A 56204-nucleotide genomic window follows, 5' to 3' on the forward strand; every position below is an offset into this window, starting at 1 on the left:
TCCATCACCTGGGTGTCGCCGGGCGTGATGGCGAAGCGATAGGCGCCGGTGATGCTGGGCGAGTCGAGCATCGCCAGCACCACGACGGTGTTGGAGCCCGGCGCCGGCCGCTCCAGATAGAAGGCGGTGAAGTCGGGGAACTCCTCGGGCCGCTCCATGCCGGTGTCGATGGCCAGGCCCCGGGCCGACAGGCCGTACTGCCACTCGCCGCCGACGGCGCGGAAGTAGCTCGCGCCCAGGAAGGCCGCCACATCGCGCACCGGATCGGTGTGGAAGTTGAGCCGGAAGCCGGCAAAGCCCAGGTCCGGCGGCAGGTCGCCCGCTTTCAGGCCGCTCTTGCCGTAGTCGAACATGGCCGGGTCATAGGCCAGCTCCTGGGCTTGGCCGTTGACCAGTTCGTACATGTGCACCGGCTTCTTGAAGAACAGGCCCAGGTGGAAAAACTTGGCCTGGAAGCGCAGTTTTTCATCGGCCCACAGCGCATGGTCGGCCTGGAACTGCATCGACTGGTACTGGTCCCAATCCAGCGCCGACACCGACGGCGGGATGGTGCCCGCAGCCGGTGCGTAGGGTTTGGCGGCCAGCGCCCGGGCCTCGCCCTTCAGCGCGGCGAAGTCGAACGCGCGGGGCTGGCCCAGCGGCTTCATCGCCGCAAAGGCCTGGGTCCAGTTCAGGCCCAGGCTGCCGGCCGATGCCAGTGCGGCGCCGCGGCCGAGAGTGCGCAGAAAGTGGCGTCGTTGTGGTTTTTGCATGGGTGCGCAGTGTGCCGAAAACCCGGGGGGCGGATGCAACGGCATGTGAAAGATCGGGGTTTTGGCGCCGATTGCCGGCGTTTTCCTACAGGAGCGCGGCGTTCGGCCCATGGTCACGCGCGCAGGCGGGGTGGACCGCGGCAGGGCGGCCTGCGCGCGCCCCGCCCGCCATGCCCGTCACATCAGTTCCACCTGCATCTGCGCGCTGCGCAACTGCTCCATCACCTGCTGCGCATGGGCGTGGCCGCGGGTCTGCAGCACCAGCTCGATCTCCACGTTCTGCGCGGCCAGCATGGTGAAGGCGCGCTGGTGGTGCACCTCTTCCACGTTGGCGCCGGCCTCCGCCACGGTGGCGGTGATGCGCGCCAGCGCGCCGGGCACGTCGCGCACGCTGACCCTGATGCGCGCCAGCCGGCCTGAACGCACCATGCCGCGCTCGATGATGGCCGCCAGCAGCAGGGGGTCGATGTTGCCGCCGCAGAGCACCAGGCCGATCTTGCGGCCCCGGAAGCGCTCCGGGTAGCGCAGCAGCGCGGCCAGGCCTGCGGCGCCGGCGCCTTCCACCAGTGTCTTTTCGATCTCCAGCAGCATCAGCACCGCCTGCTCGATGTCGCCCTCGTCCACCAGCACCAGGTCGTCCACCAGGCGCGTGATGATCTCCTGCGTGATCTTGCCGGGCCGGCCCACCGCGATGCCCTCGGCGATCGTCGAGGTGCCCTGTTCGTAGTGCGTTCCCTTGATGGCGTTGACCATGGCCGGGAAGCGCGAGGTCTGCACGCCCACGATCTCGATGGCCGGGTTCAGCGCCTTGGCGGCGGTGGCGATGCCGGCGATCAGCCCGCCGCCGCCCACGGCGATGACCAGCGTGTCCAGGTCGGGCACGGCGCGCAGCATCTCCAGGCCCAGCGTGCCCTGGCCGGCGGCCACGGCCTCGTCGTCGTAGGGGTGCACGAAGGTCAGCCCGCGCTGCTCGGCCAGCGCATAGGCATGGGCGCGGGCTTCTTCCAGCGTGTGGCCATGCAGCACCACTTCGGCGCCGAAGCCGCGCGTGCGCTCCACCTTCACGCCGGGGGTGAAGCGCGGCATCACGATCACGGCCTTCAGCCCCAGGCGCTGCGCGTGGTAGGCCACGCCCTGGGCGTGGTTGCCGGCGCTCATGGCGATCACGCCGCCGGCCCGCTCCTCGGCCGACAGCTGGCTGAGCTTGTTGCAGGCGCCGCGTTCCTTGAAGGTGGCCGTGAACTGCAGGTTCTCGAACTTGAGGAACACCTGCGCGCCGACGATCTGCGAGAGCGTCTGCGATTCCACGCACGGAGTGTCGAGCACCTGGCCCTGCAGGCGGGCGGCGGCGGCTTGGATGTCTTGGAGGCTGAGCATGGGCGGTATTGTGGTGCAGGCGGCTGGCGTGCGGATAGTGTGTTGCATGCTATTAAAGTAATAGCAATAGGTCTTTGCTCAATGGGCGCGGGAGGCCTATATGGCGCTTATTTGCGGGGCGCGGGCCGCAGGTGCGACAGCGGCAGCGCGCCGCTGGCCTTCACCTCGCCCAGCGAGAAGCTGGTGTGCATGTCCTTCACGTTGGGCAGGTTCAGCAGCACGTTGCGGGCGAACTGCGAGAAGCTGTCCAGGTCGCGCGCCACCACCTGCAGCTCGAACGTGCCCGTGCCGCTGATGTAGTGGCAGGCCACCACCTCCGGAATCTGCGCGATGGCCTGCTCCATCTCGCGCGTCAGCCCGCCCGTGCTGCGATCGGCATCGAGCCGCACGAAAGCCAGCACGCCCAGGCCGATCTTGTGGCGGTCGATCTCCGCCCGGTAGCCCTTGATGAAGCCGGCCTGCTCCAGCGCCCGCACCCGGCGCCAGCAGGGCGCCGCCGACAGGCCCACCCGCTGGGCCAGCTCGGCATTGGTCAGCCGGGCGTCCGTCTGCAGTTCCTGCAGGATGGCGAGGTCGTATTTGTCCAGTTCTTCCATTCCGCGATTGTTTCAAGAAAGGATCTTTCTGGAACGAGGGTAAACACGGCACGATTGAGAAAGGACATATCCGGCCTGGGTGCCTAAACTGCCTTGAAGCACCAGGGCGCCTGCCGACCCGGCGCGTGCCCGACCCCAGCGCCCACGAAGCGCCGCCCACCACGATAGGAAAAACCCCATGAACGCCCCGCTGCCAGAGCACATCCGCCGCGCGATCGAGACAGTGACTCTTGACGACAAATACGCGCTACCTGAAGGCCGCGCCTTCATGAGCGGCGTGCAGGCCCTGGTCCGCCTGCCCATGCTGCAGCGCCAGCGCGACGCCATGGCCGGCCTGAACACCGCCGGCTTCATCAGCGGCTACCGCGGCAGCCCGCTCGGCACCTACGACCAGGCGCTGTGGTCGGCCAAGAAGCACCTGGCGGCCAACAACATCGTCTTCCAGCCGGGGGTGAACGAAGAACTGGGCGCCACCGCCGTCTGGGGCACGCAGCAGCTGGACCTGTACCCCCAGTCGAAGAAGTTCGACGGCGTGTTCGGCATCTGGTACGGCAAGGGCCCGGGCGTGGACCGCTGCTCGGACGTGTTCAAGCACGCCAACATGGCCGGCACCTCGAAGCACGGCGGCGTGATCGCCATCGCGGGCGACGACCACATCAGCAAGAGCAGCACGGCGCCGCACCAGAGCGACCACATCTTCAAGGCCTGCGGCCTGCCGGTGTTCTTTCCCAGCAGCGTGCAGGACATCCTGGACATGGGGCTGCATGCCTTCGCCATGAGCCGCTTCTCGGGCGTGTGGTCGGGCATGAAGACGATCCAGGAGGTGGTGGAGTCGTCCAGCAGCGTCTCGGTGGACCCGGACCGCGTGAAGATCGTGCTGCCCGAAGACTTCGCCATGCCGCCCGGCGGCCTGCACATCCGCTGGCCCGACGCGCCGCTGGAGCAGGAAGCGCGGCTCATGGACTACAAGTGGTATGCGGCCCTCGCATACATCCGCGCCAACAAACTCAACTACAACGTCATCGCCGGCCCGCAGGACCGCTTCGGCATCATCGCCAGCGGCAAGGCCTTCAACGACACGCGCCAGGCGCTCATCGACCTGGGGCTGGAAGACGATGTCTGCCACCAGCTGGGCATCCGCCTGCACAAGGTCAACGTGGTCTGGCCGCTGGAGGCGACGATCACCCGCGACTTCGCGCAGGGGCTGCAGGAGATCCTGGTGGTCGAGGAAAAGCGCCAGGTCATCGAATACCAGCTGAAGGAAGAGCTCTACAACTGGCGCGCCGACGTGCGCCCCAACGTGCTGGGCAAGTTCGACGAGGTGCCGGGCGACAACTCCGGCGGCGAGTGGAGCATGCCCAACCCCAGCCAGAACTGGCTGCTGCGCCCCAAGGCCGACCTGACCCCCGCCATCATCGCCCGCGCCATCGCCAAGCGCCTCAAGAAACTGGGCGTGCCGGCCGACGTGGCCGCGCGCATGGACGAGCGCCTGGCCGTGATCGACGCGCGCGAGCGCGGCATGGCCGAGCTGAAGGCCGAAACGGGCGACCGCACGCCCTGGTTCTGCAGCGGCTGCCCGCACAACACCAGCACCCGCGTGCCCGAGGGCTCGCGCGCCGTGGCCGGCATCGGCTGCCACTACATGGTCAACTGGATGCCCGACCGCAACACGTCCACCTTCACGCAGATGGGCGGCGAGGGCGTGACCTGGGTGGGCCAGGCGCCGTTCACCACCGAGAACCACGTGTTCGCCAACCTGGGCGACGGCACCTACTTCCACAGCGGGCTGCTGGCCATCCGCCAGAGCATCGCGGCGGGCACCAACATCACCTACAAGGTGCTCTACAACGACGCCGTCGCCATGACCGGCGGCCAGCAGGTGGGCGAGCGGCCCGAAGGCCATTCGGTGCTGCGGATCATGGCCAGCCTGAAAGCCGAGGGCGTGGCCAAGCTGGTCATCGTGACCGACGAGCCGCAGAAATACAGCGGCGTGGCGCTGGCCGACGGCGTGACGGTGCACCACCGCGACGAGCTCGACCGCATCCAGCGCGAACTGCGCGAGATTCCCGGCTGCACGGCCATCATCTACGACCAGACCTGCGCCACCGAAAAGCGCCGCCGCAGGAAGCGCGGCACCCTGGCCACGCCCGACAAGACCGTCGTCATCAACGAACTGGTGTGCGAGGGCTGCGGCGACTGCTCGGTGCAGTCCAACTGCCTGTCGGTCGAGCCGGTCGAGACCGAATTCGGCCGCAAGCGCCGCATCAACCAGAACAGCTGCAACAAGGACTATTCCTGCGTGAAGGGCTTCTGCCCCAGCTTCGTCACCGTCGAAGGCGGCAAGCTGAAGAAGCCGAAGAAAGAAAAGAAGGGCGACCTGTCGCTGCTGCCGCCGATCCCCGAACCCGTGCTGCCGGTGGCCGAGAGCGCCTGGGGCATCGTGGTGGCCGGCGTGGGCGGCACGGGCGTGATCACCATCGGCTCGCTGCTGGGCATGGCCGCGCACCTGGACGGCAAGGGCGTGGTCACGCAGGACTCCGCCGGCCTCGCGCAAAAGGGCGGCGCCACCTGGAGCCACATCCAGATCGCCAACCGGCCCGACGCCATCTACACCACCAAGGTGGACACCGCCAAGGCCGACCTCATCATCGGCTGCGACCCCATCGTCGCCGCCACCAAGACCACGCTGGCCGCCATGCAGCCCGGCCGCACGTACGTGGCGCTGAACACGCATGGCACGCCCTCGGCGTCCTTCGTGCACAACCCCGACTGGCAGTTCCCGGCCGGCAGCTGCGAAGCCGCCATTGCCGGCACCGTGGGGCAGGGCGGCATGGGCGCGTTCGACGCCGACCAGGTGGCCGTGCAGCTGCTGGGCGACAGCATCTACACCAACCCGCTGATGCTGGGCTACGCCTGGCAGCAGGGCCGCGTGCCGCTGTCGCATGCCGCGCTGATGCGGGCGATGGAGCTGAACGGCGTGCAGATCGAGAACAACCAGGCTGCCTTCGAATGGGGCCGCCGCTGCGCGCACGACCTGGCATCGGTGCAGGCGCTGTTCAAGGCCGCGCAGGTCATCCAGTTCGTGAAGAAGCCCGGCCTGGCGGAAATGGTCGCCCGGCGCGTGGAGTTCCTCACCGCCTACCAGAACGCCGCCTATGCGGCCGAGTACCAGGCCTTCGTCGGCAAGGTGCAGGCGGCGGAAGCGCGGCTGGGCGCTTCGCCCGCCACGCGGCTGACCGAAGCCGTGGCCCGCTACCTCTTCAAGCTGATGGCGTACAAGGACGAGTACGAAGTCGCCCGGCTGCACACCGACGCCGCCTTCGCCGCGAAGATCGACGGCATGTTCGAGGGCGACTACCGCGTGGTGCACCACCTGGCGCCGCCGCTCACGGCGAAGAAGAACGACAAGGGCGAGCTGGTCAAGCAGGCCTACGGCCCCTGGATGCGCCGCGCCTTCGCGGTGCTGGCCCGGCTCAAAGGCCTGCGCGGCACGGCGCTCGACCCGTTCGGCCGCACCGAGGAGCGCCGCACCGAGCGCGCGCTGATCGGCGAGTACCGCGCCGCCATCGACGAGGTGATCGCCGGGCTGACGGCCGACCGCCTGCCGCTGGCCGTGGAGATCGCCAGCCTGCCCGAAGGCATCCGCGGCTACGGCCACGTCAAGGAGCGCCACTTGAAGGCCGTGCGGCCGCAGTGGGCGGGGCTGATGGCGCGGTGGCGCAACCCGCAGGCCGAACGCCTGACGGCCTGACGGCCTGACGGCCTGAGCGCGCGGCCAGGATGGCCCGACCTGATCGGTAGCGGCGCCGCGAGGCCCGCGTACCGCCACGGCGCAGAGCGGTTCCGGTGCGTGGATCTGCCGGATTTGCTATTAAAATAATAGCAGAATGCGCTTGATCGACGGGCGCTGCAGGCTGTTCTGGCGAGAACTCTTTGCCCTGGCCGGTCGCCGTCCTGGCCAAAGCCCGGCAGGGCGCGGGTTAAGGCGGGCCCCTTTCGGCGGCGCCGAATACAATGGCTGGTTACGCCCGCCGAGCCGCGTTGGCCGCAGCGCGGGCGTCCGAATCGACCCCTCACTCCGTGGAGCTTCCCGCCGTGTTCATTTCTTCCGCCTTCGCCCAGACCGCCCCTGCCGCCACCGCCACCGGCGGCGGCCTGATGGGCTCGCTCACCGGCATGCTGCCGCTGGTGCTCATGTTCGTGGTGCTGTACTTCATCATGATCCGCCCCCAGATGAAGCGCCAGAAAGAACACCGCGCCATGATCGAAGCCATCGCCAAGGGCGACGAGGTGGCGACCTCCGGCGGCCTGCTGGGCCGCGTGTCGCGCCTCTCTGAAGGCTATCTGCACCTGGAGATCGCCTCGGGCGTGGAAGTGCAGGTTCAGCGCAGCGCCGTGGCGCAAGTGCTGCCCAAGGGCACGGTGAAGTAAAGCACAACCCCCTGAGCGGCTGCGCCGCTTCCCCCTTCTCTCATCACTGCGTGATGGGAAGGGGGACGGCGCCAGTGGCCTGGCAGAGCCAGTTCCACGGCGCCCGCTGGCAAGAGGGGGCTCGGCGCACGCAGCGCCTGGATAACTGAGTAAAGAGCGCGATCATGAACCGTTACCCGGTCTGGAAGTACGCGATCCTGGTGATCGTCCTGCTGGTGGGGGTGCTCTACACCCTGCCCAATTTCTTCGGTGAGGCGCCTGCGGTGCAGGTCTCGTCGGCCAAGGCGACTGTCAAGGTGGACACGGCCGTGCAGCAGCGCGTGGAAGCGGCGCTGAAGGCGGCGGGCGTCACCGCCGACCAGATCGTGCTGGAAGGCAACTCGGTGCGCGCGCGCTTCGACACGCCCGACAACCAGCTCAAGGCCAAGGACGCCATCCAGCGCGCCCTGGTCCCCGACGCGAACGATCCGCCCTACATCGTGGCGCTGAACCTGGTGTCGCGCTCGCCCGCCTGGCTGACCGCGCTGCACGCGCGCCCCATGTATCTGGGACTGGACCTGCGCGGCGGCGTGCACTTCATGCTGCAGGTGGACATGCAGGCCGCGCTGACCAAGCGGGCCGAGTCGCTTGCCGGCGACCTGCGCACCACCATGCGCGACAAGAACATCCGCCATGGCGGCATCAGCCGCGACGGCCAGACGGTGGACATCCGCGTGCGCGACGAAGCCACGCTCACGGCCGCGCGCAACCTGGTCTCCGACCAGTTCCAGGACCTGCAGACCACCAGCACGCCGGACGGCAGCGGCTTCTTGCTGCGCGCCACCATCAAGCCCGAAGCGGTGCGCAAGGTGCAGGAGCAGGCGCTCAAGCAGAACATGACCACGCTGCACAACCGGATCAACGAACTCGGCGTGGCCGAGCCGGTGATCCAGCAGCAGGGCCTGGACCGCATCGTCGTGCAGCTGCCCGGCGTGCAGGACACGGCCAAGGCCAAGGACATCCTGGGCCGCACCGCCACGCTGGAAGTGCGCATGGTGGACGAGGGCGCCGATGCGCGCTCCGCCGAAATGGGCTCCGGCCCCGTGCCGTTCGGCTCCGAGAAGTACCTGGACCGCAACGGCCAGCCGATCATCGTCAAGAAGCAGGTCATCCTGACCGGCGAGAACCTGACCGACGCGCAACCCGGCTTCGACGGCCAGACGCAGGAAGCCACCGTCAACCTGACGCTCGACGCCAAGGGCTCGCGCATCTTCCGCGACGTCACGCGCGAGAGCATCGGCAAGCGCATGGCCATCGTGCTGTTCGAAAAGGGCAAGGGCGAAGTCGTCACCGCGCCGGTCATCCGCAGCGAGATCGGCGGGGGCCGCGTGCAGATCTCCGGCCGCATGACCACGGCGGAAGCCAACGACACCTCGCTGCTGCTGCGCGCCGGCTCGCTGGCCGCGCCGATGGAAATCATCGAGGAATACACCATCGGCCCGAGCCTGGGCGAAGACAACATCCAGCGCGGCATCCACAGCGTGGTCTGGGGCTTCGTCGCCATCTCGGTGTTCATGTGCATCTACTACGCGCTCTTCGGCGTGATCTCGTCCATCGCCCTGTCGGTGAACGTGCTGCTGCTGCTGGCCATCCTGTCGATGCTGCAGGCCACGCTGACGCTGCCCGGCATCGCCGCGCTGGCGCTGGCGCTGGGCGTCGCCATCGACTCCAACGTGCTGATCAACGAGCGCATCCGCGAAGAACTGCGGGCCGGCGTGGCGCCGCAGGCGGCCATCCATGCGGGCTACGAGCGCGCCTGGGCGACCATCCTCGACTCCAACGTCACCACCCTGATCGCCGGCCTGGCGCTGCTGGCCTTCGGTTCCGGCCCGGTGCGCGGCTTCGCCGTGGTGCACTGCATCGGCATCCTGACCAGCATGTTCTCGGCCGTGTTCTTCTCGCGCGGCCTGGTGAACCTCTGGTATGGCCGCAAGAAGAAGCTCAAGAGCGTGTCCATCGGCCAGGTGTGGAAGCCGGCGTCCGATGCGGTTCCTGGCACCGGCACCGTTGCCAAGAACGTCTGAGGGAGCAGATCCATGGAATTTTTCCGCATCAAAAAAGACATCCCGTTCATGAAGTACGCGTTGGTCCTCAACGCGATTTCCTTCCTGACGTTCGCACTGGCGGTGTTCTTCCTGGTCACCCGCGGGCTGCACCTGTCGGTGGAGTTCACCGGCGGCACGGTGATGGAGGTGGCCTACACGCAGACCGCCGACATCGGCAAGGTGCGCGACACGGTCACCAAGCTGGGCTATCCGGAAGTCATCGTGCAGAACTTCGGCACATCGCGCGACGTGATGATCCGCCTGCCGGTGCAAAAGGGCGTCACCTCCGCCCAGCAGAGCGAGCAGGTGCTGGGCGCCCTGAAGGCGGCCGACCCCGATGTGACGCTGCGCCGCACCGAATTCGTCGGCCCGCAGGTGGGCGAGGAACTGGTGCACGGCGGCCTGATGGCCCTGGGCGTGGTGGTGCTGGGCATCGTGATCTACCTGGCCTTCCGCTTCGAATGGAAGTTCGGCGTGGCGGCGGTGATCGCCAACCTGCACGACGTGGTCATCATCCTGGGCTTCTTCGCGTTCTTCCAGTGGGAGTTCTCGCTCGCCGTGCTGGCGGGCGTGCTGGCGGTGCTGGGGTATTCGGTCAACGAATCCGTCGTGATCTTCGACCGGATCCGCGAGGCCTTCCGCAAGTACCGCAAGATGAACACGCACGAGGTGATCGACCACGCCATCACCAGCACGATGAGCCGCACCATCATCACCCACGCCTCGACCGAGGCGGTGGTGCTGTCGATGTTCTTCTTCGGCGGCCCGAGCCTGCACTACTTCGCGCTGGCGCTGACCATCGGCATCCTGTTCGGCATCTACTCGTCGGTGTTCGTGGCTGCGGCCATCGCCATGTGGCTGGGCGTGAAGCGCGAAGACCTGGTGAAGACACCGGCGCGCAAGGAAGGCGACCCGAACGATCCGAACGCCGGCGCGGCGGTCTGACCTTTTCCCGTTCTTCCCCAGTGACCGTGCTCGCCCAGCCCTCGTGGGCGTGCCGGTCCAGCGGCCGCGCCGCACCCGGCCGGCGCGCGCCGCTGAGCCGGCATTCCGCGTGCGAGGGTTCACCACGCTTTCGGCCGCGCGGCCCGCGCGACTAAGATCGAACGCGTATGCCCGCCGCCACGTCGCCTCCCGTCCCGCCACGCCGCCTGACCCGTCTGGCACGGCACCGGTTCGCGGAGGGTCTGTGCGCCGGGCTGGCGGCGCTCGACCGGCGGCTGCTCGAATTCTTCAACGAGATGCCCTCCCTCACGGCCTCCCAGGCCGTGGTGCAGAACCACCGCGAGGCGGGCAGGCGCTACCAGCTCTTCCGTGCGAAATGGATCGAGGGGCTGGCGCTGGCCTGGCGCAGCAGCCTGGCGCCGCTGGTCACCACCTCGTCCGGCCCCCTGTCTTTCGCCCCTGACAGCCTGGAGCTGGTCAGCGACGATGTGGTCGAGAACAAGATTTTCGCCTCGCGCATGGCGCTGGTCGTGGCGGAACATGCCGGCAGCCACTACGACATGCTGCGCCAGCTCGTCCTGCAGCTGGAGGGGCAGGAGCCGGACGCCCACGACATCCTGCGGGCCGACGTGCTGTGCCTCGCCGTGCTGGACCAGTGGGTGCACGTAGGCCTGCCGCGGGCGGACCTGCAACTGGTCCTGGACCCGCTGCAAAAGGGGCTGTCGGAACTGCTGCAGGCACAGTGCCAGGAGACCGTGGCCTTTCTCAACGCCCAGGGCGTGCATGCGGACGGCGACCTGCGCGCCCGCGTGCGCCGCGCGCCCGAGGCACCCGCCACCGGCGCAGCCCCGATGGCGCCGCCGCAGTCCGCGGCGGGGGGGCTCGCCAGCCAGATGCTGGCGGCCTCGCGGGAGGCCATCGCCGCGCGGCGTTCCGGGTACAGCCAGGCGAGCGCGCTGGGCGGGCAGGTGCCGGGCTCGTTCGCGACGCCGCTGGTGCGGGCGCGACAGCGTGCCCAGGGCGTGATGAGCCAGCTGCGCCGGCTGCTGATCCAGCCCGGCACAGGGATCGACCCTGCGGCCTTCGGCGCGGTGGCCGCGCCCGGCGCCACCCGGCCGGCCGGGGTGGCCGGCGGCGCCCTGGCCACACCCGCCTCGGCGGCGCTGGCGCAGGCGCTCGCCGCGCAGCGCATGCAGGCCGACAGCTACTACGGCGGCGGTGGCGGTGGCACCCTGGTGCCCGATGACAGCCCGGTCGCCGTGGTGCGGCTGGCGGGCGAGGTGCGCGAGCGCTCGGCGGAGCTGAAGAAAAAAGCCGGCACGCCCAGCGAAAAGGCGATCATCGAAGTGGTGGCGCTGATGTTCCAGAGCATCCTGAGCGAGGACCGCATTCCGCCGTCGGTGCGGGTCTGGTTCGCCCGGCTGCAGGTGCCGGTGCTGCGCGTGGCGCTGGCCGAGCCCGAATTCTTCAGCAACCTCAGCCATCCCGCGCGGCAGCTGATCGACCGCATGGGCGCCGTGGTGCTGGGCTTCGACGCTTCGGCCATCAGCGGCAGCGCCATGGAGGCCGAGATCCGCCGCGTGGTGCAGGTGATCGAGCAGTATCCCGAAACCGGCCAGCGCGTGTTCCAGCTGGTGTATGACGAATTCGAGAAGTTCCTCTCCCGGTTCCTGACCGAGAAGCAGACCACCGCCCGGCTGGTCACCGTTGCGCAGCAGGTCGAGCAGAAGGAGGCGCTGGCGATCCAGTACACCATCGAGCTGCGCACCATGCTCAAGGACATGCCGGTGCGCGACGAGCTCCGCGAATTCCTGTTCAAGACCTGGGCCGAGGTCCTGGCGATGTCGGCCGTGCGCGATGGCCCGCAGCATGCCGACACGACCGTGCTCAAGCAGACGGCGGCCGACCTGGTGTGGGCCGCCAGCGCCAAGCCGCAGCGCTCGGACCGCGCCAAGGTCATTCAGGCGCTGCCCTCGCTGCTGCAGCACGTGCGGCGCGGGCTGGCGCTGATCGGCACGCACGGCGAGGCGCAGGACGCACAGGTGAAGGTGCTGACCGACACGCTCACCGACGCCTTCCTCTCCAAGACGGCCTCCATCCCGCAGGTGCAGATCGACGCCATCGCGCGTCGGCTGGCGCACTTGGAGGACTACCTCACCGATGCCACGCTCGGCGAGATGCCGCTCAACACCGACAGCATCGAGATGCTGCTGGGCATCGATGCGTCGTCGATCCATGTGATGGCGGACAACGGCACGGCGGTGCAGCCCGAGATGCTGGCCTGGGCGCATCAGCTGCCGCTCGGCAACTGGTACACGCTGGACCACAGCGGCGTGTCGGCCCAGGTGCAGTACATCTGGCAGAGCGAGCGCAAGCAGCTGCACCTGTTCGCCACCACCGATGGCAGCAGCTACCTGCTGCAACTGCAACGGCTGGGCGCCTATCTGCAGGCCGGCCTGCTGGTGGGGCAGGACGACGAAGGCATCACCACCCGCGCCACGCGCGACGCGCTGGCCAAGATCGACGCGAACCCGGAGCGCCTGCTGAGCTGAGCTGAGCGGGTTCGCGGCGCGACGGCCGTTCGCCGCTACTGCTTCGGAATGCCGGTCCGGTCGATCACACCGCTCCAGCGGCGGATCTCGCCCGCCAGCAGCGTGGCCAGCTCGGCCGGCGTGCCGCCCCGGGGCTCCACGCCCAGCCCCTGCAGCTGCCGCCGCAGCGCAGGCCGGGCCAGCGCGGCCTGGACTTCCCGGTTCAGGCGGGCGATCACCTCCGGCGGGGTGCGGGCCGGTGCCGCCAGGGCGTTCCATGAAGCCACGTCGAAGCCCCGGGCCGCGGCATCGCTTTCGGCCACGGTCGGAACCTCGGGCAGCGACGCAAAGCGGCGTGCGCCCATCACCGCCAGCGCGCGCAACGCCTTGCCGGTCACCTGCGGCATCACCGGCGCGAGGATCTCCACCGCCGCATCGACCTGGCCGCCCCGCAGCGCGGTGACCACGGCGGGCGTGCCGTTGAAGGGCACCACCTGCACTTCGATGCCCAGCGTGCTCTTGAGCCATTCGGCCGCCAGCTGCTGCGTGCTGCCGATCTGGACGGTGCCGACGTTGAGCTGGCCGGGCCGGGCCCTGGCCTCCGCGATCAGCGCCTGCAGCGAGGCCAGCCGGCTGTTCGCCGCCACCAGCACCGCCAGATCGAACGTGCCCAGCGTGGAAATGGGTGCGAAATCCTTCAGGGTGTCGTAGGGCAGCGTGGCGAAGAGGCCGGCGCTCACCGCCGTGCCGTTGGACATCAGCAGCAGGGTGTGGCCGTCCGGCGGGGCCGTGGCGACTGCGGTGGCGGCGACCACGCCGCCGGCGCCGGGTTTGTTGTCCACCACGATGCTCTGGCCCATCGAGGCGGCCATGGCCTGCGCCACGCTGCGCACCGTCAGGTCGGCCACGCCGCCCGGGCCGAACGGCACCACGATGCGGATCGGCCGCGAGGACAGGGGTTGGGCCCAGGTGGGCCGGGAAGCCAGGGCCAACCCCAGCAGGGCGCCGCAGGCCTGGCGTCTTTGAATGTGCATGGAAGAAAGCCCTCGGGGTCGCGGCACGGTCGGTGAAGAAAGCTCCGTTCGGGCTGGACAGGTCTGCGCCAGGGCCGGCCGCGGACCGGCACGCCGGCAGGCCAGCGCAGCGACATCGGCGGGGCCGGCTGGCACTGGGGTTGCAGCGCCGAAGTGGAGATGGAGACGGACAGCGGAAACAAGGAGCGCCGGCCGATGTCAGCCGCACTATGCCGGCGCCCTGCGGGCCTGGCTAGCACCACCCCGCGCTGGCTGTTATGCCGCAGCGGCATGGCATGGCATGGCATGGCATGGCATGGCATGGCTGGCTGGCTTGGTCCGGCTGTGGCGGGGCTGCACGCAGCACCGCGCCGCGTGCACCTGCGCAAGCGCGAAGCGGCGTGCTCGCAGGTCCGCACCACCACTCCGGCCATCGCTGCCGCCTGCGCGAGGCCTGACCTCAATCCACCCCGGCGTCTTCGTCGTCGTGACGGCCTGCGGTGCCGTTCAATACCTTGCGCACCGTGTCTCCGCCAAAGCCCCGCGTCATGAGGAAGCGCGTCTGCCGCGCGCGTTCCTTCAGATCCTGCGGTGGACCGTCGAAGCGGCGGCGCCAGACCTCGCGGGCGCGGTCGAGCTCGGTGTCCTTCAGGCGCTCGGCGGCGGCGCGCACCAGCGCTTCGTCCAGGCCCTTGCTGCGCAGTTCCTGTAGCACGCGCTGGGTGCCCAGCCGGGGCGCGCGGCGGTGCACCACCGAATCGGCGACGCGGGCCGGATTGATGAAGTCCTTGGCCTCCAGCTCGTCGAGCACGGCGGCCAGGTCTTCGCCCTCCTGCACGTGCCGGGCCAGCTTGGTCTGCAGTTCGGCGCGGGAATGCTCGCGCTGCGCCAGCAGTCGCAGCGCGCGGCCCTTGAGCGATAACGTGGTGAAACCCATTTGCTATTAAAAAAATAGCTGCAGGCGCTTGTCAATCAAGCGCTGCAGCCTGTTTTCATGCCAGGAATGGGTCGGCCGCCAGGGCGGCCGGCCCCTCCAGGCCGGGTTACTTGTCCGCCTTGTCGGCCTTCTCCGCCTTGGGCGCCTTCTCGGGCTTGCCGTCGGCGGCCGGCGTGCCGCCCGGCAGCAGGGCGATGCCCAGGCCTTCGCGCACCTTGTTCTCGATCTCGACGGCGAGGTCGGGGTTCTCGCGCAGGAATTCACGCGCGTTGTCACGGCCCTGGCCGATCTTCTCGCCCTTGTAGGCATACCAGGCGCCGCTCTTTTCAACGATGCGCGCTTCCACGCCCATGTCGATGATCTCGCCCTCGCGGCTGATGCCTTCGCCGAACAGGATGTCGAACTCGGCCGTCTTGAACGGCGGGCTGACCTTGTTCTTCACCACCTTCACCTTGGTTTCGTTGCCGATGGCTTCGTCGCCCTTCTTGATGGTGCCGGTGCGGCGGATGTCCAGCCGCACCGAGGCGTAGAACTTCAGCGCATTGCCGCCGGTCGTGGTTTCGGGGCTGCCGAACATCACGCCGATCTTCATGCGGATCTGGTTGATGAAGATGACCATGCAATTGGTCTTCTTGATCGTGGCGGTGAGCTTGCGCAGCGCCTGGCTCATCAGGCGGGCCTGCAGGCCCGGCAGGGCGTCGCCCATCTCGCCTTCGATTTCGGCCTTGGGCGTCAGCGCGGCGACCGAGTCGATGACGATCAGATCGACGGCACCCGAGCGCACCAGGCTGTCGACGATCTCGAGCGCCTGCTCGCCGGTGTCGGGCTGGCTGATCAGGAGGTCGGACAGTTGCACGCCCAGCTTCTGGGCGTACTGCACGTCCAGCGCATGTTCGGCATCGACGAAGGCGCACTGGCCGCCGATCTTCTGCATCTGCGCGATAACCTGCAGCGTCAGCGTGGTCTTGCCCGAGCTTTCCGGGCCGTAGATCTCGACCACCCGGCCGCGTGGCAGACCGCCCACGCCGAGGGCCACGTCCAGCCCCAGGGAGCCGGTGGAGACGACTTGGATGTCCTCGATCACTTCGCCTTCGCCCAGGCGCATGATCGTTCCCTTGCCGAACTGCTTCTCGATCTGCGCCAGAGCGGCTTGGAGGGCCTTGGCTTTCTCGGTGTTGACGGGTTGGGCGGGGTTGGGGTTCTTGACGGCGACGTCCATGGAAAACTCCTGTGAAAACAATGGGTTATGCGTTTCATCCCGGGCGCCGCGGGTGGCGGGCTGGATGCTTGAACAGTAGTTTATGGCGCGGTCGTTTTATTTCAAACACTATTTTGGTCAGTTTGGCTGACAATATCGGGATGGTCGATTTCGCTGTTTTTCCCTCCGCGACCGCATCGGACGACGGCTGGCGCCAGACGCATCTGGGGCGGTTGCTGGGCCACGCCATGCGCCGGTTCGACGCCCGCGTGCTGCAGCTGATGGCGCACGACGTGGAGGTGCCGCTGGCCCTCTCCAACCTGGCGGCGCGCGACCAGGTCAGTGCCGCGCACATCCACATCACACGCCATCTCGCCCTCGAAGGCGACCGGCTGACCGACCTGGCCCGGCGCGCGGGCATGACCAAGCAGGCCATGGCCAGCCTGGTGGACCAGTGCGAAGCCTGGGGCCTGGTGCAGCGCCTGCCCGACCCGGCCGACGCCCGTGCCCGCCGTGTGTGCTTCACCCAGACCGGCCTGGCCTGGCTGCAGGCCTTCCGGCGCGCCGTGGCGCAGACCGAGTCGGAATTTCGGGAAGCGGTCGGGCAGGACGTGGCCGTGGTGGTGGCCATCGGGCTGGAGGCGTATGCAGGGGCCGATGCCTGGATGGACTGACGCGCCAGGCACTGCCCGCTTTGCGCCAGTCACCCCTCCAGGTGTCTACGAATTGCCACGCTGCAATGGCGCGCTCGCGGAAAGTGCACCGTTACCTGTGAGGATGTGTAATAAGTGGCACATCTCCCACGGGCCTTGCCATGAATCTCCACCACCTTCGCATGGGCGCCAAGCTGGCGCTCGCCTTCGCCATCACCACCCTGATCACCATCGTGCTGGGCGCGGTGTCCTGGAACCAGATGGTGCGCATCAACTTCAGCGCCGAGGAACTGGGCGACAACTGGCTGCCGAGCATCCAGGCAGTCGGCAATATCCGCGTGATGGCCAACCGGCTGCGCCGGGCTGAAAGCGAGGCGCTGCTGCAGACCACGCCGGCCGGCCACGATCGGCTCAAGGCCGAGCTGGAAAAGCGCCGCGTCCAGCTGCGAGACGCGGAGAAGGTGTACGAGCCCCTCATCAACGAGGGCGAGGAGCGCAAGGCCTACGGGGTCTACCAGGCCGACCGCGACGAATACCTGAACGTGCAGCGCCGCATGATGGAGCTGCCTTTCGATGCGCGGGATGGCAAGGTGGAGCTGTTCCTGGGCGAGTCCGACAAGCGCTTCGAGGCCATGGTCCAGGTGCTCGGCCAGCTGGCGGAGATCAACCGGCGCGGGGGCGACGATGCCCACAAGGATGCGGAGCGCGTGTTCGTCCGCGCGCAGGTCATCCTGCTGGTCATGCTGCTCGCGGCCGTCAGCGTGGCGGTGCTGCTCGCCTGGTGGATCACGCGCCAGATCACCCGCCCCCTTGCGGCGGCCGTGCAGGTGGCGCGCGGGGTGGCTGCGGGCGATCTGTCGATGGACATCGCGGTGCAGGGCAAGGACGAGGCCGCGCAGCTGATGCAGGCGCTGAGCGACATGCGCGCCAGCCTGGCGCAGGTGGTCGGCTCGGTGCACGGCGCGGCCGGCGGCGTGGCCACGGCGAGTGCGGAAATCCAGCAGGGCAACAACGACCTGTCGGGCCGCACCGAGCAGCAGGCCTCGTCGCTGGAGGAAACCGCCGCGTCGATGGAGGAGCTCAGCTCCACCGTGCGCCAGAACGCCGATGGCGTGCAGCGCGCCGCCCAGCTGGCGACCGAGGCCTCCGCCGTGGCGCAGCGCAGCGGCGAGGCCGTGAGCGGCATGGTCGGCACCATGAAGAGCATCGAGGAGGCGTCCCAGCGCATTGCCGAGATCATCGGCGTGGTGGACGCCATCGCCTTCCAGACCAACATCCTGGCGCTGAACGCGGCGGTGGAGGCGGCGCGGGCGGGCGAGCAGGGGCGCGGCTTCGCCGTGGTCGCGTCGGAGGTGCGCACGCTCGCGCAGCGCAGCGCCGACGCCGCCAAGGAGATCAAGGGCCTGATCGGCACCAGCGTCGAGCGCGTCGGCCAGGGCTCGGCCCAGGCCCACCGGGCGGGCGACACCATGCGCGAGCTGGAGCAGTCGATCCAGCGGGTGGCGACCATCGTGGCGGAGATCAGCATCGCCACGCGCGAGCAAAGCGAAGGCATCAGCCAGGTCGGCGAGGCCGTGGCGCAGATGGACCAGGTGACGCAGCAGAACGCCGCCCTGGTCGAAGAGAGCGCGGCAGCCGCGTCGAGCCTGAAGATGCAGGCGGACCAGCTGGTGCAGGCCGTGTCGGTGTTCAAGCTGGCGGCGACCCAGGGCTCGGCAGCGCCGGTGCCGGCGCGGCCCCCGATGCTGCGCTGAGGATCCGCCCGCACCCGCCGGTCGCTGGCGGCCTAGAATCCGGCGCAAAGCGGCATGGCGACGGCGCCTGACACAGCACAAGGCCGCAGCAGGAGACAACGACACATGCGCATCCTTATCGCCGAAGACGACCAGGTGCTGGCCGATGGCCTGCTGCGCACCCTGCGCGGTTCGGGCGCGGCGGTGGACCATGTGGCGAGCGGCACCGAGGCCGATGCCGCGCTGATGGCCAACAGCGAATTCGACCTGCTCATCCTCGACCTCGGGCTGCCGCGCCTGCACGGCCTGGAGGTGCTCAAGCGCCTGCGCAGCCGGGGCTCGGCGCTGCCGGTGCTGATCCTCACCGCGGCCGACAGCGTGGACGAGCGCGTCAAGGGCCTGGACTTCGGAGCCGACGACTACATGGCCAAGCCGTTCTCGCTGCAGGAGCTGGAAGCGCGTGTGCGGGCGCTGACCCGGCGCGGCATGGGCAGCACCACCAGCGTGATCCGCCACGGCCCGCTGGTCTACGACCAGGCCGGCCGTGTGGCCACCATCGACGGCCGGATGGTGGAGCTGTCGGCGCGCGAGCTGGGCCTGCTGGAGGTGCTGCTGCAGCGCGCCGGCCGGCTGGTCAGCAAGGAACAGCTGGTGGACCGGCTCTGCGAGTGGGGGGAAGAGGTGAGCAACAACGCCATCGAGGTGTACATCCACCGCCTGCGCAAGAAGATCGAGAGCGGCCCGATCCGCATCGCCACCGTGCGCGGGCTGGGCTACTGCCTGGAGAAGGTGGCGCCCGACCGGGTGGTCGCCTGACGGGTTGCGGATCTGTTGCTATGAATTCAATAGCTGCTGGCGCTGGATGGACGGGCGCTGCGGCATGAAAACACCTTGAAGAGCGGCGGCAGGGCCGGCGCCATGAAAATCTTCCAGCGCGAGCAGCGCTCCCTCTTCGGCGAGATCCTCGACTGGATGCTCACCCCCCTGCTGCTGCTCTGGCCCGTCAGCCTGGCGCTGACCTGGCTGGTGGCGCAGGGCCTGGCCAACAAGCCGTTCGACCGCGCCCTCGAATACAACGCCCATGCCCTGGCGCAGCTGGTCACCGTGCAGGGCAGCCGCGTGCAGTTCAACCTGCCGCAGCCCGCCAGCGAGATCCTGCGCGCCGACGAGTCCGACATCGTCTACTACCAGGTGGTGTCGCCCGACGGCAGCCACCTGTCGGGCGAACGCGAGCTGCCCCAGCCGCCCGACGAAGACCGGCCGTTTTCCGGCGAGGTGCGGCTGCGCGACGCGGAGCTGCGCGGCGTGGACATCCGCATCGCCTACCTCTGGGTGCGGGTGCCGCTGCCCGGCGCGCCGGCCGTGCTGGTGCAGGTCGCCGAGACGCGCGAGAAACGCAGCGTGCTCGCCACCGAAATCATCAAGGGCGTGATGCTGCCGCAGTTCGCCATCCTGCCGCTGGCGGTGCTGCTGGTGTGGCTGGCGCTGGCGCGCGGCATCAAGCCGCTGTCGCAGCTGGAAGAGCGCATCCGCGCGCGCAAGCCCGACGACCTCTCGCCGCTGGACCACAAGGCCGTGCCGATGGAAGTGGCGCCGCTGGTCGACTCGGTGAACGACCTGCTCGGCCGGCTCAACGACTCCATCGCCACGCAGAAGCGCTTTCTGGCCGATGCCGCGCACCAGTTGAAGACGCCGCTGGCCGGCCTGCGCATGCAGGCCGACCTGGCGCAGCGCGAGGGCTCGGACACCGAGGCGCTGCGCCGCTCGCTGCAGCAGATCGGCCGCAGCAGCATGCGCGCCACCCACACCGTCAACCAGCTGCTGGCGCTGGCGCGGGCCGAAGGCGGCACCGGCATGGTCCGCCATCCGGTGGACCTGGCGCAGCTGGTGATCGAGGTGGTGCACGACTGCGTGCCGCGCGCGCTGGAGCTGCGCATCGACCTGGGCTACGAAGGTGCCCAGCCGGGCACGCCGGGCGTCTGGATGCAGGGCAACGCCACGCTGCTCAAGGAGCTGGCGCGCAACCTGCTGGACAACGCCATGAACTACACGCCCTCCAGCGCCGAGCACCCGGGCGTCATCACGGCCCGCGTGCTGGCCGACACCTTCGGGCAGGTGCTGCTGCTGCAGATCGAGGACTCCGGCCCGGGCGTGCCGGCCAGCGAACGGGAGCTGGTCTTCCAGCCCTTCTACCGCGCGCTCGGCACCGATGCGGACGGCTCCGGCCTCGGCCTGCCCATCGTCCGGGAGATCGCCCGCCAGCACGGCGGCACGGTGCGGCTGGACGATGCGCATCCGGGGCACACACCGCCCGGCGCGCGCTTCACGGTGCAGTTCGCCTCCCAACCCGCGCCCGATCGCGCCGGGCGATCGCCGGCGCCAGCAGGGCCTTGAAAAGCGCCGCGCCGCCCGTGCGGACGAGCTGCCAGCGGCAACGAAAAAGCCCGCGCATCGGCGCGGGCTGCTTAACCGGGCCGCCTGCCCCGGCAGGGGCGGGCAGAGCACCAATGCGCGATCAGTTGGTCATGGGGACGGTGCGGCTTTCGTAGACGGAGGCCACGGCGCTGGTTTCGCCGCCCAGGCGACGGACTTCGGCGACGTACTCAGGGCCGCTGCGCAGGCGCTGGTACTCGGCGTAGCGCTGTTGGTACATCGGGTCGGCGGCGGGCGAGCCTTCACCCACCTGGTACATGCCCAGGCCGGCCTTCTGCCACAGGTTCCAGTCGGCCTGCACTTCCGCGCGGGACACCTGGCGCGAGGTGTCCGACACCATGGCCACCGGCACGGGGCCAGCCCAGACTTCCTGGTTCACGGGGCCGGTCATGGCCGGGCCGGCGAAGGCGGCGCCGGAACCGGCGATGGCGAGGGTGGCGGCGGCGATGAGGTGCTTGCTGTTCATGGTCTCGAATCCTTTAAAACATTGATCGGTGAGATCGGTGGGTACAAAGGTTGCAATCAAAGGGGTTGCCGGTGCGGTGGATCGGGGTTAGTGACCATTTGCCGTGCCGGCAGCGCTTTTGGCTGCGAGGGAGTTCAGTGTCTGCCGCCCGAAAGCGCCGCCGTGTGCGAATCCGCAGAGATTGGTGTCGGGCCCTGTCCGACGGTTTTGTGCGCTGCAGCGACGGCCCGTGTCCGCCAAGCGTCCGTTTCTCCAGTGGCGCAAACGCCGCCGCCGGCGGGCCGGGAAAGCAGGGAGCTTTCCCGACCGCGCCGGCGGCGTCATCACGTTGTCACAGGCTTTTGGCCAGCCGTTGCAGTCCGTGCGATACGACTTGAGACGCGCTCGAATCGTTCGTTACCGAAGGCCCGACCGCTGCGCCCGGTGACCGTGTTTTTCGCGCTTAGTGCGCAGAAGTCTGGACGGCCGTGCCGGCGGTGCTGACGCTGCCGCCCAGCCGCTGCACTTCGGCGACGTACTCGGGGCCGCTGCGCAGGCGCTGGTAGGCGGCCAGGCGCTGTGCATAGGCCGGGTTGGCCACATCGTTGTGGTCGCCCGCGTTCAACTCGTTCAGGCCCGCGCGGTTCCACAGGTTCAGGTCTGCCTGCACTTCGGCACGCGACAGCGGGGCGCCCGAGGCCACGGGCTGTGCGCCGAACCAGACTTCCTGCGAAGGAGCCGCTGCGGAAGCGGTGCCCGCGAAGGTGGCGGCGGCCAGGGCGGCGATGGCGATCAGGTGTTGGGTGTTCTTCATGACAGTGCTCTCTTTCAGTGACTTGCAGGGCGTGATTGCCGACTGCATGGACTGAAGTGTGGGCTTTTGCGGCGCTGGCGTATGTGCGCAAACGCACAGCTTTCGGCAATCGGCCCGCCGCGCCAGGGCGGCCCGCAGCCGCTGTCCAGCGGGCTGCAGCCACTGTCAGGCGGGTGGCCACTGGCGCGCTGGATGCGGCACGTGCAGCACGTGCAGGGGCTGCGAGCGCCCGCGCACCGTCACCTCCACCGGCGTGCCCAGGGACTGCTCGGCGCCGGCGCCGCGTGCCGCGTCCAGCGACAGCACCAGGCGCGCACCGGCCACCTTGGAATAGTCCTGCAGCCGGCTGGCAGTGTTCACCACCTCGCCCACGGCGCTGAAGGTAGTGGCTTCGCCCCAGCCCACCCGGCCCAGCGCCACCCGGCCCGCATGCAGGCCCATGCCGAAGTCCAGCGCATGGCCGAACTGCGCGGCGAAGCTCTCGCCCCAGGCGTCCATGCGCTCCTCGATCAGCGCCGCGGCCTGCACGGCCTGGCGGCAGGCGGTGGGCAGGTCGGTCTGCAGGCCGAAGATGGCCATCACGCTGTCGCCCACGAACTGGTTGGCCAGGCCGCCGCTGGCCTGCACGGCGGCGCCCACGCGGGCGAAATACTGGTCCAGCACCCAGGCCAGATCGAACGGCCACTGCCGCTCGGCCAGGCCCGACCAGCGGCGCAGGTCGACGAACAGGATCGCCACCTCGCGCTCTTCGTGCCCGGCCACCGCCGGGGCGTGCCGGGTGGCCGCGTCGGCCGGCAGCAGCGGGATGACGCTGGCGTCGCCACGCGGGCGCAGCTGGCAGGCCAGCCGCACGTCGGGCGGGGCCTGCACGCGGGCCAGGGTCTGGCGCTCGTCGCGGCCCGGCGCGGGCAGGTCGCCCGGGGCGGCATGCACCCGCACGCGGCAGGTGGAGCAGCGCGCCCGCCCGCCGCAGCGCGACAGGTGGGCGATGCCGTGCGCGCGGCTGGCCTCCAGCACGCTGAAGCCGCGCGGCACCTGCACGGCGCGGTCGGGGTAGCGCAGGGTGATGGGCCCGCCGCGGCGCCACTGCCGCGTGGCGTCCCACGCCCAGCGCAGGGCCAGCAGCGCGGCCAGCCCCAGCAGCCAGCCCATGCGCAGCCGATCGGTCAGCGCGCCAGCCGCGGCGGCACCTTCGGGCGTGGGCCGTGGCGAGGGCGGCAGCGCCAGCCATTGCAGCTCGCGCGCCAGGGCCAGCACGCCCAGGGCCGCCAGCACCGGCAGCAGCACGGCGCCGGTCAGCAGCAGCGGCTGCCAGCGGCGCCAGAAAGGCCGCGCGCGCAGCGCCAGGTGCAGGCCCAGGCAGCCGTGCGTCCAGCTGGCCGTCAGCAGCAGCCACTGCAGCGTCAGGCCCTCCGGTGTCCAGATGGCGCGGACGATGCGCGCATAGGTGGGCTCCACGCCCAGCCAGTCGTGCGTGAAGCGCGTGCCCACCGCGTGGCCCGCCAGCAGCAGGGGCAGGGCCAGGCCCAGCGCCAGCCGCAGCGCCTCGATGGCCGGCATGCGCAGGCTGCGCCGCTGCCAGACCGCCACGCAGGCCATGGCCAGATGCGTGGCGAGGGCGCCGTAGAGCACCAGGGTGCCCGGCAGCGTGGCCCAGCCCGCATGCACGGCCGCGCGCACGGCTTCGGCCGCCGCCAGCGACACCAGCCCCACCGCATGGTTGGCCAGATGCAGGGACACGTAGATCCACAGCACCAGCCCGCTGGCCCAGCGCAGGTTGCGCAGGGAGGGCCAGGCGAGGCGGCGGGACGAAGGGGCGGAAGCGGGCATGCGGCGGGCAGGGCGTTCGGGCCGGGCGCCAGCGCGCACGGAGGGAGCGTGAGCATAAGGCTCCGCTGCGCCAAGTCCCTCGCCGGCAGGGGCTGGCCCCTCGTTGCCATAATCCGCCCCCGGCCGTCCGGCCGTGCCTTGTACCCCGCTGCGCCGCCATGACCTCTGCCCCACCCGTCCGTTCCAGCCTGGCCCTGCGCCGCATCGACCTTTTCGAGGGCCTGGGCGACGCCTGCCTGGACCAGATCGCCGCGGCCTGCGACTGGCGCACGGTCGAGGCCCGGCGCCCGCTCTTCACCCGCGCGTCGGACGGCGGCGAGGTGTACTTCCTCGTCGCGGGCCGGGCCCGCATCACCACCTACTCGGCCAACGGGCGCGAGGTGGCCTTCCGCGACTGCGAGGCCGGCGAACATTTCGGCGACCTGTCGGCGCTGGACGGCCAGCCGCGCTCGGCCGACGTGGTGACGCTGGAGTCGTCGCTGGTGGCCTGCATGGCGCCGCAGGCCTTTCTGGCGCTGCTGCAGCGCGAGCCGATGCTGGCGATGCGCATGATGCGCAACCTGACCCGCCTGGTGCGGCGGCTGACCGAGCGGGTGATCGACCTCAGCACGCTGGGCGTGCACACGCGGCTGCACACCGAGCTGCTCGGCCTGGCCCGTGCGGCCGGCGTCGCACCCGACCACAGCGCCCGCATCGACCCGATGCCGCCCCACGCGGCGCTGGCCGGCAAGATCAGCACGAACCGCGAGCAGGTCACCCGCGAGCTGGGTGCGCTGACGCGGCGCGGCGTGCTGAAGAAGGAGGGCGCGCACGCCGTGCTGGTGCCCGACGTGCGTGCGCTGGAGGCGCTGGTCGCCGCAGTGCGCGGCGACTGACGCCGGCTGCCTCCGGTGGCGGGTTACCGGTCGTGATGCAGGTAAGACGCCTGCCTGGGCAGCAGCAGGCTCACCAGGAAGGCGATCACCATCATGCCGGTCACATACCAGTAGAAGTACGACTCGTGGCCCATCGCCTTCAGGCCCAGCGCCACGTATTCGGCGCTGCCGCCGAAGATGGCATTGCCCACCGCGTACGACAGGCCCACGCCCAGCGCGCGCACCTCGGGCGGGAACATCTCGGCCTTCACCACGCCGCTGATCGAGGTGTAGAAGCTCACCACCGCCAGTGCCAGCGTGATGAGCACGCCGGCCACGAGCGGGCTGCCGACGTTCTGCAGGTTGCTGAGCACCGGCACGGTCATCAGCGCGCCCAGGGCGCCGAACAGCAGCATGTTGTTGCGGCGGCCGATGCGGTCGGAGAGGGCGCCGAACACGGGCTGCATGCACATGTAGATGAAGAGGCAGGCGGTCATCACGTTGCTGGCCGTCTTGATCGACATGCCGGCCGAGTTGACCAGGTACTTCTGCATGTAGGTGGTGAAGGTGTAGAAGATCAGCGAGCCGCCGGCGGTGTAGCCCAGCACCACCAGGAAGGCGCGCTTGTGGTGGGTGAACAGCTCGCGCATGGTGCCCGCGCCCTTGGCGGTGCTGTGCTGCTGGCTGGCCGTCTCGGTCAGCGTGCGGCGCAGGGCCAGCGCCACCACGGCGGCGACCGCGCCCAGCACGAACGGAATGCGCCAGCCCCAGCTGCGCAGGTCGGCCTCGTCCAGCGTCTGCTGCAGCAGCACCACGACCAGCACCGCCAGCAACTGTCCGCCGATCAGCGTGACGTACTGGAACGACGAGAAGAAGCCGCGCTGGCCGCGCATGGCGACCTCGCTCATGTAGGTGGCGGTGGTGCCGTACTCACCGCCCACCGACAGGCCCTGCAGCAGCCGCGCGGCCAGCAGCAGCGCGGGCGCGGCGGCGCCGATCTGCGCGTAGGTGGGCAGGCAGGCGATGACCAGCGAGCCCGCGCACATCATCGTCACCGACACCACCATCGACGTCTTGCGCCCCTTGCGGTCGGCCAGCCGGCCGAACAGCCAGCCGCCCACCGGGCGCATCAGAAAGCCCGCCGCGAACACGCCGGCGGTGTTGAGCAGCTGCACCGTCGGGTCGGACTTCGGGAAGAAGGCCGGCGCGAAGTAGACCGCGCAGAAGGCATAGACGTAGAAGTCGAACCACTCCACCAGGTTGCCCGACGAGGCGGCGAAGATGGCGAAGATGCGCTTGCGCTTTTCCTCGAAGGTGTAGGGGTGCTGATCGGTGGCGGCGTGCGCCGTTGCGGTGGTCGTCATGGATGCGGTCCTTGTCTCGGTCTGCCTTTGTGTGCGTGCGGCCCGAGTCTGCGGGGCCGGGCGCCGGCTGTCGTCCGTAGCGGGCCGGCATGCGTCTGCGTACCGCTACGCAAGGGTTAACACTGAGAAGGCGTGCAGAGGCGAGCCGTCCGGGTGGAAAGCGCCTGAGCGCCCTGCCGGGGTGCTAGAGCCCGTGCTCGCGCAGGAAGCGGTCCAACTGGTGGCTGTTGGCCAGCCCCAGCTTGGCGAAGGCGTGGGCGCGGTGGGTTTCCACCGTGCGCTGCTCCAGCGGGGCGAGTTCCTGGGCGATCTGCTTGTTGGGCTTGCCCTCGGCCACCAGCCGGGCCACCTGCATCTCGCGCGGCGTGAGCTTGTCCCAGAGCGCCTGGGCGGCCTGCCGGGCCTGCCGGCGCGCGGCGATCTCGCCGGCCCGCTGCAGCGCGCGGCCCACGGTGTCCAGCAGCCGCTCGTCGTGGCAGGGTTTCTCCAGCCAGTCGAAGGCGCCGCTCTGCACCGCGGCGACGGCCATCGGGATCTCGCCGTGGCCCGAGAGGAACACCACCACCAGCGGGCTGTCCTGCGCCTGCAGCGCGTGGAACACCTCGAGCCCGCTCATGCCGCCCAGCCGCAGGTCGAGGATGGCGCAGCCCGGGCGCTGCAGGTCGGCGCCGGCCAGGAAGTCCTCGCCCGAGGCGAAGGTCTGCACCGCATGGCCGCGCGACAGCAGCAGCAGGCCGAGCGAGCGGCGCACGGCCTCGTCGTCATCCACGACGCAGAGGTGGTTGGCAGGGGCTGAGGGGGTGGCGGTCATGGCGCGTCGGTTTCCAGTTCCAGGGTGAAGACGGTGCCGCCGCCGGGCCGGTCGGCGAACGACAGGCGGCCGCGGTGGGCTTCGGCGATGGTGCGGCAGATGTTCAGGCCCAGCCCCAGGCCGGCGGGCTTGGTGGTGAAGAACGGCGCGAACACCTGTTCGGCGAGGGCGGCGGGAATGCCCGGCCCCCGGTCCGTCACCCGGATGCAGAGGCGCCCGCCGCAGGCTTGGGCGTCGATGTCCACCGTGCGGTCCTGCGGCGGCGTGGCCTCCATGGCCTGCAGCGCGTTGGCGATGAGGTTGAGCAGCACCTGCTCCAGCAGCACCCGGTCGCCGCGCACCGGCGCCAGGCCCGGCGCGATGCGCACCTGGGCGCGTGCGCCGCGCTGGCGCATGTCGCCGCGCACCAGCGCCAGGGCGTTGGCCACCAGCGCGTCCACCGCGCAGGCTTCCGTGCCGGCCGTCTGCTGCCGCACGAAGCCGCGGATGCGGCGCACGATCTCGGCACTGCGCTGGGCCTGGGCCATGGTCTCGTCCAGTGTGTCGGCCAGCAGGTCGGCGCGGCCCTGCTGCGCGAAGGCCTTGGCGGCGCTGGCGTAGTTGCTCAGCGCCATCAGCGGCTGGTTGAGTTCATGCGCCAGGGTCGAGGCCATCTCGCCCAGGCTGGCCAGGCGCTGCGCGTGCTGCAGCTGCTCGTCGTTCTGGCGCTGGCGCTGCTCGGCGCGCTTTTGTTCGGTGATGTCCACCACCGAACTCATCCAGCCGGCATGCGTGCCGTCGGCCCGCACCAGCGGCGCGGTGTAGACCATGGTGATGACCTCGCGGCCGCCCCGGTGCATCAGGCGCGATTCGAACCCCGACAGCGCCGGCTCTCCGCGCATCATGGCCTCGTAGTGCTGCCAGTGCTGCGCCACGTCGTCGGGGTGCCAGTACGGGTAGGGCGGCAGCCGGCCCAGCAGTTCCTCGGCGGCGTAGCCCGTCATGGTGCAGAAGGCGGGGTTGACGTAGGTGATGCGGCCCTCGGCGTCGCGCGCGCGCATGCCGACCAGCAGCGAATCTTCCATCGCCTTGCGGAAGGCATGGGCTTCGTCCAGCGCCTGCGTGCGTTCGCGCACGCGCAGCTCCAGCTCGCGCCGGGCGTTGCGCTGCTCGGCGAAGCGGCGCTCGCGCAGCTGCCAGTAGAGGCCGCCCAGCAGCAGCACGGCCGCAGCCAGGGTGCCCAGCAGCCAGGCGCGCTCGCCGGCCCGTGCCACCTCGGCATGGTCGGACAGCATGGTGAGCGTCCAGCCCAGCTCCGGCAGCGGCTCGTCCACGGCCAGGAAGCGGCGCGACTTGCCGCCAAGCTCGGTGCGCACCAGGTAGCCGGCTTCGCCCCCTTCGCCTGATTCGCCCGGTTTGCCCGGTTCGCGATCGACCCGCCACGGCAGGGCCGGAAAGCCCGGGCGCGGGCCGTACTGCTGCTCGCTGCGCATGCGGTCCATCTCGGCCGGCGGCACGGCGCGCAGGGCGTGGTACAGCCAGCCGGGCACCGAACTCAGGAACACCAGGCCGCGCGCATCCGACAGCAGGATCGGATCGCGTGCATAGGCCCAGGCCGCCTGCTGCGGGTGCAGGCTCACCTTGACGGTGACCACGCCGCGCACCGCGCCGCTGTCGCTTCGCACGGGCGCGGAAAGGAACAGCCCGGGCGCGCCGGTGGTCTGCCCCACGCCGTAGAACATGCCGCTGCGGCCGGCCAGCGCATCGACGAAGTACGGCCGGTTGGCGTAGGAGTGGCCGACGAAGCTCTGCGGCGTGTCCCAGTTGCTGGCCGCGCGCGTCACGCCGTCCGCGCCGATCAGGTAGAGCGCGTCGGAGCCCGCTTCGCGGTTGACCTCGGCGATGTAGCGGTTGGCGCGGGCCTGCGCGGCGGCGTCCCGGGGGCGCTCCAGCGCGGCGCGCAGGTCGGGGTGCAGCCCGGCCGTGAAGGGCAGGTGCCGGTACTTGCCGGCCGCGTCGCGCAGGGCCAGGGCATGCACTTCCATCGACCGGCGCACGGAGTCGGCCTGCAGGCGCGCCTCGCGGCGCTCCGCCCAGGCGGCGGCCAGGCCGATCAGCAGCAGCGCCAGCCCGAGGGCGGCCGCCCACAGGGCGACCCGGCGCAGGCCGGACGCCGGCGCTCGCATCACGCGCCCCCCGGGTCGGGCGCCCGCCGGGCCGGCGCGTTCAGCCCCAGCAGCCAGTCGCGGAACCGGACCAGCGGCGCCAGGTGCGCGCGCGCTTCCGGGTAGCAGAGCCAGTAGCCCATGTCGCTGGTGTAGCCGCCCCCGGCCAGGGGCTCGGCCACGGTGCCGGCCGTGATCTCGTCCTGCACCAGGCAGCGGGGCACCAGGGCCACCCCCATGCCCACCGACACCGCGCGAATCAGGGTCTGGAACTGGTCGAACTGCGGGCCGGCCAGGGTGTCGGGCAGGGGCACGCCGTGCGCCTCGCTCCAGTGCTGCCAGTCCCCCGGCACGGTGGCGTGCCGCAGCAGCGTGCAGCGCGCCACGTCCCGCGGCCTGCGGATGTCCCCTTCCGCCAGTTCCCGGCGCGGCGCGATCAGGGCCACATCGTTGCCGGCCAGGTAGTGCGAGCGCGCCCCCGGCCAGTGCCCGTCGCCGAACAGGATGGAGCAGTCCAGCTCCGGGTCGGAGAAGTCGTAGCCATGCACGAAGGGTACGAAGTGCAGCGTCACCTGCGGATGCAGCTGGTGCAGCTGGGGCAGCAGCGGAATCAGCCATTTGGCCGCGAAGGTCGGCAGCACCGACAGGTGCAGCGCGCCGCCGCCGTCGCTGCTGGTGATCAGCTCCAGCGTGGCGGCCTCCAGCCGCGTCAGCAGGGCGTTCACCGCCTTTTCGTAGCGTTCCCCGGCGGGCGTGAGCGACAGCCGCTTGCGGCTGCGCTCGAACAGGTCGATGCCCACCCAGCGCTCCAGCTCCTGCACCTGCTTGCTGACGGCGCTCTGCGTCAGGTGCAGCGCCTCGGCTGCGCGCGAGATGCCGCCGAACCGGGCGACGGTGCAGAAGGCGCGCAGCAGGTGCAGCGGAGGGTTGAGTCGGCGAAGGGACATGGTGGGCGGGCGGTCGGGCGCGTGGGCAGGGGAGGCTATCGATGCGGGTCAGTGTCTGCCCGATTGAAATCATTCCGGATTGGAATGTTATCAGGCACAAGCATTGCTTTTTGATTGGCACCGACTCCGGTAATCTGCGTCTCATATTCAAAGGAAGATCCCTATGCAACGCCGTCATCTTCTGGCCGCCATGGCCGCTGCTTCTGTCGCTCCTGGAATGTCCTTCGCGCAAGACAAACCTCTGCGCATCGTCATTCCCTTCCCGCCGGGCGGTGCCACCGACATCGCCGGCCGCGCCCTGCAGGAGCCGCTGCAGCGCCTGCTGGGCCAGACCGTGGTGGTCGAGAACCGCGCCGGCGCGGGCGGCTCCATCGGCATGGCCGAGATCGCCCGCGCCCCGGCCGATGGCCTGACCTTCGGCGTCGCCACGCTGTCCACCCACGGTGTGAACCCGGCCGTCTACGCCAAGCTGCCCTATGACCCGATCAAGGACTTCGTCGGCGTGACCGAGATCGTCAAGGCGCCCGGCATCGTGGTGGTGAACCCGCAAGTGCTGCCGGTCAAGGACTTTGCCGAGCTGGTGGCCTACCTCAAGGCCAATCCCGGCAAGATCTCGTATGCCACGCCCGGCAACGGCACCATCGGCCACATGTGGGGCGAGCTGTTCAAGAGCAGCACCGGCACGGCCATGGTGCACATTCCCTACCGCGGTGCGGGCCCGGCCATCAACGACGTGCTGGGCGGCCAGGTTCCGGTGTATTTCGACCAGGTGGCCTCGTCGCTGCCGCACGTCAAGGCGGGCAAGCTGAAGGCGATGGCCGTGTCGTGGCCCGCGCGGCTGGACGTGCTGCCCGATGTGCCCACCTACGCCGAGCTGGGCTACAAGCAGGCCAACGAACCGTCGTGGTTCGGCCTGGTGGCCCCGGCCGGCACGCCGCCCGCCGCCGTGCTGCGCGTGCAGCAGGCCGTCGCCGCCGCGCTGAAGGAGCCGGCCGTGCGCGACCGGCTGGCCGGGCAGGGCCTCTATGCCTCGGGCACCTCGCCGGCCGACTTCTCCCAGCAGATCGTGCGCGAGATCGACAAGATGAAAAAGGTGGCGGCCTATGCCAAGATCAAGATCGAATAACCCTTCCGCTGGAGCGATGTGCCTATGCAAGCCGTGCTGAAACTCATCCACAGCCACTACCAGCAGGCCGAGCCCGGCGCAGCCGGTGCGCCCTGCGCGCCGCCGGCCCAGCGCATGGTGAGCGTCGTGCCCGGCCGCACGCCGGTGGTGCTCGACTCGCCCCACAGCGGCACGGTCTATCCGGACGACTTCCGGGCCGCGCTCGCGCTGCCTGTGCTGCGCCGCGCGGAAGACACCCACGTCGAAAAGCTCTACAGCTTCGCGCCCTCGCTGGGCGTGGGCTGGGTGGAGGCGCACTTTCCGCGCATCTACCTGGACGCCAACCGCGACACCACCGAGCTGGACGTAGGCCTGCTGGATGGCGAATGGCCCGACGCGGTGACCACCGATCCGGTCGTGCTGCAGAAGGTGCGCCTGGGCAAGGGGCTGATCTGGAAGTTCACCGACGAGGGCGTGCCGATCTATGACCGCGCGCTGGGCGTGGACGAGATCCGCGCCCGCATCGACCGCTGCTGGCGCCCCTACCACCAGGCGGTGGCGCGCGAGATCGACGCGGCGCATGCCCGGCACGGCTACAGCATCCACATCAACTGCCACTCCATGCCGGCCGTGGCCGCCAGCCACGCCACGCTGCACCCCGGGCTGGCCCATGCCGATTTCGTGGTGGGCGACCGGGACGGCACCACCGCCGACCCACGCCTGTCGCAGCGCATCTGCGCGTTCCTGAAAGAGCGCGGCTACAGCGTGGACTACAACCACCCGTACAAGGGCGTGGAACTGGTGCGCCGCTACGGCCAGCCGGCGCAGCAGCGGCACAGCATCCAGGTGGAGATCAATCGCAAGCTCTACATGGACGAGCAGACGCTGGCGCTGGACGCAGCCGGCTTCGAGCGCCTGCAGCGCGACCTGCGGGCGCTGGTGGAGATGCTGCTGGCGACCGACCCGCGCGGGTGACCGGCGGCGGCGCTCGCACGGCGCCTGCCGCTCAGCGCCGCTGCAGCGCCGCCAGCAGCGAGGCCGATACGATCAGCGCCCCGCCCAGCAAGGTGCGGGGCTGCAGTTGCGCGGCGGACAGCACCACCGACGACACGCTGGCGAACACCACCTCCGACAGCAGCACCACGGCCGTGGTGCCCGCCGCCAGCCGCGCCGCGCCGAACTGCAGCGCCCAGTTGCCCAGCAGCAGCAGCACGGCCAGCCAGGCGGCCGTGACCACCCACGTCGCGTTGGGCGCGGGGAAGGCCTCCACCACGCCCACCTGTAGACCGATGCAGGCCACCGCGGTCGCCATCAGCATGCAGCCGCCGAACATGGCGAACATGCGCGCCTGGCCGGGCACCGCGCTCAGCCGCCGCAGCGTGACGTTGGTCATGGCGAACATGAAGCCGCCCAGCAGCGCCAGCCCGTCCGCCATCGACAGGCCCTCGAGCAGCCGCGCCAGCGTGGCGCCGGGCGGCACCAGCACCAGGGCCAGCCCGGCGAACGCCAGCAGCAGCCGGGCGATGGCCATTGGCGTGGGCCGTTCGCCCAGGACGCGCCAGGCCAGCAGCACGGCCCAGGCCGGCATCAGGTAGAAGAGCAGGATCACCCGCACCACGTCGCCCACCGTCACGGCCCAGTTGAAGGCCACGTTGTTCAGCCCCGAACAGACCGCCAGCAGCCACAGCTGCGGATGCGCCCGCACCTGCGCCCAGATGCCCGGGCGCAGCGCCAGCAGGGCCAGCAGCACCCCGCAGTACATCACCGCCGTGGCCCAGAGCGGGTGCAGCCCGGCGCCATGCATCAACCGGAACGGCCACCAGGCCAGGCCCCAGACCAGGGCGTTGAACAGCAGGGCGCCGATCGGCAGCAGCGGAGACGGGTTCATAGGTCGAATACGGCGCTGGCGCACGATGTGTCGGCGTGGTCAGCTATTGAATTTATAGCAAGCCCACCCCTGTGGGCTGCCTGGGCTGCCAGCGGCCGCGGGCCGGTCAGTGGTGGTGGTCGTGCCGCGCGATGTGCAGCAGGTGCGCCACCTCTTCGGGGTGGTGCGTGCAGTTGTGGCGGTGCCAGCGCTGGATCAGCCACATCACGCCGGCCACCACCAGCCCGAACGCCGTGATGGCGCCGAACACCGACAGGCCCATCTTCAGCGACAGGCTGTAGAACGCGCCCAGCGCCAGGATGCAGGCCTGCTCGTTGAAGTTCTGCACGGCGATGGAGCGGCCCGCGCCCATCAGGTTGTGGCCCCGGTGCTGCAGCAGCGCGTTCATCGGCACCACCAGGTAGCCGCCCAGCCCGCCCAGCAGGATCAGGAACGGGATGGCGATCCAGATGTTCTTGATGAACACCATCAGCATCAGCAGCAGGCCCATGGCGATGCCCAGCGGAATCACCTTGGTGGCCGCGTCCAGCCGCATGCGCATGGAGGCCACCACCGCGCCCACGGCCGTGCCGATGGCCACCACGCCGGTCAGGGCCGAGGCCTGCGTGGTGTTGTAGTTCAGGGCCGCTGCGGCCCAGGCCAGCACGATGAACTTCAGGTTGCCGCCCGCGCCCCAGAAGAGGGTGGTGGTGGACAGCGAGATCTGGCCCAGCTTGTCGCGCCACAGGCGGCTGTTGCAGGACCAGAAGTCGGGCAGCATGGCCAGCGGGTTGGCGGGCATGCGGCGCATCTCCACGCCGGTGTGTGGAATGCGCGTGTTGAACCAGGCGGCCACCAGGTACAGCAGGATCATCGCCGCCACGGCCGCCTCGGCCGGCGTGTCCACGCCGGTGTCCAGGCCCGGCAGGTCGAACGCCAGCAGGTGGCCCGACACGGCCGGCCCGATCAGCTGGCCGCCCAGCAGCACGCCCAGGATGATGGAGGCGATGGTCAGCCCCTCGATCCAGCCGTTGGCCTTGACCAGCTGGGAGGCGGGCAGCAGTTCGGTGAGGATGCCGTACTTGGCGGGCGAGTAGGCCGCCGCGCCCAGGCCCACCACCGCGTAGGCGAGGAGCGGGTGCGAGCCGAACAGCATCATCAGGCAGCCCACCACCTTGATGGCATTGCTGAAGAACATCACCCGGCCCTTGGGCATGGCGTCGGCGAAAGCGCCCACGAAGGGCGCCAGCACCACGTAGAACAGCGCGAACATGGGCACCAGCGCGGCGCGCTGCCACTCCGGGGCACCGCCGGTGCGCAACAGTTCGACGGCGGCCACGAACAGCGCGTTGTCGGCCAGCGAGCTGAAAAACTGCGCCGACATGATGGTGTAGAAACCGCGCTTCATCGAATGGCTGGGGGCTGCATCAGTCGGGCTGATGTCCTGTGAAATATCTCAACTTGCAACAAACGAGCGGCGGTTATATCACGCACCCCCGGGCGCCCAGTGCCAGAATTCCGACCTTTCTCCCCGTAGAAATACCTGCCATGCCGCGTCCCATTCTGGCCACCGTCCACCCTGCTGCGCTGCAGCACAACCTGGCGCGCGCACGCCGTGCCGCGCCCGACGCGCTGGCCTGGGCGGTGGTGAAGGCCAATGCCTATGGCCACGGCATCGAGCGCGTGTTCGACGCCCTGCGGTCGGCCGACGGTTTCGCCCTGCTGGACCTGGCCGAAGCCGAGCGCGTGCGGGCCCTGGGCTGGCGCGGCCCCATCCTGCTGCTGGAAGGCGTCTTCGAGCCGCGCGACCTGGAGCTGTGTTCGCGCCTGGGCCTGTGGCACGCGGTGCATTGCGACGAGCAGATCGACTGGCTGGCCGCGCACAAGACCCAGGCGCCGCACCGCGTCTTCCTGAAGATGAACAGCGGCATGAACCGGCTGGGCTTTCCGCCCGACCGCTACCGCGCCGCCTGGGCGCGGCTCAATGCGCTCACCCAGGTCGACGAGATCTCGTTCATGACCCACTTCAGCGACGCCGACGGCCCGCGCGGCACGGCGCACCAGATGGCCGTCTTCCGCACCGCCACGCAGGACCTGCCGGGCGAGCGCAGCCTGAGCAACAGCGCCGCCGCGCTGCGCCAGGGCGGCGACGCGGCGGTGCGCGCCGACTGGATCCGCGCCGGCATCGTCATGTACGGCAGCGCCCCGGACCACCCGGAGCGCACCGCCGCCGACTGGGACCTGCAGCCCGCCATGACGCTCGCCACGCGGATCATCGGCGTGCAGCACCTGCAGGGCGGCGACACGGTTGGCTACGGCTCGCGCTTCACCGCGGACGGGCCGCTCACCATCGGCATCGCGGCCTGCGGCTATGCCGACGGCTACCCGCGCCATGCGGGCGACGGCACCCCCGTGCTGGTGAACGGCGTGCGCACCCGGCTGGTGGGCCGCGTCAGCATGGACATGATCACCGTCGACCTGACCGGGGTGCCCGATGCCGGTGTGGGCAGCGAGGTCACCCTGTGGGGCCGCGCCACGGGCGGCACGGTGCTGCCCATCGACGAGGTCGCCCACGCGGCCGGCACGGTGGGCTACGAGCTGATGTGCGCGGTGGCGCCGCGCGTGCCGTTCGCGGTGGACTGAGGCGCAGCAGCGTGGCCCGCAAGCCGCTGCCCGCGCGAAGCGGTCCGTCCCCGGGCCCCTCCCGCTCTGCATCGAACTGGCGCCGCATCCAGGTACCGCGCCAGGCGCTGGCCGAGCAGCTGCAGAGCCGCCACCGCCTGCGCCTGCACGGCTGGTGCATCGGCAGCTTCATCCTGGCGCTGATGTGGGCCACCTCGCACCTGCAGATGGTGGCGGGCGTCGATTCGCTGGCCCTGCGCTATCTGGTGACGCTGGGCGTGGGCTACGTCGCCCACCTGCTGGTGCTGCGCGCCTGGGCCGCCCGGCTGGTGCGGCCGCGCCGCGACGGCGACGGCGGCGACCCGGCCGCCGACTGGCTGCCCGACTGGCCCGGCCCGCAGCCGGCCGGTGGAGCGCCAGGCAATGGCCCGCCGCAGGCCGGCGGTGGTGGCGACTTCGCGGGTGCCGGCGCCAGCGGCGACTTCGGCAGCTTCGGCGACCACGGCGCCGTGGGTGACGCCGCGGTGGGCGGGATGGGCGGGGTGGGCGACGGTCTGGGTGACATGGCGGGCGGTGCGCTCGAGGTCGCAGCGGGTGCCGATGAAGGTGCCGTGGTGGTCGTGCCGGTGGTGGCCATCTTTCTCATCGGCCTGGCGATCGCCTTCGGGGCGGGCGCGCTGGCCTGGCTCTATTTCGGCTGGGAGGTACTGCTGGCCGTGGCGGTGGAGCTGGCCTTCTCGGTGGCCACGGCACGGGCCGCGATGGGCGCCGAGCGCGCCGGCTGGCTGGGCACCGCAGTGCGGCTGACCTGGAAGCCGCTGCTGGGGGCGCTGCTGTGCGCCGTGGCGCTGGGCGCGGCGCTCGACGGCTTCATGCCGCACGCGCGGTCGCTGCCCGAAGCCGTCCGGCTGCTGCAGGGGCGCTAGACGCAGCCAGGCCCCTTCGGCAGCGGTTGCGGCAGCCCCAGCGCCAACGGCGGCGGGGCAGGCCCGGTCGCCCCAGGGGGCATATGGTTACAACCAGAAAATGGTTCCGTCCCCATGGACGGGGCGGCATAGTGGCGCACCTGCTGTTCAACCCCCACAGAAAGCCACTGTCCGACATGCGCACTTCGCACGCCCTGCCCAAGACCCTGCTCGCCACGGCCGCCGTGGCCGTGTTCACCGCCTCGGCCGCACTGCTGCCGCTGTCCGCCGATGCCGCCACCTTCCGCTTCGCCCGCTCGGCGGACGTGTCCTCCTGGGACATCCACGCGCAGAACGTGGGCGTGAACAACGCGCTGCATTCGGCGGTGTACGAAACCCTGGTCGAATACAACAGCAAGACCTTCAAGCCCGAGCCGCAGCTGGCCACCGGCTGGAAGCAGGTCACGCCCACGCAGCTGCGCATCAGCCTGCGCCCGGGCGTGAAGTTCAGCGACGGCTCGGCGCTGACGGCGGACGACGTGAAGTTCTCGCTGGAACGCGCCAAGGCCAAGACCTCGAACTACGCCGTCTACACCCTGGGCATCGACCGGGTGGAGGTGGTGGATGCGAACACCCTCGACATCTTCTCCGACGTGCCCAACCTGGTGCTGGTCAACCAGCTGACCGAGCTGCGCATCATGAGCAAGCCCTGGGCCGAGAAGAACAACGCCCTGCTGCCCAAGGACATCAAGACCAGCGACGAGCCCTACACGCACCGCAACACGCTGGGCACGGGCCCGTTCGTGCTCAAGTCGTGGACGGCCGACCAGCGGCTGGTGCTGGCCGCCAACCCGAACTGGTGGGGCCGGGGCAAGTTCGCGGGCAACGTGACCGATGTGGTCTACACGCCCATCAAGTCGGACGCGACCCGCACCGCCGCGCTGCTGTCGGGCGAGGTCGACTTCGTGCTCGACCCCAGCCTGCAGGACGTGCCCCGCATTCGCCAGCAGCCGGGCCTGAAGGTGCTGGACGGCGCCGAGAACCGCACCATCTTCCTTGGCATGGACCAGTTCCGCGACGAGCTGCAGAACTCCAGCGTGAAGGGCAAGAACCCGCTCAAGGACGTGCGCGTGCGCCGCGCGCTCTACCAGGCCATCGACATCAACGCCATGCAGCGCGTGGTGCTGCGCGGCCTGGCCCAGCCCACGGGCGCCATCGTGGCCCGGCAGGTCAACGGCTGGACGCCCAAGGCCGACGTGCGCTGGCCCTACGACCCCGCCGCCGCGCAGAAGCTGCTGGCGGAGGCCGGCTACCCGCAGGGCTTCGAGGTCGACTTCGCCTGCAGCGCGGGCCGCTACATCAACGACGAGCAGCTGTGCCAGGCCATCACCGCGCAATGGGCCAAGGTGGGCGTGAAGGCCAAGCTGCGCTCGCTGCCGTTCGCCACCTATTTCCCGATGATCCAGCGCAACGAAGCCAGCATCTACCTGCTGGGCTGGGGCGTGCCGACCTTCGACGCGTTCTATTCGCTGCAGTCGCTGATCCGCTCGCCGGGCGCGGGCGGCGACGGCAACTTCAACCTGGGCCGCTTCAGCAATCCGCAGCAGGACGCGCTGATCGAGCGCATCAAGAAGGAAACCGACACCGCCACCCGCAACGGCCTGATCGAGCAGGCGCTGGTGAAGGACCACGAGCTGATCTCGCACATCCCGCTCTATAACCAGGTGATTCCGTGGGCGGCGACGCAGAAGGTGGAGATCGTCCACCGCGCCGACAACCGCATCGACTGGCGCCTCCTGAAGGTGAACTGACCGGCCGGGCCCGCCCGTTACCCCGGCAGGCACGCGCGCAGGGCGCTGCCGGGGCCGGCCGCTAGGCCGCCAGCGCGCGCTGCACGGCGGGCCGCGCACCCACGCGCTGGTGGTGCGCCTGCACCTTCGGAAAGCGGGCGATGTCCACGCCGTCGCTGCGCAGCCAGCCGGCCACGGTGAACAAATACCCGTCGGCCACCGAGTACCGGTCGCCCAGCACCCAGGGGCTCTGCAGATAGTGCCGCTCGATGAGCGCGAAGCCTTCTTCCATGTTCTGCGGCACCTTGCGCTGCATGGCGGCGATGGCCTCCGGCTCGTCCGCCCAGCGGCTGGCACGCGGGCGGTGGGCGTGGGCGACGTGGACGGTCGAGGCGAGATAGCCGTGCAGCTCCTGCATGCGCGCAAAGCCGAACGCATCGGTGGGCGCGAGCTGGGCGGCTGGAAAGCGCTGCGCCACATAGGCCAGCAAGGCCGGGGTTTCCGTCAGCACACCGGCGTCCGTCGCCAGCGCCGGCACGCGGCCCTTGGGGTTGATGGCCAGGTAGTCGGCCGACTGCTGCTGCCGCGCGGCGAAGTCCAGCAGCTGCAGCTGGTAGGGCGCGTCGGCTTCTTCCAGCGCGATGCGCACGGCCAGCGCGCAGGTGCCGGGGGCGTAGTAGAGGGTCAGGGGTGCGGAAGTCATGTCGGTCGGCTCCATGGCGGTGGGGTGGGGCGGGTGTCCGGCTGCGATGCTATCGAAAGAGAAGCGCAGTGCCCGGATGGATCCGGCAGTTCACGATGCTTCGGTGTGCAACGATCCGAATCGCCTGGGCGGCTTGCTATGGATTCAGTAGCGGATGAATCCCTCGATGCCGTGCCGGTCGCCCGCGCTGCTCCCGCCCCAACGGCAAAGCCCCGCAACGGCAGGACTGCCGTGCGGGGCCGGGCACTGCGCGGGCCTGGGAAGGCCTGCGCCGCGTCGGTCACGATCAGTTGGTGCGGGGGGCGCTGGCCGGCTGCGATGCGGGCATGGCCGGCGTCGTGGCGGTGCCGCCGAAGGTCGGGGCTGCGGTGCTGCTGGTACCCGTGGCCGAGCCGGCACCCATGCTGCTCGATCCGGTGCCGGTCGTGCCGGTGGTGGCATCAGGCGTCGGCGTGGGGGGCGTGGACGGTGCGGGCGTCATCGGCGCGGGCGTGGTGCCGTTGGCGGGCTCGCCCGGCTTGTTGCGGTCGCAGGCCGTCAGCGCCAGGGCGGACACCAGCACCAGGGGCGCGGCCACCAGCCAGCGCGACGCGGTGCGGGGTGTGTTGGAAGAATTCATGGCTCATCTCCTTGGAATAAAGGTCGCGGCGAACCGCCGCTGGAGCCGCCATGCTAGGGAGCGCCCGGTCTGCGGGGGGTAGGATAGTGCTGACATCGCATTTGCTTACGTCCTGCCCCGTTTCCTCCCGGACTTTTCACGGGCTGCGGCGCCGCCCAGCCCTTGCCGCCTTTGCAGCCCTGGCACACCCTTGCAGATCCGGCAGTCTGATCGCATCTGGAGCTGCACCGTCCGTGCCCGCCCGTCCGCCTCTGCGCCCGTCCGTTCCTTGAGCGGCGGCACTTCTGGATCACCTTCCCCATGGCCAAAGAAAAAACCCTCTTCACCTGCACCGCCTGCGGCGGCACCAGCCCGCGCTGGCTGGGCAAATGCCCGGCCTGCGGCGCCTGGAACACGCTGGTCGAGACCGTGGCCGAGGCGGGCCCCGGCAAGAACCGGCTGAGCGCGCCGCAGTACGCCGGGCTGGCGCAGGCGCAGGCGGTGATGCCGCTGGCGGCCATCGAGGCCAGCGACGTCGCGCGCACGCCCAGCGGCATCGACGAGCTGGACCGCGTGCTTGGCGGCGGCATCGTCGAAGGCGGCGTGGTGCTGATCGGCGGCGACCCGGGCATCGGCAAATCGACGCTGCTGCTGCAGGCGCTGGACGCGCTGCAGCGCCTGGGCCTGCCCACGCTCTACGTGACCGGCGAGGAAAGCGGCGCCCAGGTGGCGCTGCGCTCGCGCCGGCTGGGGCTGGACCACAGCCAGGTCAACGTGCTGGCGGAAATCCAGCTGGAGAAGATCCTCGCCACCATCGAGGCCACCCAGCCGGCCGTGGCGGTGATCGACTCGATCCAGACCGTGTATTCCGACCAGCTGACCAGCGCGCCGGGCTCGGTGGCGCAGGTGCGCGAATGCGCGGCCCACCTCACGCGGGCGGCCAAGGCCACCGGCGTGACCATCGTCCTGGTGGGCCACGTGACCAAGGAAGGGGCGCTGGCCGGCCCGCGCGTGCTGGAGCACATGGTGGACACGGTGCTGTATTTCGAGGGCGACACGCACAGCCAGTTCCGGCTGGTGCGGGCCATCAAGAACCGCTTCGGCGCGGTCAACGAGATCGGCGTCTTCGCCATGACCGAGAAGGGCCTGAAGGGCGTCACCAACCCCAGCGCCATCTTCCTGAGCCAGCACAGCGAGCCGGTGCCCGGCAGCTGCGTGCTGGTCACGCTGGAGGGCACGCGGCCCATGCTGGTGGAGATCCAGGCGCTGGTGGACGAGGGCGGGCCCAGCCCGCGCCGCCTGTCGGTGGGCCTGGACCGCGACCGTCTGGCCATGCTGCTGGCCGTACTGCACCGCCATGCCGGCGTGGCCTGCATGGACCAGGACGTGTTCGTGAACGCCGTGGGCGGCGTGCGCATCAGCGAGCCGGCGGCCGACCTGGCGGTGATGCTGGCCATCACCTCCAGCCTGCGCGGCAAGCCGCTGCCCAAGGGATTCATCGCCTTCGGCGAAGTCGGGCTGGCCGGCGAGGTGCGGCCCGCGCCGCGCGGCCAGGAGCGGCTGAAGGAGGCGGCCAAGCTGGGCTTCAGCGTGGCGGTGGTGCCCAAGGCGAATGCGCCCAAGAAGCCCATCGAGGGCTTGACCATCCATGCGGTGGAGCGCGTGGACCAGGCCATGGAAGTGGTGCGCGGCATCGGTTGACGGGGGCGGCGGGCGCCAGCGGCGGCGCCGGCAGCGCTACGCAGCATCCACACCGGCGCGCGGCCCGGGCTGCGAGACAATCGCCGCCATGAACCTGCGACGCATCGCCATTCCCCTCGGTATTCTCGTGCTCTGTTTCGCCGCCTGGCGCGCCATGGGCTGGCAAGGCCTGTTCGCCGTGGGCGGCGGCCTGCTCATGTGGGCGCTGCTGCATTTCACCCGGCTCATGAACGTGATGAGCAAGGCCGCCAAGCGGCCGGTGGGCCATGTGGGCAGCGCCGTCATGCTCAACGCCAAGCTGCGCGAGGGCGTCAACCTGATGTACGTGGTGGCGCTCACCCGCTCGCTGGGCCAGCCGTTGACGCCCGAGGGCACCGACCCCGAACGCTACCGCTGGACGGACGGCACGCAGTCGCATGTGACCTGCGAATTCCGCGGCGGCCGGCTGGCGCAGTGGGAACTGGTGCGCCCCGCGCCGGACGCAGCCCCCGTGGCGGTGGCCGACCCGGCGGACGGGCCGCGCTAGCAGCCCCGCCCGCGCGGCGCACCGCTGCGGCGCACGGACCGCTGCGGCGCCAGCCATCGCCCCTGCCGGCCTGCGCCTGCCGGGCCGCGCCTGCCGGGGCGCCCCGCGTGGTGGCGGCCGCCCCACCGTCGCCTAAAATCGCAGGTTTTGCGACTTCCCGCTACCACACAAGGATGACGATGAGCCCCGTAGTTCCCTCGATGGCCGACCGTGACGGCAAGATCTGGATGGACGGCCAGATGGTCGACTGGCGCGACGCCAAGATCCATGTGCTGACCCACACCCTGCACTACGGCTGCGGCGCGTTCGAAGGCGTGCGCGCCTACAAGACCGAGCAGGGCACGGCGATCTTCCGCCTGGAAGAGCACACCGAGCGGCTCTTCAACAGCGCCAAGATCCTGCGCATGAAGATTCCCTTCACCCCGCAGGAAGTGAACGAGGCGCAGCGCGCCGTGGTGCGCGAGAACCAGCTGGAGTCGTGCTACCTGCGTCCGCTGACCTGGATCGGCTCGCAAAAGCTCGGCGTCTCGCCGCGCGGCAACCAGATCCACCTGATGGTGGCCGCCTGGGCCTGGGGCGCCTACCTGGGCGAGGAAGGCATGCGCCGCGGCATCCGCGTGAAGACCAGCAGCTACACGCGCCACCACGTCAACATCACCATGACGCAGGCCAAGGCGGTGAGCAACTACAGCAACTCCATCCTGGCGAACATGGAAGCGCTGGACGACGGCTACGACGAGGCCCTGCTGCTCGATGCCTCCGGCTTCGTGTCGGAAGGCGCGGGCGAGAACGTGTTCGTGGTCAAGAACGGCGTGGTGTACACGCCCGATCTGTCGGCCGGCGCCCTGAACGGCATCACGCGCAACACCATCTTCCACATCTGCAAGGACTTGGGGATCGAGCTGGTGCAAAAGCGCATCACGCGCGACGAGGTGTACATCGCCGACGAGGCCTTCTTCACCGGCACCGCCGCCGAAGTCACGCCCATCCGCGAACTCGACCGCATCGAGATCGGCGCGGGCTCGCGCGGCCCGATCACCGAGAAGATCCAGGCGGCCTTCTTCGACATCGTGAACGGCCGCAATCCGAAGTACGCCCACTGGCTGACCCGGGTCTGATCCCGCTTCATTTCCTGCCTGCCTGCCTGCACAGACCGAACCCCCACCATGACGCAAGCCACCATCGAACTGCTCGCCAAGGACCTGAATCCACAAGGCGGCGTCTTCTGCCCCAGCCCCAAGGCCGACATGAAGATCTGGAACACCCACCCGAAGGTGTATCTGGACGTGGGCCAGACCGGCGAGGCCAAGTGCCCGTACTGCGGCACCGTGTACCGACTGAAAGCGGGCGAAACCGTCCGTGCCGGCCACTGATCCAACGCCAGGGTTCGGCCGCGTGGCCGAAAGGGCTCTGATCCGCCGCCTGCCGGGCGGCTCCACGCGGCGCCTTCGGGCGCCGCTTCGCACCACCGGGCCGCGCCCCGCGGCACCGCCGGGCGCCGTGCGGGCGGCCCGCTTTGCCATCGGCCTGCGCGCCGCGCTCGCGCGGCGCTTCCACGCTGCGTTTCTTCCTGCCCGCGTGCCCGCGATGCCTGCATCGCCCTTCCGATGAACTCCGCTTCCCTTCTCTCGCTTCTCGGCCCCGAGCCCTGGCCACGCCGGCTGGTCACGCTGGCCGCGTTTCTCGTGCCGGCCCTGGCGCTGACCGTGGCCTCCGGCTACTCCTATGGCGCGATGCTGCTGCTGCTGGGCGCGCTGGCCACGCTGCCGCAGTGGCTGCGCCACCGGCCGGACACGCACACCCTGGTGCTGGCCTGCGTGATCGCCTGCATGGGCGGCTTCTGGTTCATCCTGGCGGCGCCCGAGCCTGGGTGGAACCAGTTCGACCGGCCGGTGAAGTTCTTCCTCGGCGCGGTGTGCCTGCTGTTCGTCACCCGCTACCCGCCCCGGCCGGCGGCCTTCTACACCGGCCTGCTGGTGGGCTGCATCGGCTGCGCCGGGGTGGCGCTCTGGCAGGTGTACGTGGAACACCAGTCGCGCGCCTCGGGCTTTCCCACCGGCCGCACCAACGCCATCCAGTGGGGCAACCTGGCGATGCTGCTGGGCGCCATCCTCGCCGTGCAGACCATCGCCCTGCGCCGCCAGCTGGGCCGCTGGCGCGTGACGCTGGCCGGCCTCGCCTCGCTGGGCGCGGTGAATGCCTCGGTGCTGTCGCAGTCGCGCGGCGGCTGGCTGGCCCTGCTGCTGTGCATCCCGGTGGTGCTGCTGCTGCTCTACCAGCTCAACCGCAGGGAGATGTGGCGCTGCCTGGGCGCCACGGCTGCCGCGCTGCTGGTGATGACGGTGCTGAACCACCAGATGCTGGCCCAGCGCTGGGAGGTCATGGAAGTCGAGGTGCAGGGCTACGAGGCCCAGCGCGCCGCCGACAACTCCGTCGGCCAGCGCCTGGAACACTGGCGCTTCGCCTGGGACATGGGCCGCGAGCGGCCGCTGCTGGGTTGGACCACCCGCAGCTACATGGAAGAAAAGGAAAAGCGCGTGGCGGCCGGCCTCTACCAGCCTTCCATCACCGAATACGTGTACGTCCACAACGAGGTGCTCGACGTCTTCGTCAAGGCCGGCGCCGTGGGGCTGGCCTGCCTGCTGGCCCTCTACCTCTGGCCGGTCTACCTGTTCTGGCCCAGCCGGCGCCGGCTGGCGCGCCACGCGGCCATGCCGGCCGACTGGCAGGCGGGCCTGCTGGCCCTGCGGTTGGGCGGGCTCTGCGTGCCGCTGCTCTACATGGGCTTCGGGCTCACGCAGGTGTTCTTCGCGCACAACAGCGGCATCATGGGCTACCTGTTCCTGGTGATGCTGCAATGGGCCGCGCTGCTGGGCCTGGAACGCCAGTCCGCCGCCGCCCAGGCCACGCCGGCATGACCGCCCGATCCGCCGGCGCCGCGGTGCGGCCCAGGGTGCTGCACTTCGTCACCGGCGGCTTCTCCGGGGCGACGCAGGTGGCCGTCGACCTGGTGCGCGCGCATGCGGCCTCGGGCCGGTTCCAGCCCCTGCTGGTGCTGCGCCGCAAGCGCACCACGTCGCCCGAACGCGTGGCCGCGCTGCGCGCCGAGGGCATCGACGTGCGCATCGTGCCCGGCTGGGCGCACCTGGCCACCGTCTGGCAGCTGGCCGCGCTGTGCCGCAGCTGGCGCCCCGACGTGCTGGTCGCGCATGGTTTCAGCGAACACCTCTGGGGGCGCTACGCGGGCCTGCTGGCCGGTGTGCCGCACCTGGTGCATGTGGAGCACAACTCGCGCGAACGCTACAGCGCCTGGCGGCTGCGGCAGGCGCTCTGGCTCAGCGGCCGCACCGACGCCATCGTCGGCTGCTCGGAGGGCGTGCGGCGCAGCCTGCTCGCACGCGGCTTTCCGGCGGCCACGACCGAGGCCATCTCCAACGGCATCCGGCTCGAACCCTTCGCCGGCGCCGATGCGCGCCCGTGGAGCGAGCGCGAGCCGGCCATCGTGATGTCCGCCCGCTTCGCCCGGCAGAAAGACCACGCCACCCTGCTGCGGGCGGTGGCGCTGCTGCGCACGCGCGGCCTCACGCCCCCCGTGCGGCTGGCCGGCGGCGGCAAGGCCGGCGCGCGCCGCCAGGCCGAACAGCTCGCTTCGCAGCTCGGCCTGCAGGATCAAGTGGAGTTCCTGGGGCATTGCAGCTCGGTGCCCGACCTGCTCATGCGGCACCGCATCTGCGTGCTCTCCACGCACTATGAGGGCATGCCGCTCGCGCTGATCGAAGGCATGGCCGCTGGTTGCGCGGTGGTCGGCAGCGACGTGGTGGGCGTGCAGGACGTGGTGGAGCCCGGCCGCAACGGCCTGCTCGCCGCGGAAGGCGACGCGCCGGCGCTGGCCGACGCGCTGGAGCGCCTGCTGACCCGGCCCGCCGAGGCCGAGCGCCTGGCGCACGCGGCGCGGCGCGATGCACTGCGCCTCTACGGCCTGCCCACCATGACGGCGCGCTACGAAGCCCTGCTGCAGCGGCTGCTGGCGGACACGCCGGGCGCAGGCGCATCTTCCGGAGCCCCGCATGACGATGCCTGACACCGGCCTGCAGCCGCAGACGCAGCCGCAGCCGCAGACGCAGCCTTGGCTGAGCGTGCTGATTCCCGTCTACAACGTCGAGCCCTACCTCACCGCCTGCGTGAAGTCGGTCGTCGAACAGTCGGTGGACGATGCTGCGGGCGTGGAGTTGCTGCTGCTGGACGACCGCTCCACCGATGGCTCCGCGCAGCTGATGCAGGACCTGGCCGAGCGCTGGCCGGGCCGCCTGCGCCTGCTGCAGCACGACGCCAACGCCGGCCTCAGCGCCGCGCGCAACACCCTGATCGACCACGCGCGGGGCGACTATCTCTGGTTCCTCGACTCCGACGACAAGCTGCTGCCCGGCGCCATCGACGGCCTGCGCCGCATCGTGCAGCGGCATGCGGTGGACGTGGTGCTGTGCGACTTCCGCGTGTGGCGCAAGAAGGAGCGCCTCAAGCACGTGCTGCGCGGCGAGCGCCACCGCGCCACGTTCGACGGCGCCTCGGGCGGGCCGCAGCCAGGGGGCGACGCGCTGGCGGCCGGCCTGATGATGACCGGGCAGCTGCATGCCTGGTCCAAGATCTCGCGCCGCGCCCTCTGGGCGGGCGGCCTGCGGTTTCCGGTGGGCCGCTATTTCGAGGACATGGCCACCATGCCGCTGCTGGCCCGGCGCGCGCAGACCTTCTACTACGCGCCCCGCGCGTGGGTGGCCTACCGCCAGCGGGAAGGCAGCATCCTGGCCAGCACCGACGTGCGCAAGGCGTCCCACCAGTCGGCGGCGCTGGCGGACTTCGCCGCGGACTGCGGCGCGCAGCCCGCGAGCGCACCGCTGCGCTTCGCGCTGGCGCACCAGAGCGCCCGCAACCTGACCGGCGCGCTGCGCAGCCTGCAGCGCATGGCGGGCGACGCGCCCCTGGCCGTGCGGCAGGCCGCGGCGGATCGGTTCCGCGCCGACTTCGACCGCCAGTCGCCCCTGACCCTGGCCGCGCTGCGCCGGCAGTACCTGCGGCGCGGCTGGTGGCTGCGCGCCCTGCGGCTGGGCCGCTGGTACGCTTGGCGACCCCGATGACGACCGCCACGACCGCTGCCTCCGTGTCCGCCTCCCACCTGAGCTTCAAGAACCGCGCCGAGCTGTGGCTGGCGCGGGCCGTGCGCGGCTATTGCCGGGCCACCGGCCGCACGCTGGAGCCCCACCAGCCGCAGCCCCTGCGCTGCTACCCGATCGGCACGCCCGTGCCGCTGGCGGCCTCCGCACCGATCCCGCGCGTGGTCTGGACCTACTGGAACAGCCCCACGCTGCCTCTGCTGGTGGAGCGCTGCATCGCCAACTGGCGGCAGATGAACCCGGGCTTCGACATCCGCGTGCTGGACGACGCCAAGCTGCGCGAGTGGGTGCCCGAGCTGCCCGAGGCCCTGGCCCGCGTCGCCCCGGCCCGGCGCTCCGACTGGATCCGCCTGCGCCTGCTGCGCGACCACGGCGGCATCTGGATCGACGCCAGCACCATCCTCACGCGCTCCCTCGACTGGGTGATCGAAGCGCAGCAGCGGGAAGGCGGCTGCGACCTGGTGGCCTACTACCTGGACCGCTTCACCACCGATGCCCACCAGCCGGTGGTCGAAAGCTGGTTCCTGGCCGCGCCGCCCGGCAGCCGCTTCGCCGCCGATGCGTTCGCGGAGTTCGACGCCCACTGCCTGGAAAGCACCGGCGAGGCCTACATCGAGCACCTGCGCGCGCAGGGCGTGTTCGACCAGGTGCGGCAGGCCATCGACGCGCCCGCCTATCTCAGCATCCACCTGGCGATGCAGTACGTCATGCGCACGCGCGGCGGCTATCGGCTCTGCCTGGCCTGCGCCGAAGACGGCCCCTTCCAGCTGCATGTGCTGGGCCAGTGGCGCCGCACGCCGCTCAAGCTCCGGCTGCTCTTTTCCCGCGTGACGGGCGAGCTGCCGCCGGTCATCAAGCTGCGCGGGCCCGACCGCCGGCGGCTGGACGACTACCTGGCGCGCGGCCTCTACCTGCCGGGCAGCGTGGCTGACCGGTTGCTGATGAACCCTCGGCCGGACGGATCGGTTTAGCTATTTAATTGATAGCATTATGCGCTTGATGGGTAAGCGCTGCAGCCCGTTTTGACCCTCAATGCGCTGGCGGTGCCACGGCCTGCGCCCATTCCTGCGCCAGCAGCCCCACCAGCTCCGCAGCCGGCAGCGGCCGCGCTGCCGCCACGCCCTGGCCCGCCCAGAGCGCCACGCCATCGGCCCGGCCCTGCGCTGCCGCCGCGCGGCGCAGCGGGCCCATCAGCGCGTTCTGTACCGGATAGGCCGGCACGCTGGCCTCGCAAGCCGCCAGCCGGTCCATGGTGGCGTTGACGATGCCGCGCGCCGGCCGGCCCGAGAACACCCGGGTCAGGCGCGTGTCGGTGTCGCCCGCCCGGGCCAGCGCGGCGCGGTAGGCGCTGCCGATGCCCGACTCCGGGCACACCAGAAAGGCCGTGCCCATCTGCACGCCCTGCGCGCCCAGCGCCAGCGCGGCGGCGATGCCGCGCCCGTTCATGATGCCGCCGGCCGCGATCACCGGAATGCGCACGGCGTCCACGCACTGCGGCACCAGCGCCAGCGTGCCCACCTGGCTGGCGGCGAAGTCGGCGAGGCTCGGCCCGCCAGGTGCGGCCGACCCGGCGCGGCCCACCTGCAGGAAGGTGCCCCGGTGCCCACCGGCCTCCACGCCGCTCGCGCACACCGCGTCCGCGCCCACGGCGGCCCAGGCACGGGCCTCGGCCACGGTGGTGGCGGTGCCCACCACCACGCAGCCGGCGGCGTGCAGCCGCTCGACCTGCGCTGCATCGAGGATGCCGAAGGTGAAGCTCGCCACCGCCGGGCGCGCCTCGACCAGCGCCTCGAACTGCGCGGCGAAGTCTTCGCACCACTGCGCGGGCACGGCGGGCTCCAGGCCGTATTCGGCGTAAAGCGGGGCCAGCCGCTCCAGCGCCGCGCGCAGCGTGGCGTCGTCTGGCCGGGGCGTTTCCAGCACGAACAGGTTCATGCCGAAAGGTTGGTCGGTCAGCCGGCGCACTTCGGCCGCCGCTTCGCGCATGGCGGCGGGCGAGCGCATGCCGCAGCCCAGCTGCCCCAGCCCGCCGGCGCTGGAGACCGCTGCGGCCAGTGCGGGCGTGTCGGCACCCGTCATCGGCCCCTGGAAGATGGGCAGGGCAAGGCCGAGGCGGTGGGTGAAGGGGAAGGGCGGAAAGCTGCGGTGCTGGGTCATGGCGGCGGTGGGTGAAGGAAGTGGATGGTGGGCGGTGGGCGGTGGGCGGTGGGCGGTGGGCGGTGGGCGGTGGACGGGGGCGGTGGGCGGCGGATCGGGCTGGCTGCAGCGTTTGCCGAGCAGTGCCGCGAACCCGTTCGGGCTGAGCCCGTCGAAGCCGAGGCAGGGGGCGGACCAGGCCCTTCGACAAGCTCAGGGCGAACGGATGAACGGATGAACGGATGAACGGATGAACCGGTAAAACGGGCAAATGGCTCAAAGCGAAGTGGCGAACGGATCAGCCTGATCCTGCAAGGCTGCGAGCAGCGCATCGAATGCGGCCGACTGGTAGCCGCGCCGGCGCACCAGCACCGTGTCGCATTCGGCGAGCGGCAGCAGGCGCAGCGCGGGTGGCTCGCGCATCAGGTCGATCACCGCCTGCGGCACCACGCCCGCGCAGCGGCCGGCGGCCACGCAGGCCAGGATGGCGTGGTAGGAGGCCAGCTCCAGCACCCGGGGCGCGGCACCCTGAAAACGCCCATGCAGGTGCTGGCGCATCCAGTCCTCGCCCAGGCGCCGGTAGGTGCAGGCGCGGGTGAAGGCCGCCAGCGTGCCCACCTGCAGATCACCGGGACGGGCGACCGGCGGGTGGCTGGCGGGCAGGGCGATGCAGAGCGACTCGGTGAACACCGTGGTGCGGTCGAGCGGCGCCTCCGGGTCCACGCCCGGCGGGGGCCAGGCGACCAGGGCGCAGTCGCTGGCATGGGCCAGTACTTCGTCCACCAGCGTGCCGGAAGCCCCGGTGCGCAGCTCCAGCTGCACCTCGGGCCACCGGGCGTGCAGCCGTGCCAGCGGCGCCGGCAGGCGGGCCGCGGCGGTGCTTTCCATGGCGCCCAGCCGCAGGCGCCCGCCCGGGCGGCCGGGGCGCACGCTCTGGCGTGCTTCCTCGGCCAGCGCCAGCAGCCGTTCGGCATGGCGGCAGAGCGATTCGCCGGCCGGCGTCAGCAGCATGCGGCGGCCTTCGCGCAGGAACAGCGTGGCGCCCAGTTGCTCTTCCAGCTGCTGTACCCGGGTGGTCACGTTGGACTGCACCCGCCCCAGCCGCTCGGCGGCGCGCGTCACGCTGCCTTCCAGTGCCACGGCGCGGAAGATTTCGAGTGCGGACAGGTCCATCGGTAGATTCTCTTCGTGAGATGGTTGATGCAGATAATAATCTTCAAAAGAGATTCATCCAAGCGCCTGTTCCATGCCCCCACCACCGCTCTCCCTCCGCCCCCTGGCGGTAGCCCTGGCCGGCATGCTCGCGCTGGCGGCGGCCATGGGCATCGGCCGGTTCGCATTCACGCCGCTGCTGCCCATGATGCTGCGGGACGGCACCGTCTCTTTGGCGGGCGGCAGCTGGCTGGCGGCCGTCAACTACACCGGCTACCTGGTCGGGGCGCTGGCCTGCATGGCGCTGCCCTGGGTGGCGCCACGCACGGCGCGCGCCTGGCAGGGCGCACGGCTGGCGCGCTGGGGGCTGGCGGCGACGGTGCTGCTGACCTGCGCGATGGCGCTGCCCGTGGCGGCGGCCTGGCCGGCGCTGCGGGGCGCGGCGGGCTTCGTCAGCGCGGTGGTGTTCCTCAACGTGTCGGCCTGGTGCATGGGGCGGCTGACGGTGCTGGGCCAGCCCGCGCTGGGCGGGCTGATCTTCTGCGGCCCGGGGGTGGGCATCGTGCTGACGGGGCTGTCGGCCAGCGCCATGGTGGCCGCGCACTGGCCGGCCGCGCTGGGCTGGGCCGCCTTCGGGGCGCTCAGTGCCGTGCTGGCGGCGCTGGCATGGCCGGTGCTGCGCGGGGCCGCGCTGGGCGAACGTGCTGCCCAGGCTTCGGGCGCCGGCAGCACCCACCATGCACTGCCCCCGCCGGGCGGTGCGGCGGCCCGCGGGCTGCTGACGCTGGGGTATGCGCTGGCCGGCCTGGGCTACATCGTCACCGCCACCTTCCTGCCCGTCATCGCCCGCGCCGCGCTGCCGGCCGGCTCGCCCTGGCCCGACCTGTTCTGGCCGCTCTTCGGCGCGGGCGTGGCCCTGGGCGCGGCGCTCTCTACCCGCACGCCGGCGGCGTGGGACCGGCGCTGGCTGCTGGCCGGCTGCTATGCCCTGCAGGCCGGCGCCATCGGCCTGGGCCTGGTGTGGCCGCAGGCGGCCGGCTTCGCGCTGGGCAGCCTGCTGCTGGGGCTGCCCTTCACCGCCATCACGTTCTATGCCCTGCAGGAAGCCCGGTGCCTGTGGCCCGGCGCGGGCGACAGCTTCGCCGGCCTGCTCACGGCCGCCTACGGTGTCGGCCAGATCGCCGGGCCGCCGATGGTGGCGTGGATGCTGCACCACGCGGCCACGCCGGGCCAGGGCTTCGTCTGGGGCCTGTCGGTGGCGGCGGGGGCGCTGGTGCTGGGCGCGGGGCTGTGGGCGGCGATGGCGCGGCGCTGGCCGCTGGCCGCCGGAGGGGATGCGATGGCGGGCGCGCGATGAGGGCGGCTGCCCTCAGCCGCCCCGCGGCAGGCTGAGCACGAAGCAGGCGCCCGGCGCGCCGTCGGGCCGGTCGGTGCAGCGCACCGCGCCATCATGCCGCTGGGCGATGGAGCGCACCAGGGCCAGCCCCAGGCCCACGCCGCCGGAGCGCTCGCTGGCGCCGGGCAGGCGGTAGAACGGCTCGAAGATGCGCTCGCGCTGGTCGGGCGGCACGCCGGGGCCGTGGTCGCACACGCTCACCTCCACGCGGTCGCCCGCGGCGCGCAGCGTCATGGTGATGTCGCCCTGGCTGTAGCGGCGGGCGTTTTCCAGCAGGTTGCGCAGCGCCCGGCGCAGCAGCTTGGCCACGCCGCGCACTTCCAGCGCGTGTGCCGGCGTGCCGGCATCGGCCTGCAGTTCGGCATCCACCCGCACGCATTCCTCGGCCGCCAGACCCATCAAGTCCACCGCCTCGACGGTGCCCACGTCGGCCTCGCGCGCGTCCAGCCGGCTGGCCAGCAGGATCTCATCGACCAGCTGGTCCAGCTCGGCGATGTTGCGCAGGATCTCGGCGCGGAAGTTGGGCGAGGGCGCGTTGCCCTGCATCAGCTCCAGCCCCATGCGGATGCGCGTGAGCGGCGAGCGCAGCTCGTGCGAGGCATTGGCCAGCAGCGATTTGTGAGAGGCCACCAGGGTCTCGATGCGCGCGGCGGCGGCGTTGAACTGGCGCGCCAGATCGGCCACCTCGTCCTGCCCGCGCTCGGCCACGCGCACCGACAGGTCGCCTTCGCCGAAGCGCTGCACGCCGCGCTGCAGGGTTTCCAGCCGCTGCAGCAGCCGGCGGATGATCGGGAACACGCCCACCGTGACGGCGATGCCCACCAGCGCCAGCACCCAGATGAAGCCGAACGGCGGGCTCAGCCAGAAGGCCGCGTCGTAGCGGCCGGGGCGGGCCGGGCGCGGACGGGGCGACATCTCCAGCGTGTAGGCGGCGCCGTCCAGCCCTTCGAGCATGAATTCCAGCCCTTCGCCGGGCTCGGTCGGACGGCGCAGCGCCTGGCCCTTGAGCTTGGGGTGGCCCTGGGCGTCGCGCAGCACGAACTCGCGCCCGGGCGGCTGCTGCGCCGCGGTCTGCTGGGCGTTGTGCTCGGCCGCGATGCGCCAGGCGAGACCCACCAGCAGCGCGAACACCGCCACGCCGCCCACGACGGCAAGCCAGATGCGCAGGTAGAGCCGGCGGGAAAAGGGGCTGACTAGCGACATGTCTGCGGTCCGGAGCAGTTCGCAACCGATGGCGGCCCGCCGATGTCGCGTGGCCTTCCGTGTCCGAACGCCGCAGAGCAGGCGACGCCAGCGGACGCCGTGGAACGGGCGCTGCCAGGCCGCTGGCGACTCAGGGGGTGCTGCATGGCTAGTCTTGCTGCTTGGCGAAGACGTAGCCCACGCCACGCACCGTGAGGATGCGGCGTGGGTTCTTGGCGTCCTGTTCGATGGCGGCGCGGATGCGGCCCATGTGGACGTCGATGGAGCGGTCGAAGGCCTCCAGTTCGCGGCCGCGCACGGCTTCCATGATCTGGTCGCGCGTCAGCACGCGGCCGGCGCGCTCGGCCAGGGCGACCAGCAGGTCGAACTGGTAGGAGGTGAGTTCCGCCGGCTGGCCGCCGACCGACACGGTGCGGGCATCGCGGTCGATCTCCAGCGTGCCGAAGCGCAGCAGCTGCGGCGCGGGCCGGGCGCCGTTTTCACGGCGGCGCAGGATGGCGCGGATGCGGGCCAGCAGTTCGCGCGGCTCGAAGGGCTTGGGCAGGTAGTCGTCGGCGCCCAGCTCCAGGCCGATGATGCGGTCCATCGGGTCGCCCTTGGCGGTGAGCATGAGCACCGGCACCTGGGCCGCGCCACCGGGCAGCGCGCGGATGCGGCGGCAGACTTCCAGGCCGTCCATGTCGGGCAGCATCAGATCGAGGATCACCAGGTCGGGCAGGGCGGCGCCGCCATCGCCCTGCAAATGCGCCAGGCCGCTGCCGCCATCCGCCTTGTGCGTGACCTGCAGGCCCGACTGGGCCAGGTACTCGCCCACCATCTCGGCCAGGCGGGCGTCGTCTTCGATCATCAGCAGTTGGGAACTCATGGCGGGGCGTTGTCAGGTGGTGGGGTGGGCGGGGAGGCTCATGGTCGCGCCTGGCTATCTCGGCCCGTTGAAGTCTCTGTAAAGTTAGGTAAACCGGGATTCCTTGCGATCCCTGCGCGCATTGCGCCGGGCCGGTCCGCTCGCCCCGGTCTCACTTCGTCAGCACTGGCGGCACCGGGGCCGGGGCGGCCGGGACGAAGTCGATGGCCTCCGCCGGCACGGCGCGAATCGGCGTGCCGAAACTCTTGAGCGACGGCAGCGTGGCGTTGTGATGGGTGCGTATGGCGTCGGCGCCGGCATGGGGCTTGTCGTGCGTGGTGTGTGCGTCGGACGCCAGGGTGACCGGAAAGCCCAGCGCGGCGGCGCGGCGCACGGTGGTGTCCACGCAGAACTCGGTCGCGTAGCCGCAGACCACCAATTCGGTCGCGCCACAGCCCAGCAGCTTGTCGGCCAGGTCGGTGCGCAGGAAGGCGTCGGGCGTGGTCTTGCGCACGAAGGCATCGCTTTCCTCGTCCACCTGCAGGCCGGACTGCAGCTGCCAGCCCGGGCTGGCATGCACCAGCGGGCCGCCGCTGTCCTCGGCCTGCTCGTGCTGCACGAAGACGACGGCGGCGCCCGCCGCGCGCGCCCGGGCGGCCAGCGCATCGATGCGGGCGATGACGGCGTCGGCGTCGGCCGGGCGCGGGGCTGGGTCGAACAGGGCGGCTTGCGTATCGATGACGAGCAGGGCGATGGACATGGTTTGCTACTACTTTTATATCTGAATGCGCTGATGCATCAAGCGCGACTGGCCATTTTGACCTTGGAGGCCAGTGCCACCAGCAGCAGCACCGGCAGCCCCAGCAGCGCGGTGGCCACGAAGAATTCGGGGTAGCCGTACGCATCGACGAAGCGGCCCGAGAAGCCGGCGATCCACTTGGGCGCCAGCAGCATCATGGAACTGAAGAGCGCGTACTGCGTGGCCGAATATTGCACGTTCGTCAGGCTCGACAGGTAGGCGATGAACGCGGCCGAGGCGATGCCGCCCGAGAGGTTGTCGGCCGACACCACCAGCATCAGCAGCGTGACGTCGTGGCCCTGCGTGCTCAGCCAGGCGAACAGCAGGTTGCTGAGCGCGCTCAAGGCCGCGCCCAGCATCAGCACGCGCATGACCCCCAGGCGCATCGACAGCACCCCGCCCACGAAGGCGCCTGCCAGCGTGGCCAGCACGCCGAACACCTTGCTGACGGCGGCCACCTCGTCCTTGGTGTAGCCCATGTCCACATAGAACGGATTGGCCATGATGCCCATCACCACATCGCTGATGCGGTAGACGGCGATGAGCGAGAGCAGCAGCGCGGCCTGCCAGCGGTAGCGGCGGATGAAGTCGGCGAACGGCTCGATCAGCGCGCCGCGCAGCCACTCGGCCGCATTGCGCGCGGGCGGCAGGGGGCGCGGCGCGGGCTCGCGCGAGAGCAGCACGGTGAGCGTGCCCACCAGCATCGACGCGGCCATGACGAGGTAGGCCACCTGCCAGGCGCCGTGCTGGTAAGTGCCGGCGGCGGCGGGCGATTCGGCCCGCGCCGCCACCCACAGCACGCCCGCACCGGCCCAGATCATCGCCAGCCGGTAGCCCGTCTGGTAGGTGGCGGCCAGCGCGGCCTGGCGGTCGGCGTCGGCCGATTCGATGCGGAAGGCGTCGAGCGCGATGTCCTGCGTGGCCGAGCCGAAAGCGACGAAGAGCGCGCACCACACCATGGGCGCCAGCGCCACGCGCGGGTCGTTGAAGGCCATGCCGGCCAGCCCGCCCATGACCAGCACCTGCGACAGCAGCAGCCAGCTGCGGCGCCGGCCCAGCGCGCGTGTCAGCCAGGGCAGGGGCAGCCGGTCCACCAGCGGCGCCCAGACCCACTTGAACGCATAGGCCAGCCCGACCCAGCTGAGATAGCCGATGGTGGTGCGGTCCACCCCCGCCTCGCGCAGCCAGAAGGACAGCGTGCCCAGCACCAGCAAGAGCGGCAGCCCGGCCGAAAAACCCAGCGCCAGCATGCGCAGGCTGGCGGGCTCGCGGTAGACGCGCAGGGCCTGGGCCCAGCTGCGGCGGGGTGCGGGGGACTCCGCGGCCGGCGAGGTCGGGGGCGTCTGGTCGGAGGGCAGCGGGGCAGGCGGGGGCGTCGAAGACATGGCGGGCAGGGCGGGAGAGGAACGGGTGTGCCGGGCCCGCGAAGGCTGATGGCGGGCGTGGTCGGGACGGGCCGTGGACAGATCCGGCAGGCCGGTTGGCTGGCACAGGCGCAGTGGACGGCGATTATCGGCCTGCACCGCCTCGCGCCGTGGGCGACGGCCGGCCAGCGCCGGGTGGCCCCCGGTGGTGGGAGGCGAGTGGCTCCGGTGCGCCCGCGTCGGGCGTGCTGTCCATCACCCGCCCGGCCCGGGGGTGCCTGCCGGTGGCATTCCCGTCGCCGGGGCACCGCCCCGGCGGGCGAGGTAGTCGGCCAGCAGCGCTGCGGCGGCCGGCAGGCCGTCGCCTGCGCGGGCACAGATCGCAAAGCGGCGCCGGGCCCAGGGGTCGGCGAGCGGCACCACCCGCACGCCG

48 protein-coding genes (2 of these 48 only partly in view) are annotated in these 56204 nt (G+C 70.7%); 24 read left to right on the plus strand and 24 right to left on the minus strand.

The genetic code is table 11. The annotated features are described in order from the left end of the window. The 3 genes from ASF94_RS17745 to ASF94_RS17755 form a co-directional block, all read right to left on the minus strand. Nucleotides 1-752: the beginning of a glucan biosynthesis protein gene (locus tag ASF94_RS17745; protein ID WP_056669562.1), read on the minus strand. The gene continues 850 nt to the left of window position 1, outside the view; the window shows 752 of its 1602 coding nt (coding positions 1-752); the start codon lies at nt 750-752; its stop codon lies off the left edge, out of view. Nucleotides 753-929: 177 nt separating this feature from the next. Continuing rightward, nucleotides 930-2129, minus strand: coding sequence for a threonine ammonia-lyase (locus ASF94_RS17750; protein ID WP_056669564.1), 1200 nt, complete (start codon nt 2127-2129; stop codon nt 930-932). Between the two features lie 107 nt (nt 2130-2236). Next, the gene (locus ASF94_RS17755) at nt 2237-2725 is read right to left on the minus strand and encodes an Lrp/AsnC family transcriptional regulator (RefSeq protein WP_056669568.1); all 489 of its coding nucleotides are present in this window, start codon (nt 2723-2725) and stop codon (nt 2237-2239) included. Between the two features lie 178 nt (nt 2726-2903). On the opposite strand from ASF94_RS17755, the gene ASF94_RS17760 reads away from it, so the two are divergent. The 5 genes from ASF94_RS17760 to ASF94_RS17780 all read left to right on the plus strand — a co-directional run bounded on the left by ASF94_RS17760 (nt 2904) and on the right by ASF94_RS17780 (nt 12737). Beyond that, a complete protein-coding gene (locus tag ASF94_RS17760; RefSeq protein ID WP_056669571.1) occupies nt 2904-6476 on the plus strand; it encodes an indolepyruvate ferredoxin oxidoreductase family protein in 3573 nt (1190 codons plus the stop codon). Between the two features lie 344 nt (nt 6477-6820). Continuing rightward, nucleotides 6821-7156, plus strand: a complete 336-nt coding sequence (gene yajC, locus ASF94_RS17765) for a preprotein translocase subunit YajC (RefSeq protein WP_056669574.1) — start codon at nt 6821-6823, stop codon at nt 7154-7156. Between the two features lie 164 nt (nt 7157-7320). Further along, nucleotides 7321-9219 (plus strand): protein translocase subunit SecD, encoded by a 1899-nt coding sequence (secD, locus tag ASF94_RS17770; RefSeq protein ID WP_056669577.1) that lies wholly within the window; start codon nt 7321-7323, stop codon nt 9217-9219. A 12-nt stretch (nt 9220-9231) separates the two neighbouring features. Next, nucleotides 9232-10185 (plus strand): protein translocase subunit SecF, encoded by a 954-nt coding sequence (secF, locus tag ASF94_RS17775; protein WP_056669580.1) that lies wholly within the window; start codon nt 9232-9234, stop codon nt 10183-10185. Between the two features lie 167 nt (nt 10186-10352). After that, a complete protein-coding gene (locus tag ASF94_RS17780) occupies nt 10353-12737 on the plus strand; it encodes a DUF1631 family protein (RefSeq protein WP_056669583.1) in 2385 nt (794 codons plus the stop codon). 35 nt (nt 12738-12772) lie between these two features. Here ASF94_RS17780 and ASF94_RS17785 read toward each other — a convergent pair whose 3' ends face one another. The 3 genes from ASF94_RS17785 to recA form a co-directional block, all read right to left on the minus strand. Further along, the gene (locus tag ASF94_RS17785) at nt 12773-13750 is read right to left on the minus strand and encodes a tripartite tricarboxylate transporter substrate binding protein (protein WP_056669586.1); all 978 of its coding nucleotides are present in this window, start codon (nt 13748-13750) and stop codon (nt 12773-12775) included. Between the two features lie 439 nt (nt 13751-14189). Continuing rightward, entirely contained in the window at nt 14190-14666 is a 477-nt protein-coding gene (gene recX / locus ASF94_RS17790) for a recombination regulator RecX (RefSeq protein ID WP_056669591.1), read from the minus strand. Between the two features lie 106 nt (nt 14667-14772). Continuing rightward, nucleotides 14773-15885, minus strand: coding sequence for a recombinase RecA (gene recA, locus ASF94_RS17795; protein WP_056669594.1), 1113 nt, complete (start codon nt 15883-15885; stop codon nt 14773-14775). A gap of 140 nt (nt 15886-16025) precedes the next feature. Here recA and ASF94_RS17800 point away from each other — a divergent pair, with 140 nt between their 5' ends. From ASF94_RS17800 to ASF94_RS17815, 4 genes are all read left to right on the plus strand, one after another. Continuing rightward, complete coding sequence (locus ASF94_RS17800; protein WP_056669597.1) at nt 16026-16538, plus strand: MarR family winged helix-turn-helix transcriptional regulator; 513 nt, start codon at nt 16026-16028, stop codon at nt 16536-16538. 140 nt (nt 16539-16678) lie between these two features. After that, on the plus strand, nt 16679-18271 hold the full coding sequence (locus ASF94_RS17805) for a methyl-accepting chemotaxis protein (protein ID WP_056669615.1): 1593 nt from the start codon (nt 16679-16681) through the stop codon (nt 18269-18271). Between the two features lie 105 nt (nt 18272-18376). Continuing rightward, complete coding sequence (locus tag ASF94_RS17810; RefSeq protein ID WP_056669618.1) at nt 18377-19066, plus strand: response regulator transcription factor; 690 nt, start codon at nt 18377-18379, stop codon at nt 19064-19066. Between the two features lie 102 nt (nt 19067-19168). Then, nucleotides 19169-20644, plus strand: coding sequence for a sensor histidine kinase (locus ASF94_RS17815; protein ID WP_056669621.1), 1476 nt, complete (start codon nt 19169-19171; stop codon nt 20642-20644). Between the two features lie 121 nt (nt 20645-20765). On the opposite strand, the gene ASF94_RS17820 is transcribed toward ASF94_RS17815, so the two are convergent. The 3 genes from ASF94_RS17820 to ASF94_RS17830 form a co-directional block, all read right to left on the minus strand. Beyond that, the gene (locus tag ASF94_RS17820; RefSeq protein ID WP_056669626.1) at nt 20766-21149 is read right to left on the minus strand and encodes a DUF4148 domain-containing protein; all 384 of its coding nucleotides are present in this window, start codon (nt 21147-21149) and stop codon (nt 20766-20768) included. A 442-nt stretch (nt 21150-21591) separates the two neighbouring features. Then, complete coding sequence (locus ASF94_RS17825) at nt 21592-21942, minus strand: DUF4148 domain-containing protein (protein ID WP_056669629.1); 351 nt, start codon at nt 21940-21942, stop codon at nt 21592-21594. A gap of 165 nt (nt 21943-22107) precedes the next feature. Continuing rightward, nucleotides 22108-23772, minus strand: a complete 1665-nt coding sequence (locus ASF94_RS17830; RefSeq protein WP_056669632.1) for an adenylate/guanylate cyclase domain-containing protein — start codon at nt 23770-23772, stop codon at nt 22108-22110. Nucleotides 23773-23930: 158 nt separating this feature from the next. On the opposite strand from ASF94_RS17830, the gene ASF94_RS17835 reads away from it, so the two are divergent. Continuing rightward, nucleotides 23931-24647, plus strand: a complete 717-nt coding sequence (locus ASF94_RS17835) for a Crp/Fnr family transcriptional regulator (protein WP_056669635.1) — start codon at nt 23931-23933, stop codon at nt 24645-24647. Nucleotides 24648-24670: 23 nt separating this feature from the next. Here ASF94_RS17835 and ASF94_RS17840 read toward each other — a convergent pair whose 3' ends face one another. From ASF94_RS17840 to ASF94_RS17855, 4 genes are all read right to left on the minus strand, one after another. After that, nucleotides 24671-25990, minus strand: coding sequence for an MFS family transporter (locus tag ASF94_RS17840; protein ID WP_056669638.1), 1320 nt, complete (start codon nt 25988-25990; stop codon nt 24671-24673). A gap of 184 nt (nt 25991-26174) precedes the next feature. After that, nucleotides 26175-26801, minus strand: coding sequence for a response regulator transcription factor (locus ASF94_RS17845; RefSeq protein WP_056669641.1), 627 nt, complete (start codon nt 26799-26801; stop codon nt 26175-26177). Beyond that, nucleotides 26798-28966 carry an ATP-binding protein gene (locus tag ASF94_RS17850; RefSeq protein ID WP_056669644.1) on the minus strand — a complete coding sequence of 723 codons (2169 nt, stop codon included), beginning with the start codon at nt 28964-28966 and terminating at the stop codon, nt 26798-26800. The genes ASF94_RS17845 and ASF94_RS17850 overlap by 4 nt, the downstream gene beginning before the upstream one ends. Then, complete coding sequence (locus tag ASF94_RS17855; RefSeq protein ID WP_056669647.1) at nt 28966-29892, minus strand: LysR substrate-binding domain-containing protein; 927 nt, start codon at nt 29890-29892, stop codon at nt 28966-28968. Before ASF94_RS17855 ends, ASF94_RS17850 begins: the two co-directional genes overlap by 1 nt. Before the next feature lie 163 nt (nt 29893-30055). Between ASF94_RS17855 and ASF94_RS17860 the strand changes: the two genes are divergently transcribed. Together ASF94_RS17860 and ASF94_RS17865 are read left to right on the plus strand one after the other, a co-directional pair. Next, a complete protein-coding gene (locus ASF94_RS17860; RefSeq protein WP_056669650.1) occupies nt 30056-31018 on the plus strand; it encodes a tripartite tricarboxylate transporter substrate binding protein BugE in 963 nt (320 codons plus the stop codon). Nucleotides 31019-31042: 24 nt separating this feature from the next. Continuing rightward, nucleotides 31043-31972: an N-formylglutamate amidohydrolase gene (locus tag ASF94_RS17865; RefSeq protein ID WP_056669653.1), complete on the plus strand. Its 930-nt coding sequence runs from the start codon at nt 31043-31045 to the stop codon at nt 31970-31972. A 31-nt stretch (nt 31973-32003) separates the two neighbouring features. Here the strand turns inward: ASF94_RS17865 and ASF94_RS17870 are convergent, their stop codons facing one another. Both ASF94_RS17870 and lplT read right to left on the minus strand, forming a co-directional pair. Next, the gene (locus tag ASF94_RS17870) at nt 32004-32885 is read right to left on the minus strand and encodes a DMT family transporter (RefSeq protein WP_056669656.1); all 882 of its coding nucleotides are present in this window, start codon (nt 32883-32885) and stop codon (nt 32004-32006) included. A gap of 106 nt (nt 32886-32991) precedes the next feature. After that, on the minus strand, nt 32992-34272 hold the full coding sequence (gene lplT, locus ASF94_RS17875) for a lysophospholipid transporter LplT (RefSeq protein ID WP_056669659.1): 1281 nt from the start codon (nt 34270-34272) through the stop codon (nt 32992-32994). Between the two features lie 140 nt (nt 34273-34412). Here lplT and alr point away from each other — a divergent pair, with 140 nt between their 5' ends. From alr to ASF94_RS17890, 3 genes are all read left to right on the plus strand, one after another. After that, the gene (alr, locus tag ASF94_RS17880; RefSeq protein ID WP_056669662.1) at nt 34413-35507 is read left to right on the plus strand and encodes an alanine racemase; all 1095 of its coding nucleotides are present in this window, start codon (nt 34413-34415) and stop codon (nt 35505-35507) included. An 11-nt stretch (nt 35508-35518) separates the two neighbouring features. Beyond that, on the plus strand, nt 35519-36412 hold the full coding sequence (locus tag ASF94_RS17885; RefSeq protein WP_235505420.1) for a hypothetical protein: 894 nt from the start codon (nt 35519-35521) through the stop codon (nt 36410-36412). Nucleotides 36413-36588: 176 nt separating this feature from the next. Continuing rightward, nucleotides 36589-38202, plus strand: a complete 1614-nt coding sequence (locus ASF94_RS17890; RefSeq protein WP_056669940.1) for an ABC transporter substrate-binding protein — start codon at nt 36589-36591, stop codon at nt 38200-38202. A gap of 61 nt (nt 38203-38263) precedes the next feature. On the opposite strand, the gene ASF94_RS17895 is transcribed toward ASF94_RS17890, so the two are convergent. Both ASF94_RS17895 and ASF94_RS17900 read right to left on the minus strand, forming a co-directional pair. Then, a complete protein-coding gene (locus ASF94_RS17895; RefSeq protein WP_056669943.1) occupies nt 38264-38884 on the minus strand; it encodes a glutathione S-transferase family protein in 621 nt (206 codons plus the stop codon). Between the two features lie 286 nt (nt 38885-39170). Next, the gene (locus ASF94_RS17900; protein ID WP_056669665.1) at nt 39171-39503 is read right to left on the minus strand and encodes a hypothetical protein; all 333 of its coding nucleotides are present in this window, start codon (nt 39501-39503) and stop codon (nt 39171-39173) included. Between the two features lie 300 nt (nt 39504-39803). Here ASF94_RS17900 and radA point away from each other — a divergent pair, with 300 nt between their 5' ends. From radA to ASF94_RS17940, 8 genes are all read left to right on the plus strand, one after another. Then, a complete protein-coding gene (gene radA, locus ASF94_RS17905; protein WP_056669668.1) occupies nt 39804-41183 on the plus strand; it encodes a DNA repair protein RadA in 1380 nt (459 codons plus the stop codon). An 88-nt stretch (nt 41184-41271) separates the two neighbouring features. Further along, nucleotides 41272-41709 carry a hypothetical protein gene (locus ASF94_RS17910; RefSeq protein ID WP_056669671.1) on the plus strand — a complete coding sequence of 146 codons (438 nt, stop codon included), beginning with the start codon at nt 41272-41274 and terminating at the stop codon, nt 41707-41709. A 179-nt stretch (nt 41710-41888) separates the two neighbouring features. Next, nucleotides 41889-42827: a branched-chain amino acid transaminase gene (locus tag ASF94_RS17915; RefSeq protein WP_056669673.1), complete on the plus strand. Its 939-nt coding sequence runs from the start codon at nt 41889-41891 to the stop codon at nt 42825-42827. 48 nt (nt 42828-42875) lie between these two features. Then, nucleotides 42876-43082, plus strand: coding sequence for a zinc-finger domain-containing protein (locus ASF94_RS17920; RefSeq protein ID WP_056669676.1), 207 nt, complete (start codon nt 42876-42878; stop codon nt 43080-43082). Nucleotides 43083-43316: 234 nt separating this feature from the next. After that, nucleotides 43317-44627, plus strand: a complete 1311-nt coding sequence (locus ASF94_RS17925) for an O-antigen ligase (protein WP_056669680.1) — start codon at nt 43317-43319, stop codon at nt 44625-44627. Then, nucleotides 44624-45790 (plus strand): glycosyltransferase, encoded by a 1167-nt coding sequence (locus tag ASF94_RS17930; RefSeq protein WP_056669683.1) that lies wholly within the window; start codon nt 44624-44626, stop codon nt 45788-45790. Before ASF94_RS17925 ends, ASF94_RS17930 begins: the two co-directional genes overlap by 4 nt. Next, the gene (locus tag ASF94_RS17935) at nt 45777-46841 is read left to right on the plus strand and encodes a glycosyltransferase family 2 protein (protein WP_082493395.1); all 1065 of its coding nucleotides are present in this window, start codon (nt 45777-45779) and stop codon (nt 46839-46841) included. The genes ASF94_RS17930 and ASF94_RS17935 overlap by 14 nt, the downstream gene beginning before the upstream one ends. 23 nt (nt 46842-46864) lie before the next feature. Beyond that, nucleotides 46865-47848 carry a glycosyltransferase family 32 protein gene (locus tag ASF94_RS17940; RefSeq protein ID WP_369818681.1) on the plus strand — a complete coding sequence of 328 codons (984 nt, stop codon included), beginning with the start codon at nt 46865-46867 and terminating at the stop codon, nt 47846-47848. A 58-nt stretch (nt 47849-47906) separates the two neighbouring features. Here ASF94_RS17940 and ASF94_RS17945 read toward each other — a convergent pair whose 3' ends face one another. After that, nucleotides 47907-49034: a nitronate monooxygenase family protein gene (locus tag ASF94_RS17945; protein ID WP_056669692.1), complete on the minus strand. Its 1128-nt coding sequence runs from the start codon at nt 49032-49034 to the stop codon at nt 47907-47909. Nucleotides 49035-49289: 255 nt separating this feature from the next. Then, the gene (locus ASF94_RS17950) at nt 49290-50186 is read right to left on the minus strand and encodes a LysR family transcriptional regulator (protein WP_056669694.1); all 897 of its coding nucleotides are present in this window, start codon (nt 50184-50186) and stop codon (nt 49290-49292) included. A gap of 73 nt (nt 50187-50259) precedes the next feature. Here ASF94_RS17950 and ASF94_RS17955 point away from each other — a divergent pair, with 73 nt between their 5' ends. Beyond that, nucleotides 50260-51522, plus strand: a complete 1263-nt coding sequence (locus ASF94_RS17955) for a YbfB/YjiJ family MFS transporter (RefSeq protein WP_056669697.1) — start codon at nt 50260-50262, stop codon at nt 51520-51522. Nucleotides 51523-51534: 12 nt separating this feature from the next. On the opposite strand, the gene ASF94_RS17960 is transcribed toward ASF94_RS17955, so the two are convergent. The 5 genes from ASF94_RS17960 to ASF94_RS17980 all read right to left on the minus strand — a co-directional run. Continuing rightward, the gene (locus ASF94_RS17960; RefSeq protein WP_056669699.1) at nt 51535-52764 is read right to left on the minus strand and encodes an ATP-binding protein; all 1230 of its coding nucleotides are present in this window, start codon (nt 52762-52764) and stop codon (nt 51535-51537) included. Between the two features lie 148 nt (nt 52765-52912). Beyond that, nucleotides 52913-53629 (minus strand): response regulator transcription factor, encoded by a 717-nt coding sequence (locus ASF94_RS17965; protein ID WP_056669702.1) that lies wholly within the window; start codon nt 53627-53629, stop codon nt 52913-52915. 151 nt (nt 53630-53780) lie between these two features. Beyond that, entirely contained in the window at nt 53781-54368 is a 588-nt protein-coding gene (locus tag ASF94_RS17970) for an isochorismatase family protein (RefSeq protein WP_056669705.1), read from the minus strand. A 38-nt stretch (nt 54369-54406) separates the two neighbouring features. After that, nucleotides 54407-55792: an MFS transporter gene (locus ASF94_RS17975; protein ID WP_056669708.1), complete on the minus strand. Its 1386-nt coding sequence runs from the start codon at nt 55790-55792 to the stop codon at nt 54407-54409. A 234-nt stretch (nt 55793-56026) separates the two neighbouring features. Beyond that, a protein-coding gene (locus tag ASF94_RS17980; RefSeq protein ID WP_056669711.1) for a LysR family transcriptional regulator crosses the window boundary here: on the minus strand, nt 56027-56204 show its end. It continues 770 nt past the right edge of the window; 178 of the gene's 948 nt are visible here — the last part of the coding sequence; its start codon lies off the right edge, out of view — the gene reads right to left on this strand; its stop codon occupies nt 56027-56029.

Origin of the sequence: Acidovorax sp. Leaf160 (assembly GCF_001424265.1) — a bacterium.
Taxonomy (GTDB): domain Bacteria; phylum Pseudomonadota; class Gammaproteobacteria; order Burkholderiales; family Burkholderiaceae_C; genus Paracidovorax.

Bases quoted from the DNA above. Each gene is read 5' to 3' on its own strand.
- alr (WP_056669662.1), top strand. From the start codon at position 34,413: ATGCCGCGTCCCATTCTGGCCACCGTCCACCCTGCTGCGCTGCAGCAC.
- ASF94_RS17895 (WP_056669943.1), bottom strand. From the start codon at position 38,884: ATGACTTCCGCACCCCTGACCCTCTACTACGCCCCCGGCACCTGCGCG.
- ASF94_RS17830 (WP_056669632.1), bottom strand. From the start codon at position 23,772: ATGCCCGCTTCCGCCCCTTCGTCCCGCCGCCTCGCCTGGCCCTCCCTG.
- ASF94_RS17910 (WP_056669671.1), top strand. From the start codon at position 41,272: ATGAACCTGCGACGCATCGCCATTCCCCTCGGTATTCTCGTGCTCTGT.
- ASF94_RS17815 (WP_056669621.1), top strand. From the start codon at position 19,169: ATGAAAATCTTCCAGCGCGAGCAGCGCTCCCTCTTCGGCGAGATCCTC.
- ASF94_RS17950 (WP_056669694.1), bottom strand. From the start codon at position 50,186: ATGGACCTGTCCGCACTCGAAATCTTCCGCGCCGTGGCACTGGAAGGC.
- ASF94_RS17920 (WP_056669676.1), top strand. From the start codon at position 42,876: ATGACGCAAGCCACCATCGAACTGCTCGCCAAGGACCTGAATCCACAA.
- ASF94_RS17865 (WP_056669653.1), top strand. From the start codon at position 31,043: ATGCAAGCCGTGCTGAAACTCATCCACAGCCACTACCAGCAGGCCGAG.
- ASF94_RS17965 (WP_056669702.1), bottom strand. From the start codon at position 53,629: ATGAGTTCCCAACTGCTGATGATCGAAGACGACGCCCGCCTGGCCGAG.
- recA (WP_056669594.1), bottom strand. From the start codon at position 15,885: ATGGACGTCGCCGTCAAGAACCCCAACCCCGCCCAACCCGTCAACACC.
- ASF94_RS17925 (WP_056669680.1), top strand. From the start codon at position 43,317: ATGAACTCCGCTTCCCTTCTCTCGCTTCTCGGCCCCGAGCCCTGGCCA.
- ASF94_RS17955 (WP_056669697.1), top strand. From the start codon at position 50,260: ATGCCCCCACCACCGCTCTCCCTCCGCCCCCTGGCGGTAGCCCTGGCC.
- ASF94_RS17855 (WP_056669647.1), bottom strand. From the start codon at position 29,892: ATGTCCCTTCGCCGACTCAACCCTCCGCTGCACCTGCTGCGCGCCTTC.
- ASF94_RS17975 (WP_056669708.1), bottom strand. From the start codon at position 55,792: ATGTCTTCGACGCCCCCGCCTGCCCCGCTGCCCTCCGACCAGACGCCC.
- secD (WP_056669577.1), top strand. From the start codon at position 7,321: ATGAACCGTTACCCGGTCTGGAAGTACGCGATCCTGGTGATCGTCCTG.
- ASF94_RS17960 (WP_056669699.1), bottom strand. From the start codon at position 52,764: ATGTCGCTAGTCAGCCCCTTTTCCCGCCGGCTCTACCTGCGCATCTGG.
- ASF94_RS17785 (WP_056669586.1), bottom strand. From the start codon at position 13,750: ATGCACATTCAAAGACGCCAGGCCTGCGGCGCCCTGCTGGGGTTGGCC.
- ASF94_RS17970 (WP_056669705.1), bottom strand. From the start codon at position 54,368: ATGTCCATCGCCCTGCTCGTCATCGATACGCAAGCCGCCCTGTTCGAC.
- ASF94_RS17870 (WP_056669656.1), bottom strand. From the start codon at position 32,885: ATGAACCCGTCTCCGCTGCTGCCGATCGGCGCCCTGCTGTTCAACGCC.
- ASF94_RS17930 (WP_056669683.1), top strand. From the start codon at position 44,624: ATGACCGCCCGATCCGCCGGCGCCGCGGTGCGGCCCAGGGTGCTGCAC.
- ASF94_RS17890 (WP_056669940.1), top strand. From the start codon at position 36,589: ATGCGCACTTCGCACGCCCTGCCCAAGACCCTGCTCGCCACGGCCGCC.
- radA (WP_056669668.1), top strand. From the start codon at position 39,804: ATGGCCAAAGAAAAAACCCTCTTCACCTGCACCGCCTGCGGCGGCACC.
- lplT (WP_056669659.1), bottom strand. From the start codon at position 34,272: ATGAAGCGCGGTTTCTACACCATCATGTCGGCGCAGTTTTTCAGCTCG.
- ASF94_RS17935 (WP_082493395.1), top strand. From the start codon at position 45,777: ATGACGATGCCTGACACCGGCCTGCAGCCGCAGACGCAGCCGCAGCCG.
- ASF94_RS17820 (WP_056669626.1), bottom strand. From the start codon at position 21,149: ATGAACAGCAAGCACCTCATCGCCGCCGCCACCCTCGCCATCGCCGGT.
- ASF94_RS17810 (WP_056669618.1), top strand. From the start codon at position 18,377: ATGCGCATCCTTATCGCCGAAGACGACCAGGTGCTGGCCGATGGCCTG.
- ASF94_RS17845 (WP_056669641.1), bottom strand. From the start codon at position 26,801: ATGACCGCCACCCCCTCAGCCCCTGCCAACCACCTCTGCGTCGTGGAT.
- ASF94_RS17900 (WP_056669665.1), bottom strand. From the start codon at position 39,503: ATGAATTCTTCCAACACACCCCGCACCGCGTCGCGCTGGCTGGTGGCC.
- ASF94_RS17915 (WP_056669673.1), top strand. From the start codon at position 41,889: ATGAGCCCCGTAGTTCCCTCGATGGCCGACCGTGACGGCAAGATCTGG.
- ASF94_RS17760 (WP_056669571.1), top strand. From the start codon at position 2,904: ATGAACGCCCCGCTGCCAGAGCACATCCGCCGCGCGATCGAGACAGTG.
- ASF94_RS17825 (WP_056669629.1), bottom strand. From the start codon at position 21,942: ATGAAGAACACCCAACACCTGATCGCCATCGCCGCCCTGGCCGCCGCC.
- ASF94_RS17860 (WP_056669650.1), top strand. From the start codon at position 30,056: ATGCAACGCCGTCATCTTCTGGCCGCCATGGCCGCTGCTTCTGTCGCT.
- ASF94_RS17835 (WP_056669635.1), top strand. From the start codon at position 23,931: ATGACCTCTGCCCCACCCGTCCGTTCCAGCCTGGCCCTGCGCCGCATC.
- ASF94_RS17840 (WP_056669638.1), bottom strand. From the start codon at position 25,990: ATGACGACCACCGCAACGGCGCACGCCGCCACCGATCAGCACCCCTAC.
- ASF94_RS17945 (WP_056669692.1), bottom strand. From the start codon at position 49,034: ATGACCCAGCACCGCAGCTTTCCGCCCTTCCCCTTCACCCACCGCCTC.
- recX (WP_056669591.1), bottom strand. From the start codon at position 14,666: ATGGGTTTCACCACGTTATCGCTCAAGGGCCGCGCGCTGCGACTGCTG.
- ASF94_RS17800 (WP_056669597.1), top strand. From the start codon at position 16,026: ATGGTCGATTTCGCTGTTTTTCCCTCCGCGACCGCATCGGACGACGGC.
- ASF94_RS17850 (WP_056669644.1), bottom strand. From the start codon at position 28,966: ATGCGAGCGCCGGCGTCCGGCCTGCGCCGGGTCGCCCTGTGGGCGGCC.
- ASF94_RS17750 (WP_056669564.1), bottom strand. From the start codon at position 2,129: ATGCTCAGCCTCCAAGACATCCAAGCCGCCGCCGCCCGCCTGCAGGGC.
- ASF94_RS17780 (WP_056669583.1), top strand. From the start codon at position 10,353: ATGCCCGCCGCCACGTCGCCTCCCGTCCCGCCACGCCGCCTGACCCGT.
- secF (WP_056669580.1), top strand. From the start codon at position 9,232: ATGGAATTTTTCCGCATCAAAAAAGACATCCCGTTCATGAAGTACGCG.
- ASF94_RS17755 (WP_056669568.1), bottom strand. From the start codon at position 2,725: ATGGAAGAACTGGACAAATACGACCTCGCCATCCTGCAGGAACTGCAG.
- ASF94_RS17805 (WP_056669615.1), top strand. From the start codon at position 16,679: ATGAATCTCCACCACCTTCGCATGGGCGCCAAGCTGGCGCTCGCCTTC.